Origin of the sequence: uncultured Altibacter sp. (genome assembly GCF_963972995.1) — a bacterium.
In the GTDB taxonomy this organism is placed as follows: Bacteria; Bacteroidota; Bacteroidia; order Flavobacteriales; family Flavobacteriaceae; genus Altibacter.
Window position 1 is genome coordinate 115,343 of record NZ_CAXAXI010000002.1, and the last position, 47,158, is coordinate 162,500.

The following is a 47,158-nucleotide window of genomic DNA, read 5'->3' on the forward strand; positions in this document are numbered from 1 at the left end:
TCTACGTTCTGGCTTTAGTATAAAGGCGGAAGGAAAATTTCGCTGTATCTCGACCAAGGCCCTATCTGCATCCAACCGGGTGCTGTAATTTCCTACCCAAACCTTATAATTTGGCGTTTCATATTCTATGGAAGCAGGCCAGTTGCTATACGAACCTCGGTATTTTTTGATCACATAATTTGCTTCCGTTAGTTCGCCGTAATACAACTGAATAGTATACCCGTCCGATAATTTGTTATCCTTTTCCAGCGATTTCTTCAGCTCCAACAAAGTAGCAATTTTAGCATCTTGGTTCACGGTTAACGTAGCCTGCTGGGCCATTGCACTTCCGTATAAAAAAAGAATTATTATGCTGATTGCTAATGATTTATGTGGTGACGATATTTTCATGTATTTTTGTCTTTAGTGCAAAGGTAAACCTTAATAACTTTTAGAACCGTAAAATTATTATTTAGAATAAGTATAAATTAATCATTAACACTTTATTTGCATTTCTAAAATCGACTTTAAAGCTTACTTTTGTGCCGTTATTTATGGTGCGTTTTGCGAGCAATTAATCAACATAATGGTAACCAATTACGTGCCAAACTATTGACAATAATTTAATCATTAGTATGAAAAAGGTGAATTACCGAAATCTACCCTCACGATTGTCACTTCTCTTGTTAGTGTTCTTACTAACCTTTTCAACTACCATTTTTGCACAGGAAGAAAGTGCTAACGAGGCGGAAGCAACGGAAGCACAAACACCACCTGCCGAAGGTGTTGGGGATGTCGCCGCAGGTGAAACTTTGTTCAAGGCAAACTGTGCCGCATGTCACAAATTGGATAAAAAGGCAACCGGACCGGCCCTAAGAGGTGTTGCTGAAAAATACGATAGAGAGTGGTTGTACAAATGGATTAAAAACAGTCAGGAATTAATTCAATCCGGTGATGCCCTTGCCGTCAAGCTTTTTGAAGAAAATAACAGATCGGTAATGACAGCCTTTCCGGCGCTTACCAATACTGATATCGATAACATTTTAGCGTATACCAGTGCTCCAAAACCCGAACCGACTGTAGTAGAACTTCCTGTTGGAGGAGGCGGTGAAAGTGGAAGCGGTGTTTCGAATAATGTTATTTTGGGTGCTTTGGCATTGGTATTCTTATTGTTGGTAGTGATGTTGTTCTTGGTGACAAGTACACTAAAACGCATCGCTGAAGCAAATGGCGTTACCTATGAGGAGAAAGAAAAGAAAATGCCAATTTGGAAAGCATTCGCCCAAAACCAATTTCTAGTTTTGGTGACGTCTATCTTTCTATTGTTAGCTGCCGGTTATTTCGCCTACGGATGGATGATGCAGGTAGGTGTGGATCAGGGATATGCGCCGGTACAGCCCATTCATTATTCCCATAAAATACATGCAGGGGCCAATCAAATTGATTGTAACTACTGTCATAGTTCGGCTCGAAAGAGCAAGCATTCTGGTATCCCATCCTTGAATGTTTGTATGAACTGTCACAAAAACATTGCAGAGTATAACGGTGAGGTAGATCCAGAGAATGGATATACCAAAGAATTTTACGATGCTGAGATCCAAAAACTATACGATGCGGTAGGATGGGATGAGGCCGAACAGAAATATACAGGTGAAGAAAAACCAGTGAAATGGGTCCGCATCCATAACCTTCCTGATTTTGCTTATTTTAACCATTCACAGCATGTTACAGTTGCCGGAATCGAATGTCAAAAATGTCACGGGCCGGTAGAAGAGATGGAGATCATGTATCAATTTTCTCCATTGACCATGGGATGGTGTATTAACTGTCACAGAGAGACGAACGTAAATTTAGCAGGTAATGAGTATTACGCTAAGATTCACGAAGAACTGTCCAAGAAATACGGCGTTGACAAATTGACCATCGCTCAAATGGGCGGGTTGGAATGTGGAAAATGTCACTATTAAAATTTTATAGATAATTACAAGTAACGATATGGCATCAAACAAGAAATACTGGAAAAGTGTTGAAGAGCTAAATGAAAACAGCTCTATTGTTGAGACGCTGCAACAAAATGAGTTTGTAGAAGAAATACCTACAGATAAATTTTTGGGAGACAAAAATGTCTTGGAAGCAACTTCAACAACACGTCGCGATTTCTTAAAATATGTTGGGTTCACAACGGCCGCCGCTTCTTTGGCAGCTTGTGAAGGACCGGTGATTAAATCCATTCCTTATGTGGTGGCTCCCGATGAGATCGTACCCGGTGTAGCGAATTATTATGCTACTGCTATGGCCGATGGTTTCGATTTTGCAAACGTTCTAGTGAAAACACGCGAAGGCCGACCTATTAAGATTGAACGCAACGATCTTGCTAAAACAGGAGGTGTTAACGCACGGGTGCATGCATCTGTATTGTCTCTCTATGATGCACAACGACTGCCAACGCCTTTAATTCAAGGAGAAGAGGCTTCTTGGGAAGAGTTCGATGTTGCCGTGGCGCAAAAGATGAATGAAATGGCGGGCAAAGATATTGTTCTCTTGACACAAACATTCGCTAGTCCGTCAACTACAAAACTTATAAAAGAATTTACTGCTAAGTACCCTAATGTTCGTCATGTAATCTACGATACCGTATCTTCTTCGGAAGCTTTGGACGCGTTTCAAAGTGTGTATGGAACACGAGGTCTTGCCGATTACGATTTTTCCAAAGCTGAAGTGATCGTCTCTGTAGGGGCCGATTTCTTAGGCGACTGGCAAGGGGGTGGTTATGATGCCGGATATGCGCAAGGACGTATTCCGAAGAATGGAAAAATGTCACGCCATATTCAATTTGAAGCGAATATGACGCTTTCCGGAGCAAACGCAGACAAACGTGTTCCTGCAACACCGGGGCAACAAATTGAGATTTTAAAGGCTTTGACCGGAGGCTCTGCTGCCGGACTACCTCCTGCGATGGCTGAAGCAGTAGCGAATGCCAAAGCACAATTACAAAAAGCAGGTAGTAAAGGGGTGATCGTTACCGGATTGCCAAATGTGGCAGCTCAAAAGGCTGTTCTTTCCTACAATGCCAATAGCGAAGTGATGGATGCTGCAAAACCTCGACTTACTTCGATGGGGAACACCGCAGCGGTTCAACGTGTTATGAACGGGGTGGCTTCAGGAACGATCAAAGGATTGATCACGGTAGGGGTAGATCCTATCTACTCTTTCCCAAACAATCAATCATTTGTTGAGGGCTATAAGAACTTAGAAATGTCTATGGCATTTGCCATGAAACTGGACGCGACAGCCTCCTTGGCACAATTGGTCGCCGCCACACCGCACTATCTGGAGTCTTGGGGTGATCTTCAAATGAAAAAGGGAAGCTTTAGTTTAATGCAGCCTACCATTCGTCCGTTGTTTAACACGAGACAGTTTCAAGATTGTTTGTTGAAATGGACCGCGAATCCAAAGAGCTATTACGATTATATTAAAGAAACCTGGTCAACCGTACTAGGAGGAACTTCATGGAATCAAGCGTTGCATGATGGTGTTTTGGTGAGTGATGCTTCCGTAGATACAGATACTATCGAATCTTCCACCGACCAACTTTCAGAAACCCTCGAGAGCAATACTGCCAACGGAGCTTTGTCCTCATCTTCACAAGAAGGAGATCTTTGGCTTACCTTATATACAAAAACATCGCTTGGTGATGGCGCGCAAGCCAACAACCCTTGGTTGCAGGAAATGCCCGATCCAATTACCAGAACAACGTGGGATAACTACGTAACTGTTTCTGCAGAAGATGCTTCAGAAATGGGCTTGGAAAATAACCATGTAGCCAATGGCGGTTTGAACGGAAGCTATGTGAATGTTCGTATGGGCGATGTGGTGATTGAAAATGTACCTGTTATAATTCAGCCCGGCCAAGCAAAAGGTTCTGTTGGATTGGCTTTGGGTTATGGAAAGAAAGAAGGCATTCAGGAAGAAATGCAAACGGGCGTCAATGCGTATCCTTTGTATAAAGATTTCTCATCGGTTCAAAAAGTGAGCTTAGAAAAAGTTGCGGGTATACATGAGTTTGCGTGTGTGCAGCTTCACAATACCATGATGGGACGTGATATCATTAGAGAGACTTCTCTAGAGATATTCAATACTAAAGATGCCGAAGTATGGAATCCTATGCCCATGGTGTCAAAAGACCATCAGGAAATTCCTGTGACCTCTCCCGATGCAGATCTTTGGGAAGGTTTTGATCGCTCTGTAGGGCACCATTTTAATCTATCTATCGATCTAAACGCATGTACCGGTTGTGGTGCCTGTGTGATCGCCTGTCATGCTGAGAACAATGTTCCTGTAGTAGGGAAAGAAGAGATGCGTAAGAGTCGCGATATGCACTGGTTGCGTATTGACCGCTATTACTCGAGTGAGGAAACTTTTGAGAATGATTTTGAAAAGAAAGATAATATTTCAGGATTGGGAAGTTCTCTTTCAGAATACGGCGAAATGGAAAACCCATCTTCGAATCCGCAGGTTGCTTTCCAACCGGTAATGTGTCAGCATTGTAACCATGCACCTTGTGAAACAGTATGTCCGGTTGCAGCGACATCGCATGGACGTCAGGGACAAAACCACATGGCTTATAATCGATGTGTAGGAACCCGTTACTGTGCGAATAACTGTCCTTATAAAGTACGTCGCTTTAACTGGTTCTTGTATGCAGAGAATGACGAGTTCGATTATCATATGAACAATGATCTTGGACGTATGGTGTTAAATCCTGATGTGGTAGTACGTTCCCGTGGTGTGATGGAAAAGTGTTCTATGTGTATACAAAAAACACAATTGACCATTTTGGAAGCAAAGCGGGATGGTAGAGCGATCAAGGACGGAGAATTCCAAACAGCCTGCTCTTCAGCTTGTGATAAAGGAGCGATGGTTTTTGGAGATGTCAATGACCATGATAGCAAGATATACGAATTAGCGAATAATAATAGAATGTATCACTTACTTGAAGCGGTAGGTACAAAACCGAATGTGGTGTACCAGACGAAAGTGAGAAATACAAGCGAAGTTTAAACTAACTAAGAAATAGTAAATAAAGATATGGCGTCGCATTACGAAGCACCTATTAGAAGACCCTTAGTTACAGGCGATAAATCCTACCACGATGTTACTGTGGATGTGGCTGCCCCTGTGGAAGGCAAAGCCAATAAATCTTGGTGGATAGTATTCACTATTGCCCTAGTAGCCTTTTTGTGGGGAGTGGGGTGTATCATTTACACCGTCTCAACAGGAATTGGTGTCTGGGGACTTAATAAAACCGTGAATTGGGCTTGGGATATTACCAACTTTGTATGGTGGGTAGGTATTGGTCACGCAGGAACCTTGATCTCTGCGGTACTGTTGCTCTTCCGTCAAAAGTGGAGAATGGCGATCAACAGATCAGCAGAAGCAATGACCATCTTCTCGGTAATTCAAGCAGGTCTTTTCCCAATTATTCACATGGGTCGTCCATGGTTAGCGTATTGGGTATTGCCAATTCCAAACCAATTTGGTTCCTTATGGGTGAACTTTAACTCACCGTTGCTATGGGACGTATTTGCGATCTCTACGTATCTTTCGGTTTCATTGGTATTTTGGTGGACTGGTTTATTGCCCGACTTCGCGATGATTCGTGACCGTGCAATCACGCCATTTACAAAACGAGTTTACAGTATTTTGTCCTTTGGATGGAGCGGTCGTGCGAAAGACTGGCAACGTTTCGAAGAAGTTTCTTTGGTATTGGCCGGTTTGGCAACACCGCTTGTACTTTCGGTACATACCATTGTATCCTTTGACTTTGCTACGTCGGTAATCCCGGGTTGGCATACCACCATCTTCCCACCGTACTTTGTGGCAGGAGCGATCTTTTCGGGGTTTGCCATGGTGAATACGCTCTTGATCATTATGCGGAAGGTGTCTAATCTCGAAGACTATATCACAGTACAGCATATTGAGCTCATGAATATCGTGATCATGCTTACCGGTTCTATAGTAGGGGTAGCTTACATTACCGAATTGTTCATTGCTTGGTACTCGGGGGTAGAGTACGAACAATATGCATTCCTTAATCGCGCTACAGGACCGTATTGGTGGGCATATTGGGCGATGATGACCTGTAACGTATTTTCTCCACAATTTATGTGGTTCAAGAAACTACGTACCAGTATCATGTTCTCGTTCTTTATCTCTATTGTTGTGAACATCGGGATGTGGTTTGAACGATTTGTGATTATTGTAACATCTTTACACCGCGATTATCTACCGTCTTCTTGGACGATGTTCTCACCGACCTTTGTCGATATTGGAATCTTTATTGGAACCATTGGATTCTTCTTCGTATTGTTCTTATTATATTCCAGAACATTCCCTGTAATTGCACAGGCAGAAGTAAAATCTATTTTGAAGTCCTCCGGAAGTAAATACAAGGAGCTACGTGAAAAGCATGGAGACGATGTAAAACATTATTCTCCACTGGTTCGTGAACCGGAAGCAAATTCGACGCAGCTTGATGAAACGAGCACTGATTATACAGATACGGTAAGTCCCGGAGCGGTAGCCGACACACAGCTTCAGAAAGAAAGAACAGAAAGCCTCTTGGATAGCATTGGACGATTCGATCCTGCCACTCAAACGCAAGACGACTTAAAACTAATAAGCGGTGTCGGACCTGTCATGGAACAGAAATTACACCAATTAGGAATCTATACATTTGAGCAGGTGAGCCGAATGACCGACAGAGAATACGATTTATTGGACAGCATCATCGATGAGTTTCCCGGAAGAGCGAAACGTGACGATTGGGCAGGACAAGCAGCTAAACTTAAAAACAACTAGTAGTATGGCATCTAAAGTAATTCACGCTCTTTACACAGATGACGACATCTTAATGCAAGCCGTTAAGCAGGTTCGTAGTGAACGTTACCATATTGAAGAAGTATATACTCCTTTCCCGGTACACGGATTGGACAAAGCAATGGGCTTAGCGCCCACTAGAATCGCAATTACATCTTTTATGTATGGATTGGTTGGGTTATCTGTTGCGATCGTAATGATGAATTATATCATGATCCAAGATTGGCCGCAGGATATTGGAGGAAAACCAAGTTTTAGCTACATTGAGAATATGCCGGCTTTTGTCCCTATTATGTTTGAAATGACCGTCTTTTTTGCGGCGCACCTTATGGTAATAACATTCTATATGCGCAGTAAATTATGGCCCTTTAAAAAAGCTGAAAATCCGGATGTACGTACAACAGACGACCATTTCTTAATGGCGATCGATGCAGGTCATCACGATGTAGAAAAACTTTCAAAGTTTTTATACGATACCGGAGCATTGGAAATTAGTTTAATTGAAAATGACGAAGACCACTAATATGAAGAAGATCTTAAATATAAGCCTTACCCTTTTTGTGGCAGCTCTTTTGGTTTCTTGTTTCGATTCTAACAGACCAAATTATCAATACATGGACAACATGTATGAACCTGTTGGCTATGAAACCTATGGCAATTATGAAATATTTCCCGGGGGGCAAGAAGCGATGTTGCCTGCCGAAGGGTCCATTCCAAGAGGATGGCAACCTTACGATTATGAAAATTCTACCGCAGGTCTCGAACTGGCAAGAGCAGAATTGAAGAATCCGCTTGAAGTTACAGAAGAGAATTTAGCTGCCGGAGGACAATTGTATACCATTTACTGCGCTGTGTGTCATGGAGATAAAGGTGATGGACAAGGAATATTAGCACAACGCGAAAAGTTTTTGGGAATACCAAGCTACGGTGATGCAGGACGGAATATTACCGAAGGAAGTGTGTATCACGTTCAAATGTTTGGTCTTAATGCCATGGGGTCCTATGCGTCACAAACCAACGAATTAGAGCGCTGGCAGATTACACAACACGTCATGAACCTAACTGCTGCACTTAAAGGAGAACCTTTATTGGTGCCTGTTGGAAAGGATAGTTTGAATGTCAATACACCACAAATGGTAACGACTTCAGGAGTATCTGAAGCCACAACAGATGAAGGTGAAGATAATAATTTAGAGAATTAAGAGATTTTATAAAGATATGTATACGCTACCGAGTAAACTGAAACTTTTTGCGATCATTTTCATGGTCGTTGGAGCCATTGGTATTATTTCCGGCTTTCTCACAGCTCCAAGCACAACGGCGGAAGTTAAAGAAATGATGGCAGGGCATCACGAGGAAGGTCATGGAGAAGATCATGATGCTACTTCAATCCATGATGTATCCGACACTGCGACTACGGCCCATGATAGCGAAGAAGCACACCTTGAGCATACATTGCATCAAATGCAGAACAGACCTTGGTCTGCGCTCTATATTGCTTCTTTTTTCTTTTTTATGATTGCGTTGGGGACACTAGCGTTCTATGCAATACAGTATGCCGCACAAGCAGGATGGTCTCCGGTACTCTTTCGAGTGATGGAAGGAATTACGGCCTATCTGCCAATTGCTTCTATTATAATCTTTATCTTATTATTGCTTTCAGCATTTCACGTAAATCATATCTTCCACTGGATGGACCCCGAATTGGTCAATCCGGAAAGCGAACACTACGACAAGTTAATTGACGGAAAGAGCGGTTGGTTAAACGTACCTTTCTTCTTGATACGCGCTGCTATTTACTTATTAGGATGGAACCTTTATCGCTATATCTCTCGCAGGAACTCTTTGCGTGATGACACTGCCGAAGACAATCGATGGTTCAAGAAGAATTTTAAATTATCAGCCGGGTTCTTGGTATTCTTTATCGTAACCGAATCCATGATGTCCTGGGACTGGATCATGAGTTTCGATCCGCATTGGTTTAGCACTTTATTTGGATGGTATGTATTCGCAGGAATGATGGTTTGTGCCATTACAGTGATCGCGATGGTAACCATTGTCCTGAAGTCGCAAGGATATTTAGAATATGTAAACGATAGCCATATTCACGATTTGGCTAAATTCATGTTCGCTTTCAGTATTTTCTGGACCTATTTATGGTTCTCACAGTTTATGTTGATCTGGTACGCAAATATTCCTGAAGAAGTAACTTATTTTGTGACACGAATAGAAGATTATAACCTGCCATTCTTTGGAATGCTGGTAATGAACTTTATATTCCCGGTACTGCTCCTTATGAATAGTGATTACAAACGAGTGAATTGGTTTGTGATCCTTACGGGAATTGTAATTTTATTGGGACATTATGTAGATGTATTTAACATGGTAATGCCGGGAACGGTAGGTACTTCATGGTATATTGGTTTACCTGAAATAGGTTCCATCTTATTTTTCTTTGGACTGTTTGTTTGGGTTGTCTTTACAGCTCTTACTAAAGCTCCGCTATTGGCGAAACGCAATCCGTTCATTAAGGAGAGTAAGCATTTTCATTATTAATTAAACGTATAGAAGACAGATAACGATGACCGCATTTTTAGTAGTATTAGTAATCATTCTTTTTGGAGTTGCTGCCCTGCAAATGAGCAAGATATTTAAAATGTCAAGAGGAAAGCAAACAGACACTTCAGAGATTGCCGACGATAAGGATAACAATATTAACGGTTACCTTATGCTTGGACTTGTCTTGTTCACTTACTTACTCCTTATTGTCTGTTTTTGGAAATGGGGAGATGTATTGCTTCCAAAAGCAGCTTCAGAACACGGTACTGGAATAGATAACCTCATGTTGGTCTCTATGATCCTTATTTTCATTGTAGGGTTTTTTACATTGTGGTTGCTTAGTTACTTTGCTTTTAAATATAGAGGTAAAACAGGACAAAGAGCTACCTTCTTTGCCGATAATGACAAACTGGAATTTATATGGACCATCATTCCGGTAATTGTGTTGGCAGGTCTTATTATCTACGGATTGTTTACTTGGACCGATATCATGAATATCGATACTGAAGATGACCCCATGGTGGTTGAACTCTACGCGTATCAATTCGACTGGAGAGCTCGTTACGGGGGAAATGATAATACCTTAGGAGAAGCAAACGTTCGATTGATAGAAGGAGTGAACCAATTGGGAGTGGATGCCTCAGACCCGAATGCTCAAGATGATATTGTGGTGAACGAATTACACTTACCTGTTGGTAGAAAAGTAATCTTCAAGATGCGATCTCAGGATGTGCTACACTCTGCATATATGCCGCATTTTAGAGCACAAATGAACTGTGTCCCCGGTATGATTACGCAATTTGCGTTTACCCCAACCATCACAACAGCAGAAATGCGTCAAGATGAAGAAGTAGTAGCGAAAGTTCAAAAGATCAATGAACTCAGAAGAGAGAAAAGCGCTGCTTTGGCTGCCAAGGGCGAAGAAGCTTTAGAGCCTTATGAATTCGATTATCTGCTCCTTTGTAATAAAATTTGCGGAACCAACCACTATAATATGCAAATGAAGATCGTAGTGGAAACACAAGAAGAGTATGACGCATGGATCGCTCAACAAGCAACCATTGCCGAAGCTTTAAAACAATAATAAAATAGCTTAAAAAGATATGTCAGCACACGCACACGACCACGCAGTAGATCATCACGACGATCACGGGCATCATCATAAAGAGACGTTTATCACTAAATATATCTTTAGCCAAGATCATAAAATGATCTCAAAGCAATACCTAATTACCGGATTGTTTATGGGAATCATCGGAATTGCCATGTCTCTTCTTTTTAGATTACAACTTGCCTGGCCCGACAAAGAATTCACCATCTACGAGGTCCTTTTAGGCAAGTGGGGTGAAGGGGGCGTAATGGATCCAAGCGTCTATCTAGCATTGGTTACCATACACGGTACGATCATGGTTTTCTTCGTGTTAACGGCCGGTTTGAGTGGTACCTTTAGCAACTTATTGATTCCGCTTCAAATTGGAGCACGTGATATGGCGTCCGGTTTCTTGAATATGGTATCGTATTGGTTGTTCTTCCTTTCGAGTGTAATCATGGTATTGTCCTTATTTGTTGAAGCAGGACCTGCATCTGCCGGATGGACCATTTATCCACCGTTAAGTGCTTTACCGCAGGCCATACCGGGATCGGGAGCGGGAATGACGCTTTGGCTTGTTTCCATGGCGATCTTTATTGCCTCATCTTTGCTTGGTTCGTTGAACTATATCGTGACTGTAATTAACTTGCGTACAAAAGGTATGTCGATGACACGCCTTCCTTTGACTATTTGGGCTTTCTTTGTGACAGCGATCATTGGGGTGGTTTCCTTCCCGGTATTACTTTCAGCAGCCTTAATGCTAATCATGGACAGGAGTTTTGGAACATCATTCTTCCTTTCAGATATTTATATAGCCGGTGAAGTACTACATAATCAGGGGGGATCTCCTGTATTGTTCGAACACCTGTTTTGGTTCTTAGGACACCCGGAAGTATATATCGTGATTCTGCCCGCCATGGGAATGGTTTCAGAAATTATGGCCACCAATGCGCGTAAACCAATTTTTGGTTACAGAGCGATGGTCGCTTCTATTCTAGCTATTGCATTCTTGTCCACGATTGTTTGGGGACATCACATGTTTATTTCAGGAATGAATCCGTTTTTGGGATCGGTATTTACCTTTACCACCCTACTGATCGCAATACCTTCTGCTGTAAAATCCTTTAACTGGATCACAACGCTCTGGAGGGGAAACCTTCAAATGAACACCGGAATGCTGTTTTCTATAGGATTTGTATCTACGTTTATTACGGGTGGTTTAACAGGGATCATTCTAGGGGACAGTGCCTTGGATATTAACGTACACGATACCTACTTTGTAGTAGCACATTTCCACTTGGTAATGGGTATTTCTGCATTGTATGGACTGTTTGCAGGAGTATATCATTGGTTCCCCAAAATGTTTGAAGGTCGTATGTTGAATAAGAAATTGGGCTATGTACATTTTTGGGTAACTGTGATTGGAGCCTATGGGGTATTCTTCCCTATGCACTTTATTGGAATGGCCGGCTTACCGAGACGTTACTATACCAATACGAACTTCCCTTATTTTGATGATCTGGCAGATGTCAATGTAGTAATCTCTATTTTCGCATTCATTACAGCGGCAGCTCAAGTGGTCTTCTTATACAACTTTATTCATTCTATGTTCTACGGAAAGAAAGGGCCGAAAAATCCTTGGAACGCTACCACGTTAGAATGGACTGCCGAAGTAAAACATATTCACGGAAACTGGGATGGTCCTATTCCTGAAGTACATAGATGGGCCTACGATTATAGTAAGCTCAACAAAGATGAAACTGATTATGTGATTCCCGGACAAGACTTTGTTCCGCAACACATACCCATGCAAGAGCATGAAGAAGAAATGCATCATTAACCCCATTACTAAAAAATCCTCTCAATATGAGAGGATTTTTTTATATAATTACGTGATTTCCCGTATTGCGTTTTGAACGATCCTGCTTTAAATTTGAAGGAGGTTTAATTCTATTAGTGTTCGACGAGAACATTAATATAAAGGATCCGAGAGCAACCGTTCTCGGATTTTTTATTTTCCACCCCTTGCCGGATATCCTTCATCCTTAACAAATGTTATCGCTTTTATCAATGCATCAAACTCGGGCCGGGCAAAGGGCATAGTTTGGATAGCTGAACCGTAGAGTGTGCCATCGGGATTTACAAGAAACAAACCGGGTTCCGAAAATACGTCCGGTTCTTCGTCTTTGATCGCATGCGAAATGTAAAGACCAAGGTTGCGCGCAGTGGCTTCATCCAATCCGTATCCTAACGGGATGTCTTCAATATCCCATTTTTCATATGTTTTTTTCGCTCTCTTTTCAGAATCCATGCTTATGGCTATCACATTCACACCCACATCTGTAAATTCTGGAAGCTTAGTTTGAAGACGCTCTAAATATTTTTTGCACACAGGGCAATGGAGCCCACGATAGAAGATCATCATTGTAAATTGGTCAGGACGCTGATCTCCAAGGACCCAACGTGTTCCGTTCACCAAATCTATGGAAAGAGAGGGTACTTTTTCAGTTGGTTTAATCATAACAGTTTTTATTGATAAGATACGGGTTGACTCTGAAAGTGTCTCCCAAACCTTTGCTAAATACATGTTAATTCATTGTGAAGAAATGCATTGCTCGGTAACCACAAATACGCTTACTCATTGAATCTTGTTGAGAAACACTTCGTATATTTGTTACATGAACGAACACCTCGATCCATCAGGTGAGGATCTTTCTCCTCAAGAACTCGAAATTGAAAAAAAGTTGCGCCCCCTTTCCTTTGATGATTTCACAGGTCAGGATCAAGCATTGGAAAATCTACAGGTTTTCGTTCAAGCGGCCAATTTGCGTAACGAAGCCTTGGATCATACGCTCTTTCATGGCCCTCCCGGCTTAGGAAAAACTACGCTCGCACATATTCTGGCAAATGAGTTGGAAGTAGGAATTAAAGTGACTTCCGGACCTGTTTTGGATAAACCGGGTGATCTGGCAGGGCTTCTAACCAATCTCGAAGAGCGGGATGTGTTGTTCATTGATGAGATCCATCGGCTCAGTCCAATTGTGGAAGAGTATTTATATTCGGCCATGGAGGATTATAAAATCGACATCATGATAGAATCCGGGCCCAATGCGCGATCGGTCCAGATCAATCTGGCACCTTTTACATTGGTAGGAGCTACAACACGGTCTGGATTACTAACGGCACCCATGCGTGCACGATTTGGCATTTCGTCCCGATTACAATACTACACCACCGAATTGTTGACAACGATCGTTCAAAGAAGTGCCGGGATCCTAAATGTCCCAATATCTATGGAGGCGGCTATCGAAATTGCAGGTAGGAGCCGGGGAACTCCGCGAATTGCCAATGCATTACTTAGACGTGTTCGGGATTTTGCCCAAATAAAAGGAAACGGTACCATCGATATCAAGATCGCCAAATTTGGATTGGAAGCATTGCATGTCGATGCGCATGGTTTAGACGAGATGGATAATAAGATATTGACGACCATCATTGACAAATTTAAAGGAGGGCCGGTCGGGATCACCACCCTTGCTACGGCTGTTTCTGAAAGTTCTGAAACCATCGAAGAGGTCTATGAACCCTTTTTGATCCAGCAGGGGTTTATCATGCGTACACCTCGCGGACGTGAAGTTACTGAAGCGGCCTACAAACATCTCGGAAAGTTAAAAGGGGGTACACAAGGAGGATTGTTTTGAACAGAAAAGTCTACATCCTACTTTGAATACAAAACACAAGCATACCGAACTTATAAAAACCGAAGCTAAACGTCTCGGATTTTTGTCCTGCGGCATTAGTAAAGCCGAATTTTTAGAAGAAGAAGCACCGCGACTCGAACATTGGCTCACTATGAACCGCCACGGGGAGATGGGCTATATGGAGAATCACTTCGACAAGCGACTAGACCCCACTTTGCTAGTCCCGGATGCTAAAAGCGTGGTCTCATTGTTGCTTAACTATTACCCTTCAGAATTTCAAAGAGATGACACCTACAAGGTATCAAAATATGCCTATGGGACCGATTATCACTTTGTAATTAAGGATAAGCTAAAGGAGTTCCTACATTTTATTTCCGAAGAAATTGGAGAAGTTCAGGGACGTGCGTTCGTTGATTCGGCACCGGTCCTAGACAAAGCTTGGGCAGCCAAAAGTGGTTTGGGCTGGATGGGAAAACACAGTAATTTACTCACAAAACAAGTGGGGTCCTTCTATTTTATCGCTGAATTGATTCTTGATCTGGAACTGGATTACGACAGCCCGGTTACCGATCACTGTGGTGCATGTACCGCGTGTATCGATGCTTGTCCGACACAAGCCATCGTAGAACCCTATGTGGTCGATGGCAGTAAATGCATAAGCTATTATACCATAGAACTAAAGAATGAGATACCTTTATCTGCCAAGGGCCAATTTGAAGATTGGATGTTCGGGTGTGATATTTGCCAAGACGTATGTCCGTGGAACCGTTTCAGTAAAAGTCATAAGGAACCCTTATTACAGCCTAGCCCTGAATTGCTTAGCATGAATAAAAAGGATTGGGAAGAGATCACCCAAGAAGTTTTTCAGGATTTATTTCAAAAAAGTGCTGTGAAACGTACCAAATTCTCAGGTCTTAAGCGCAACATTAAGTTCCTAAAAGATTAACGGCGAATCTTTCTTCATTTCGGGTAACCTCTTACCTTTGTAAGTTCGAGACCAAGAATTATGAGTAAACAAAGCAGACGCCGCGAGGCACTTTTATATCACGCAAAACCGAAACCCGGGAAGATCCAAGTGGTTCCTACCAAGAAGTACGCAACGCAGCGAGATCTGGCTTTGGCCTATTCGCCGGGAGTGGCAGAACCTTGTTTGGAAATTGAGAAGGACGTCAATAATGTGTATAAGTACACGGCCAAAGGCAACCTTGTGGCGGTGATTTCTAATGGTACAGCGGTTTTAGGTCTTGGGAATATTGGTCCGGAGGCATCGAAGCCTGTGATGGAAGGAAAAGGATTGCTATTCAAGATATTTGCCGATATAGACGTATTCGATATTGAAATCGATACTGAGAACATAGATGAATTTGTTGCTACCGTAAAGAATATTGCACCCACATTTGGTGGGATCAATCTTGAAGATATTAAAGCCCCGGAAGCGTTTGAGATCGAAAGACGATTGAAAGCCGAACTCAATATTCCGGTCATGCATGATGACCAGCATGGAACCGCAATCATTTCGGCGGCAGCGTTGTTGAATGCTTTGGAGATTACTGAAAAGGAAATTGAAAAGGTCAAGATCGTGATTAGTGGTGCAGGGGCAGCTGCCGTATCCTGCACTCGCTTATATAAGGCATTTGGTGCTAAAGCCGAAAATATTGTCATGCTAGACAGCACCGGCGTAATTCGCAAGGATAGGGAAAACCTTTCCGAAGAAAAAGCAGAATTTGCAACGTCTAGAAAGATAAATACCCTCGAAGAAGCGATTCAAGATGCCGATGTGTTTGTTGGACTTTCCATTGCCAATATTGTAACCCCGGAAATGTTGTTGGCCATGAACTCCAATCCAATAGTTTTTGCAATGGCTAATCCCGATCCCGAAATTGATTATGACCTAGCCGTGGCTACTCGAGAAGACCTTGTCATGGCAACCGGTCGCAGCGATCACCCGAATCAAGTGAATAATGTATTAGGTTTTCCATTTATCTTTCGAGGTGCGTTGGACGTGAGAGCTACCAAGATCAATGAAGCTATGAAAATGGCTGCAGTTACGGCCTTGGCCGACTTGGCCAAACAGCCGGTGCCGGAGCAGGTGAATATCGCTTATGGTGAAACCAAACTAAATTTTGGGAGGGACTATATTATTCCGAAACCATTTGATCCCCGACTTATTGCTAAAATCCCGCCTGCAGTGGCAAAAGCTGCCATGGAATCTGGCGTTGCAACTGAACCCATCACCGATTGGCAGAAATATGAAGATGAACTTTACGAGCGCATGGGTAGCGACAATAAGATTGTTCGATTACTTGTTAATAGGGCAAAAACAAACCCCAAGCGTATCGTGTTTGCGGAAGCAGATCATTTGGACGTGTTAAAGGCAGCACAGATCGTGCATGAAGAAGGTATTGGGTATCCTATTTTATTAGGGAGGAAGGAGATTATCCATGAACTTATGGAGCAAATTGATTATGAGGCCGATGTTGAGATCATGGATCCTAAAAGTGATGAACAAACAGAAAAGCTGAACGAATATGCTGAAAAGTTCTGGAAGCTGAGAAGGCGTAGCGGGATCACCCTGTATGCCGCACAGAAACTAATGCGCGAACGTAACTATTTTGGTGCAATGATGGTCAATGAGGGAGATGCAGATACCATGATCTCGGGCTATGCCAGATCGTATCCTTCCACGGTCCGACCCGTACTACAAACCATTGGAAAGTTTGAAGGGGTGAGTAAAGTGGCCACAACAAACCTAATGCTCACAAAACGAGGGCCCTTGTTTCTTTCAGATACGTCTATAAACATAGATCCTACAGCTAAAGAGTTGGCCAAGATCGCCCAAATGACCAATTACACCATGAAGATGTTTGGTCTGGAGCCCGTTATTGCCATGATCTCTTATGCGAATTTTGGATCTTCAAAGGATCCGCATGCCTCCAAGGTTCGTGAAGCGGTAGCATTATTACACAAATCAAACCCGGATATGATCATTGATGGAGAGCTGCAAACCGACTTTGCGCTCAATCCGGATATGCTACGAGAAAAGTTTCCTTTTTCAAAATTGGCGGGAAAAAAAGTAAACGCATTGATCTTTCCAAACCTTGACTCTGCCAACAGCAACTACAAACTATTAAAAGAGTTGAATAATGTCGAATCCATAGGTCCAATAATGCTGGGAATGAAAAAACCGGTACATATTCTTCAGTTAGGAGCCAGTGTTGAGGAAATTGTGAATATGGCAGCCGTATCGGTAGTCGATGCTCAACAAAAGGAAAAACGAGAGCGAGACCTTAAAAATCGCCAATCCTAGTGTAGATTTTTTCATATTTTCAAGCGTGCCGACTCGAAATAATTATACTATATTTGAGCCATTAACTTTTTATTAACGAATGATTACCCACATTGAGGGCAGACTGGTAGAGAAGAATCCAACGGATGTAGTGATAGACTGTAATGGGGTAGGGTATTTAATTCATATTTCGTTACATACATTTTCTGAACTCCCCGCTAGTGAAAATGTAAAATTATTTACGCATTTACAGGTTCGAGAAGATGCCCATACCTTGTACGGGTTCTCATCGGCGGCGGAGCGTGAAATTTTTAAATTGTTGCTGTCCGTTTCGGGTGTTGGGGCTAGCACGGCGAGGACAATGCTTTCCTCACTGTCACCACAGCAAGTAACAGAAGCCATTGCGGCAGAGGACGTCGCAACAATTCAATCGGTAAAAGGTATTGGTGCCAAGACCGCGCAGCGTGTTATTTTGGACCTAAAAGATAAAATTTTAAAAGTATACGGTTTGTCACCTATTTCTGCCGTTTCGAGCAATACGAATAAAAATGAAGCGTTATCTGCTTTGGAGACACTAGGCTTTGCTCGAAAACAAGCCGAAAAGGTTTGCGATAAGATTGTTCAGCAAGACCCGGACGCAACAGTGGAGATGATTATAAAACAAGCTTTAAAAAATTTGTAAAAATTGGGCGCAAAAAATTACGATTACAACCACAGCTTTATCAGGCTTTTTTTAATTATAAGTATCATTTTTGGCAGTTTTACTGCAGCCGTTGCGCAAGATTCTACGGCTACGGGTTCTTCCATGGGTCGTATAGATTTACCCAATCCTCCAAGCATTCAGGATTTATATACCTACGATCCCATTACAGATCGGTATATCTACACGCAAACCTTAGGAAATTTCAATATAACCTACCCCATTATATTAACGCCTGAAGAATATAGGGAGCTCATTATGAAGGAGCAAATGAAAGCCTATTTCAAAGAAAAGATCGATGCTGCCGATGGACGTAAGGAAGGATCTGAAGAAGCTCAAAAGAATCTACTGCCAACCTTTTATGTGAATTCTAACTTTTTCGAGTCGGTTTTTGGGGGGAATACTATTGAGGTTATTCCGCAAGGTAGCGTAGAAATGGATTTGGGGCTGTTGTACACCAAACAGGATAACCCTGCTTTTTCGCCGCGAAATCGAAGTAATCTCTCTTTTGATTTTGACCAACGTATTAGCCTGAGTTTGTTAGGTAAAGTAGGAGAGAGGCTTCAGGTTACGGCCAATTATGATACACAGTCAACATTCGATTTTCAAAATCAAATCAAACTGGAATATACCCCTACTGAAGACGATATCATTCAAAAAATAGAAGTGGGAAATGTAAATATGCCACTCAACAGCGCGTTAATTCAAGGAGCGCAAAGTCTTTTTGGGGTAAAAACACAGCTTCAGTTTGGGAAAACGACGATTACAGGAGTCTTTTCTGAACAAAAATCTGAAACGCGCTCTGTTGTCGCCGAAGGAGGAGCCACAGTTACCGATTTCGAACTTTATGCTTCCGAATATGACGAGAACAGACACTTTTTTCTAGCACATTATTTTAGAGATAACTACGATCGGGCGTTGCGTCAATATCCTTTTATCAACTCGAATGTACAAATTACAAGAGCAGAAGTTTGGATCACTAATAGGACGAACCGTACAGACGATGTGCGAAATATCGTCGCAATCCAAGATATTGGAGAGTCTGACCCTACCAATATAGGGCTTACCGTGCCGCCGGGTGGCTTCATCAATAAACCCAGAGGTTCCTTTCCCGATAACTCGAACAACGATTTCAACCCCTTTGGAATAAATAATCCCGGTGTACCTACAGTGCTTAACGAATCCATTCGTGATATTGCTTCGGTTCAGGCGGGTTTTAGTGGTGTTCCTGTAAGTGAGGGGACCGATTACGTGACTTTGGAAAATGCCCGAAGACTTACTCAAAGCGAATATACCCTCAACACACAATTGGGATATATTTCCTTAAACCAGCGTTTGAACAATGATGAGGTGCTTGCGATCGCGTTCCAATTCACGGTGAATGGAAAGGTCTTTCAAGTGGGAGAATTTTCCAATGACGGAGTGGATGCCTCGGGAGGAGAGATCCCTAACACCGACCCGAATGAACCACCGGTTGCAGGGATCGCACAAAATTTGGTAGTAAAATTGCTTAAAAGTAATATTACCAATGTTAGTGAACCCATTTGGGATTTGATGATGAAGAATATCTACCCATTGGGAGCTTTCCAATTGGAGCAAGAAGATTTCCGCTTAAATATACTGTATACAAGTCCGTCCCCATTAAATTATATTACTCCGGTGCCCGGAAGTCAGTCTTGCGAGGCTCCTTTACCCAATGGTGAAATAAAGGACAATGTTCTTTTGGATGATATTCTACTGAAAATCTTTAACTTAGACAGGCTTAATACCAATGGAGACCCTCAACAAGGCGGTGACGGTTTCTTCGACTTTTTGCCGGGGATTACTGTAGACACACAGAACGGGCGTATCATCTTTACCAGTGTGGAACCCTTTGGGGAATACCTGTTTGAGCAATTACAAGGGTCTGTTTGTCCCGAGAATGCCGGAAGTCCGGACTACAACATTCCTTCAAGTTATAATGCCAACCAAGAACGATATGTATACAGATCGCTCTACCGAACCACAAAAACACAGGCAGAGCAGGACGATAGTGATAAGAATTTCTTTCAGTTAAAGGGAAGTTATAAGTCTACAGGGGCCGACGGGATTCCTATTGGCGCGTTCAATATTCCACCGGGATCTGTTACCGTTACTGCCAATGGGCGTACTTTGGTAGAAGGGGTCGATTATACCGTAAATTATCAGTTAGGGCGTGTTCAAATTTTAGACCCTGCCCTATTGAATTCTAATACACCCATAAATATTTCTACGGAAAACAACACCCTTTTTGGTCAGCAGACAAAACGATTTACGGGATTGAATGTGGAACATAAATTCAGTAATAAATTTCAAATAGGGGCTACTTACTTAAATCTGAATGAACGTCCGTTAACACAGAAGTCCAACTACAATGTGGAGCCTATCAATAATACTATCTTTGGATTTAATGCAAATTATTCTACAGAAGTACCCTTCTTGACGCGATTGGTCAACAAATTACCAAATATAGATACCGATGTAGCCTCCAATATATCCCTGCGAGGCGAATTTGCCTACTTAATGCCCGGAGCTCCTAAGGTTTCAGACTTTAACGGAAAAACCACGGTGTATGTGGATGATTTCGAAGCATCGCAAACAGCTCTTGATATAAGTAGCCCGCTTTCTTGGTTTTTAGGGAGTACACCCATAGGATTTGGTGGTGAAGCGGCTAACGGCAACTTGGCTTACAATTACAATCGGGCAAAATTAGACTGGTATACTATCGATCCTATTTTTTACAGCACGCAGCGACCGGACGGTATTTCTGATGATGATTTATCATCCCCGTTCACACGTCGTGTTTTTAGAAACGAGATCTTTCCCGAGCAGGATATTATACAAGGACAAACCCAAGCGTTGTTCACTTTGGATCTTTCGTATTACCCAAGTGAACGCGGACCATATAACTATAATCCGGTGGCAAACGGGACCAATACATTGCCTAATCCGGAGACACGATTTGGAGGGATAACACGCGCATTGACCACCACCGATTTTGAACGCTCGAACGTTGAGTACATTCAGTTTTGGATCATGGACCCTTACTTTCACGATGATTCTATTATAGACGATGGAGAATTGTATTTTAACTTGGGAAATATCTCTGAAGATGTTCTCAAAGACGGAAGAAAGCAATATGAAAATGGCTTACCTGAAGATGGTGGAACCATGAACACGACACCAACCGTATATGGGAAAGTACCCACCAACCAATCCTTAGTATATACATTCGACACACAAGGGCAAGAGCGCATCAATCAGGATATTGGATATGATGGGATCAATGATGCTTCTGAAGCGACCATGTTCCCGTTATTTGGCGGAATGCCGGATCCCGCTCGGGATAATTACTTGTACTTTCTTCAGGCTGAAGGAACCATCATTGAACGTTACCGACAATATAACGGTACTGAAGGGAACTCGCCGGAAATTGTTACAAACGATAACCGCGGTTCTACGGCACAACCCGACGTGGAAGATATTAACCGTGACAATACCATGAACACGGTAGATAGTTATTACGAATACCGTATCCCGATCTCTCGTGATATGAGTAGTGCCAACAACGAATTTATTACAGATGAAAAGATCATCACAGGATTAACCCTTCCCAACAACGATCAAATAGATGTTCGGTGGGTACAGTTTAAAGTACCTATTGATCAGGCAGATCGTGCCGTGAACGGGATATCCGATTTTAGATCGATTCGTTTTATGCGTATGTACGTAACCGGTTTTGAACAACCTACCGTGTTGCGATTTGGAACGTTAGAGTTGATACGGGGTGATTATAGACGGTATGCAAATTCCTTGGATATCTCTGGTGAGGATCCCGACCAGGATGATACCTTGTTCGAAGTGGAGACCGTAAGTATCGAAGAAAATAGTGGGATTTACGTCTTACCTCCGGGTGTAATTCGTGAAGAGTTGAACAACAATAACAATATCATTCGCCAAAATGAGCAATCTCTAGTGTTAAGAGTCTGTGGTCTCGAAGGTGGTGACGGTCGTGGAGTATATAAGAATTTTAATGTCGATATGCGACAGTATGAGAATCTGGAAATGTTCATCCACGCGCAGGCATTGGACAATGAGACCGTACCTTCCGATGGAGATCTGGTGGCGTTCATCCGTCTTGGAACCGACCTAGACCAGAACTTCTATGAGATAGAGATACCGTTAAATATTTCTCCCGAATCGCTAAGTCCGGAGGTTGTTTGGCCTATAGAGAACCGCTTGAATCTACCGCTGCGGCTACTGCAGGAAGTGAAAACGAGAGCGCTGGGGGACCAAAATAACGATCCGTTGCAGATCACTTATTTTAATCAGGAAGATCTGGATCCGGATTCTGCGGCAGGACCCGAGAACGATCTTCGAATTGGGATCAAAGGAAATCCAAGCTTCGGAAATGTACGAACGATCATGCTGGGGCTTAAGAACCCGAATACCAATGAGGTGTGCGGTGAAGCTTGGTTCAACGAACTCCGCCTTTCAGAATTAAAGAATGAAGGGGGATGGGCTGCCTTGGCGAATATGGATGCCAATATCGCCGATTTTGCCACTGTAAGTGCTACGGCCGGACGAAGCACCGTTGGTTTTGGGTCTATTGAACAAGGTCCCAATCAACGTAGCAGAGAAGATGTACAACAGTATGATGTTGTTACCAATGTAAATTTAGGGCAATTATTACCCGCAAAATGGGGCATTCAATTACCTTTTAATTATGGTCGGGCCGAAGAGTTGATTACACCTCAGTTCGATCCGGAATTTCAAGATATTGAATTAGAAACACGTATTGAAAATACGGAAGATGAAGCCGAAAAGGATTTGATCAAAGAACAATCTGTAGACTATACCAAGAGGCAAAGTGTTAATTTTATTGGAGTGCGTAAGGATCGAACCGGAGACGGGAAACCAATGCCGTATGATATAGAGAATTTCACTTTCTCCTATTCCTACAATCAAGTGGATCATCATGATTTTGAGATCGAAGAATCTCTTGACCAGAACGTTCGTGTCGGGGCGACCTACAACTACAATTTTGCTCCTATAACAGTAGAACCGTTCAAGAAGAACGATTCGCTTTTTACCGGTAAATACTGGCAATTCTTAAAGGATTTAAATTTCAACGCACTGCCAACCAATATAACAGCAAGTTCAAACATCATTCGTCAATATAACGAACAGAAGTTTAGAGAATTAACATTGTTGCCGGGGAATATTGGACTTCCAACGCTGTACCAACGCAATTTTCTATTCGATTGGCAATATACCTTGAATTACAACTTGACAAAATCTTTACGTTTCAATTTTAATTCGGCCAACAATAGAATTGTAAATAATTTTATTGACGATGAAGGAGTCGTAGATAATTCTGTGGGAATTTGGGATGGTTTCTTTGAAATAGGGGAGCCCAACCAGCATTTCCAATCGTTACAAGTGAACTACGACCTTCCTTTTAGTAAATTCCCGTTTTTGAAGTTTATTCGCGCAACGTATTCCTATACCGGAGATTTCCAATGGCAGGACGGAAGCGACCTCTTCAATAGCATTCCCATTACGCTGGCAGATGGAACCACCGAAACTTTCGATCTTGGGAATTCCATACAAAATGCAAGTACACATCGAATCAATTCCAGTCTTGATATGAATAATTTTTATCGATACATTGGGTTGACCAAAATTAAGCCCGGAAGAGCAGGTGCCGGAGATACTGGAGGGCCATCAGGAGGTAAAGGTGTTGATATTAGGGGAGGCGATAAAAATGGCACTAAAGGAGGTGATAATGAAGGAAAGAGCGTTCTAGATTCACAAGGGGGTGATGCTTCTGCAGGCAACAGCACGGGGGGCTCTTTAAGCGGAGGCGACAAAGCTGTGAACACGTTAATAGGACTCGTAACCTCCATTAAAAAGATCCAATTGAACTATCAGGAGAATAACGGGATCTTCTTGCCGGGTTATACCCCTTCCATTGGTTTTGCAGGAACTTTGAAACCTACTGCCGGATTTACCTTTGGAAGTCAGGCAGAAATTCGGGAGTTAGCAGCGCGGAAGGGTTGGTTGACCTTATATCCCGAATTCAATGAGCAATACACCGAGGTAGAAAGCAGACAGCTTGATGTACAGGTAAATATGGAACTACTTCCCGATTTGAAGATCGATTTTAACGGAAGCAGGATCTATTCTGAAAATTATACGGAAAACTATATCGTAGAAAACGAGTTATACCGTTCTCTGACGCCAAACACCTTCGGAAACTTCAGCATCTCTACTTTGCTTATTAAAACTGCGTTCAGCACTAGTGACGAAAATAGTTCTGCTGCTTTCGACGATTTCCGAAGCAACCGATTGATCATCGCAAACCGATTAGCGACCGAATTTTATGAAACAGCAGATTTCCCAAGAGATGAGGAGGGGTACCCTGTAGGTTTTGGTAAAACAAGTCAAGATGTCTTGCTGCCCGCATTCTTAGCAGCATATAAAGGAAGCGATGCTTCCAATGAAAAGACAGGGATCTTTAGAGATGTGCCACTACCCAATTGGGATGTGAAATATACAGGGTTGATGAATTTGGAATGGTTCAAGAAGCGTTTTAAACGATTCTCAGTCCAACATGGCTACAGAGCTGGCTATACCGTGAATCAATTTCAAACCAATTTGGACTACGACAGGAATGACCCTGAATCTATTGACCAAGCTGGGAATTTTAAAAGTCCTGTATTCTTGACCAATGTAAATTTAACAGAGCAATTCTCTCCCCTTATTAGAATCGATTTTGAAATGAAAAATTCGATCAAGATCCTAGCAGAGTTGCGCAAAGACAGAGCACTGTCCTTGAGTTTTGCGAACAACCTATTGACAGAGATCAAAGGAGATGAAATAGTTTTAGGATTAGGGTACCGCATTAAGGATTTGAAAATTGGGACAAATTTTGGTGGAAAGAAGAAGATCCTTCAGAGTGACCTTAATTTTAAAGTAGATCTTTCAAGACGCGATAATAAAACGATCATCCGGTATCTGGACATTCAGAACAACCAAACCACTGCGGGACAAACCATTTACGGACTTCAGTTCACCATGGATTATGCCTTGAGTAAGAATCTAACGGCTTTATTCTACTACGACCATACGTTTTCAGAATATGCCATATCTACGGCTTTCCCACAAACAACCATTCGAAGTGGAATCACACTTCGGTACAATTTTGGAAACTAAATAAGAACAATAATTATAAGTATTATGAGTGTACCTTCTAACCTAAAATATACGAAAGACCACGAATGGGTTTCCATTAACGGGGATATAGCAACTATTGGGATCACCGATTTTGCCCAAGGTGAATTAGGAGATATTGTTTATGTAGAAGTAGAAACGGTGGACGAAACCTTGGATCGTGAAGAGGTTTTTGGTACGGTCGAAGCCGTAAAAACCGTATCCGACCTGTTCTTGCCTCTTTCCGGAGAGATCATTGAGTTCAATGAGAGTTTGGAATCGGAACCCGAAAAGGTCAATTCTGATCCTTATGGGGAAGGATGGATGATCAAATTAAAGCTATCTGACCCTTCCGAAATCGATGACCTACTAGATGCCGCAGCGTATAAAGAACTTATCGGCGCGTAATTTATTTCTAGCATTAGGGATTTTTTATACGATCTTGGTAACGGTGGCCTTTTTGCTCCCAGCCACCAACGTTCCCGGGATTTCCTTACCTTATTTTGATAAGGTAGTTCATATTGTTGTACATTGGATCTTGCTTCTTATCTGGTTGAGGCATACGATGTTAACTGACCAAAATCATATTTCTAACAAAATTATTGTGGTAGTTTTAGTGATGTGCTTCTTATACGGTTGCAGTATAGAGGTACTTCAGCACTGGTTCACCAACTCACGTAAATTTGACGTGTTCGATATTGTTGCCAACGGAATTGGCAGTGTGCTAGGGCTGATTACTTTCAGACTCTTTAGAAAATAAGGAGATGAAATAGTAATGTCACCTAAACTACCGGATATGGAAATCAAGAAGAACCCTCGTTTCGATCTTGGCAAACGCAGTGTCCTTTTCTTTCAGATAGGGATGATCGTTATGCTTTTTATTACATGGCAGGCCTTAGAATGGAAGAGCTACAATCGTGGCACCATAGAACAAGGTCAGTTGGAGATCTCAGATGCTATTGATGAGGTCATCCCAATTACAGATTCTCAATACGTGCCGCCTCCGCCTCCGCCACCGTCCATAACTCCGGTAATGATCCTACAGGTTGAAGATGAGGCCGATATAGAGGAATCGATCATTGAATCCACAGAGACCAATCAAAACGATGAGATCGTTGAGATCCTCGCCGTTGAGGAGATCGAAGAAGAGAAGGAAGAAGAGGAAATTGTCAATGTGCCTTTTGCGGTTATTGAAAATGTGCCCATCTATCCCGGCTGTGAAGATGCCGGAGATAATAACGCAAAAAAGAAATGCATGTCGGATAAGGTGGACGACTTTGTTCGAGATCGCTTTCGTGCCGATCTTGCCGCTGAACTTGGTCTTGAGGGTAAGCAAAGGATCTTTGTACAGTTCAAAATTGATAAACAAGGAAATGTAACCGATGTACACGCCAGAGCACCTCACCCAAAACTTGAGGAGGAAGCCGTAAAAATAATCAAATCCCTTCCAAGAATGATCCCCGGGAAACAACGCGGGGTTCCTGTAGGAGTCCTGTACGGTCTTCCCATATTGTTTCAAGTAGAAAATTAGCGAGATAGAGATGCTTCAATGTAAGGCCAGTACCAAGTATTGGCCTTTTCTGTGGCATAATAATTGATGCTTATGGGAAGTGTAAAGAGAATGTAAAGGAGTTGTTTTTGAAGGTGTCTTTCGATATTACTGTAAGTTTTTCCGAAGCAAATGCCTGAAAAACTTTTTTTCGCACGTTAATTTTTATTTTCGCTTTAGAATACAATTGTTTTTATATATTTTAGCAACTGCATAAATACTCTATTATGGAACCTAAGAAAAACCCGAAAGCTGATTTGAGCAGAAGAAGCATGTTATTTTTCCAATTGGGAATGATCTTGATGCTTTTTATTGCTTGGCAAGCTATCGAATATAAGACCTACGACAGGTCTTTAGAAACCGATACATTAGCGGTTAGTGATGAACTGGAAGAAGAAATACCTATTACCCAACAAATTGAACCACCACCACCGCCACCACCACCACCGCCGGCTCCCGAAGTGATCGAGGTAGTGGAAGATGAGGAAGAGGTGGAAGAGACCATAATTAAATCCACAGAAACCAATCAAGAAGAAGAGATCGTAGAGATCGAAGAGATTGAAGAAGCTGTGGAAGAGGAAATTGCAGATGTTCCATTTGCCGTTATTGAGAACGTGCCTGTTTATCCGGGATGCGAAAGCGCGAGCGGAAACAATGCGAAGAAAGCGTGTATGTCTGAGCAGGTAGATAAATTTGTAAAGAAAAAATTCAATGCCGATCTGGCGGCAGACCTGGGGCTGGAAGGAATTCAGAGAATCTTCGTTCAGTTTAAGATAGATAAAAATGGGAATGTTGTAGATGTAAGAGCGAGAGCACCACATCCCAAGTTAGAACAAGAGGCTGTACGTGTGGTAAGTTCCTTGCCTAAAATGATCCCCGGAAAACAGCGAGGTAAACCGGTGGGAGTACTTTATTCGCTGCCCATTAGATTCCAAGTAGAGTAATTTTCAATTTGATTATACTATATAAAGCCCCGAGCATGTGCTCGGGGCTTTTTTTGTGGCATAACTGTTGTTTCTATAATATGATACTAATCCTTAAATACAACGATTATGAGATCACTTGTAAACATTTTTAAAAGCAACCAACCAAAAATGCTTTCAAAAAGAGAGGATAAAAAACGCATTAATATCAACTGGAATTCCAGATTATTCTTTCAATTAGGTATTATTGTTAGCTTATTTGCGGTATTCGTGGTTATGGAAAGTACCATCGGACTCACTCCAACAACTCGAACCATCGCAGATGATTTCTATTTGGAAGAGCCTCCCATCTACGATGTAGTGATCCAAGATGCATCACCCGCACCTGTAGTTCCGCCTAAGAAGGAAGTTAAGATTACCAAACCGGTTAAGAAGGCTCCATTAGTAAATATTAAACCTATTGACAATGCAACACCTACGGTCACAGAAACACCTACCGAACCTACCGACATAACTCCAAAGGACCCGGTGGTCACTACCACGCCGCCCGTGGCGGTGCCCCCTAAAGATTCTAGTCCTAAAAGCATTCTTGGCGTGGAGTTCGTTCCTGTGTTTCCGGGTTGTGAGTCATTGTCTAATAATAAAGAACGCGTAGATTGTATGTCTTCTAAGATCAACCAGTTCATTGCAAAAAAATTCGATATTGATAAGTTCTCCGGGTACAATAGCGCGAAACCATTGCGTATTTCGGTAACTTTTAAGATCGACGAACAGGGTTATGTAACGGATATACGCGCGCGGGCAGCAGATAGAAAACTGGAGAATGAGGCCATGCGTGTGATCGACCAATTACCAAAAATGCGCCCCGGAAGGCAAGGTGAAGAAAATGTATCGGTTCTTTATACGGTGCCCATTACGCTTCGAATTCAATAACAATAGACAACTTACTTTGGTAAACCGCTCATGATTCTCTCATGGGCGGTTTTCAGTTAAATCATGGTGTGCAATGTAAAAAAACGTATCTTTCCGTTTTATTCGATATATCATTATTTCCATGAAAAAACTTGCCCTGCTTCAGGTTTTGTTGATGTCCTTTATTGGTATTGCACAAAAAAATACGTCCGGTTTTGAAAAATATCCTGTCTTTCCTGAGTGTTCAGAAGTAGCTGTAAGTCAATTGGAAACATGTTTTAACACCACTTTGCAACAATTTGTGTATAGCAATTTCAAAGTTCCTCAAGTGGTTGTTTCAGAAGATTACACAGGAGAAGTGATTGTTTTTTTTGAAGTGAACTCCGAAGGGGTCTTCAAGGTACTTTATGTTGAAGCTTTTTATAACGAATTAAAAGAAGAGGCACGCAGAGTATTTGAACTACTTCCTACTATTGTTCCTGCTACCTATAACGGTAATCCCAGTTACGTGCAATTTACCATGCCTATAAAAATTCCTTTGGTAATGCCTTCTGAAAGAAATATCGGAAACACTTCAGTAAAATCAAAACAGCGTTCCGAAGCGGAAGCGATCACATTTTTAAAAGAAGAATACGATGCGATTGAAAATAAACCTTACACTAATGAAAAATTCAGCAGTAGCATTAATATTCCGTTGTCACACCATCAGTACAGCCTTTTCGACCCCGCTCTAAACCGTGTGGGGCAGAACAATCACACTGCTCAAAAACCATACGTGTATAGTGAAGTTAATGCCTATTATAATTTCGAGAGCGAACAGCAAAAACTGGTAAAGAACAAATCGTCATGGCTAGGAAGAAAATGGTGGAATGAGCACATGGTCACTATAAAGGGTGATGGGTACTGGCTCACCTTGGATCCAGGTGTTGATCTCCAAGTGGGGCGCGATCTGGATGCAGATATAGATACCTACAACAATACCCGACTGGTCTATACGCAGGGAGGTATTGGGAAACAGATCAACTTTTTTGCAGTTGTGTATGAGAGCCAAGGGAGATTCGCCGATTATTTCAATAGGTATGCGGAGTCTATTAAGCCCGACGGTGGGAATCCTGCCATCATTCCCGGCAGAGGAATTGCCAAGAGGTTTCGAAGTGATTCCTACGATTATCCAATTGCGACAGGGCATGTTTCATATACTCCTTCAAAGCATTTTAATATTCAACTGGGTCATGGAAAGAACTTTATTGGGGACGGGTATCGGTCTTTGTTATTTAGCGACAATGCGAGTCCCTATCCTTTTTTTAAATTAAATACGACCTTTTGGAAACTGAAGTATACTAACACTTGGATGTCGTTGCGCGATGTCCGTTCTGAAGTAACACAAGACGGTTCTTTTCGAACAAAGTACATGGCAAACCACTATTTAAGTTACAACGTGACCAAACGTTTGAATATAGGACTTTTTGAGTCGGTGATCTGGGAAAATGACAACGACAGAGGCTTTGATTTTAATTATTTAAATCCGGTGATCTTCTATCGAGCGATCGAATTTTCTACCGGTTCTCGCGGGGGGAATGCCCTTATTGGATTGAGCGCCAAGTATAAGTTTACTGATCGTGTGAATGCTTATTCGCAATTGATAATCGATGAGTTTTCTTCCGGAGATATTTTTGGAGGTGAGGGGAGCTATAAGAATAAAGTGGGGTACCAAATTGGTGCAAAATACTACAACGCATTCGGCGTGGACAATTTGTACTTACAGGCAGAATACAACCGTGTACGTCCCTATACCTATTCGCACAATTCCATTGTATTGAACTATGGACATAACAATCAGTCCATGGCGCATACGTTAGGAGCTAATTTTTCTGAATTTATTGGAATTGCACGCTATCAATACGGAAGGATTTTTGGCGACCTGAAAGTAATTGTAGCCAAACGAGGGTTGGAAGTAAACACTACAGAGGATCCTTTCTTCTATGGAGGAGATATCTATGGGACGGAGGATAACAGACCTTCGGATCTTGGAAATGAATTAGGGCAGGGAAACACCACCGATTTTTTTCACACCGAAGTACAAGCAGGATATCTTATCAATCCGTCCACGAATTTGAAGGTATATGGTAGTTTGATCTTTAGGGATTTCAAACCTGAATTCAACACCGAAAGTGTCTTCGAAAATCAAACCACTTGGATCAATTTTGGAATTCGCACCGATCTATTCAACTGGTACTACGACTTTTAATTGTCGTTGTCTTGAGCTTCTAATTTTTCTTTAGGAATTCCGTATTTGTCTTGTGTTTCGGCAAATAGCATGTCATGAAACTGCGCTGTTTTGATATAACCGTCACCATACCCTTCGGCATCATATTCTTTGGTAAGGTTTAGTTTTAAAATTTGATCCTTGCTTTTCTTTGACATAAAATGATAAGCGTATTGCTCGGTAAGATATCTTAGCATTCCAATAGATTCATTCAGGTCACGAAGTGTGGCTACGGGACCGTGACCGGGGATGATCTTGGTGTCCTCATTTATAAGCATTTTGATCTCATTTAGTGCTTTGAGGGCACCATATACATCCCCGCCGTGAGCGACATCGATGTAAGGATATTTTCCGTTAAAGAAAACATCTCCTGTGTGTAGCACATTACTTTCAGTAAAATAGACTAGGGCATCACCATCCGTATGGGCCTCATGTACATGAAAAACCATGATTTTTTCTCCATTATAGTGAAAGGTAAGATCGTCGTCAAACGTAACCACAGGTAGTTTCTGCTGATCGATCTCTAAGTAGTCTTGTACTTCACCTACCGATTTTTTAGCCATTTCTTTAGCTCGTTCATTGTTCCCTCCATCTGAAGAAGCTTTTGTCAATGCTTTTTCGTAGGCAGCATCGTATTTTTTTTGTGCCTGCTCCATTCCGGATTCCAAAAGTCTTTTACGTGCATTTTCATGAGAAATGATTGCAGCGCCCTCCTGTTTGAAGTTTGAATTCCCCCCGGTGTGATCACCGTGATGATGGGTATTGATCAAGAACTGAATGGGTTTGGAGCTTAAGGATCTAATTCTATTGAGAATTATAGGGGAGGCATCTGCAAATTGGTCATCGATCATAAAAACACCGTCTTCGCCAACAGAGAGCCCAATATTGCCTCCTTTGCCTTCCAGCATGTAGATATTTTCTGAAAGTTTTGTAAGTTTTAGTCCATCATTTTCAGCCTTAACGGCAGCAGCTTTTTCTTTTTCATCGTCGGTAAGTTCACTCGTCTTTTTTTGAGCGTTCGCTGATAGGACTATAGAAAAAATAAGGCAAAACAATAATATGGAATGTCGCATAACGGTATTTTTTAATTCACGGCAAATTAGTAAAAAAACTAGAAATATTGAGGTAACAATATGCAATATATATTGTGGAAAAATGTTGGGTAGTGTATCTTTGCAGCCTGAAATATCTAGGTATCAATTTGGGTGTTTCACTAAAAACGAAGAAGTGGCTATAACCCATTCACAGTCTGTATCGAAATCGCTAATAAGTAACTTTACCGAGATTACAAAAGTGCGCTTGTCGGTGAGTGTTGTTTTCTCTTCCGTAGCCGGCTATTTGTTAGGCGCCGAAACCATTGATTTCTTTACGCTATTCTTGCTCGTAATTGGCGGATATTGTATGGTGGGCGCTTCCAATGCATACAATCAAATAATTGAAAAGGATTTGGACGCCCTTATGGAACGTACTAAGAATCGTCCTATTCCAGCGGGCCGGATGCGCGTTTCCAGTGCCTTTGTTCTAGCGAGTGTTCTTACCATTACAGGTATTGCAGTGCTGTATACTATAAACCCGCAAACCGCCATGTTTGGAGCGATCTCCATCTTCATGTATGTGAGTTTATATACACCCCTTAAAACCAAGACCCCTCTTTCGGTATTTGTGGGAGCCTTTCCCGGAGCCATTCCTTTTATGCTGGGTTGGGTAGCCGCTACCAACGATTTTGGTATTGAGCCTGGGACATTGTTCATGATACAGTTTTTTTGGCAATTCCCTCATTTTTGGGCGATTGGATGGTTCTTGTTTGAGGACTATAAAAAAGGGGGATTCTATATGTTGCCCAACGGAAGAAGGGATAGTGGGACCGCCATACAAGTAGTTTTGTACAGTATCTGGACGGTTTTGGCTTCGCTTATTCCAGCCGCAGGAGTTACAGGCAGTCTTTACATTACACCGGTGTCTGCAATACTTATAGGTCTTTTAGGTGTAGGGTTCATCTACTACGCTTTAAGATTGTACAAACTGAAGACTGAGAAAGCAGCCCGACAGCTCATGCTAATAAGTGTAAGCTATATTACACTATTACAAATTATTTACGTACTCGATAAATTTTTAAGATAATGGATTACACCGAAGGAACCGAGGATAAGAAGATACGGAGAGCAAAGAAGATGATGTTGTGGTTTGGGATCATAAGCCTGTCCATGAGTTTCGCAGGTTTGACGAGTGCCTATGTGGTAAGTAAAGAGCGTCCCGATTGGTTGACCGATTTTGAAATACCCAATGCTTTTTATATTAGTTTGGTCGTGATTCTATTAAGTAGTGTAACCATGCATGTTGCGAAGATAAACGTTCAAAAAGAGAGGAATTCCTTGACAATGTTCATGCTGGTTAGTACGTTACTTTTGGGAATAGGGTTTGTTTGGTTACAGTTTTTGGGTTTTTCACAGATCATCGAGAACGGGTATTATTTTACAGGAAGTGAAAGTACCATTACCACCTCCTTTATTTACTTGGTGGTGCTCATGCACTTAGCTCATATCGCAATGGGCCTCATAGCGTTACTCGTTGTAATTTATAATCATTATAAACTAAAGTACATGGGCGGAAAGACCCTTGGAATTGAACTGGCAGCCACTTTTTGGCATTTCGTTGATATTCTGTGGATTTATCTGTTTTTGTTCTTCTATTTCGTGCGATAATTTTCCGGAATTTTTGAGAATCGCAGAGGAGGGGGTTGTCCTAAAACTGTTGGATTTCGATAAATTGAACGTGGATGTTTCGTTAGATAAAAATAATACCTATTTTTGTGCTTTATTTAACACCAAATTCTCAGTATGGAAGCTACTGTTGCTAAAACAGGTACCGAAGGAAAAACATGGGGTGGTGGTAACCAACCATTGAACGCCAGTTACGGAAAAATGATGATGTGGTTTTTCATCGTTTCAGATGCCTTAACGTTTTCAGGATTCTTAGCCTCTTACGGCTTTTCACGTTTCAAATTCATAGATTCTTGGCCTATCGCAGACGAAGTGTTTACTCACTTCCCTTTCTTGCACGGTGTAGATGCGCCAATGTACTATGTAGCATTCATGACCTTCATTCTTATCTTTTCTTCCGTGACCATGGTGCTTGCGGTAGATGCAGGTCATAAAATGCAACAAAATAAAGTGATTCTTTATTTGTTCCTTACCATTATTGGAGGGGCAGTTTTCGTGGGATCACAAGCATGGGAATGGGCAACCTTCATCAAAGGAGATTATGGCGCTGTTGAGACCAAAGGAGGTAAAATCCTTCAGTTCTTGAATACCGATGGTGAACGTGTCTCTATCGCCGATTTTGCAACCAAAATACCCACGGCTCGAAATGTTCATGAAGAAAGCAACGGGGTTTGGTACATGGCAGAACCTACTCAAACAACGTTTACCTTTGAAGAAGTAAAGGCCGGCTTTTTGGCAGACGAAAGTCTTCTAGTGCGCACTCAGTATTTGGACGAAAATGGTTTTCCTACTGTTTTGAGCAGGGAAGAGTCTATTGCAAAAATTGTGAACGACGGAAAGATAGTGGTAGAAGGAGCAAACCTTAGACACAACGAGTACGGGACACCTCTTTTTGCCGATTTCTTTTTCTTCATTACAGGATTCCACGGATTTCACGTATTCTCCGGAGTTCTTATTAATATCATCATATTTTTCAATGTAGTGATTGGCACCTACGAACGTAGGGGAAGTTACGAAATGGTTGAGAAAGTTGGATTGTATTGGCACTTTGTAGATTTGGTTTGGGTATTTGTATTTACCTTCTTTTACCTTGTTTAAGCAGCAAATTCGTTAAAAATGGCACACGAACATAAATTAGAAATTTTTAGAGGACTTATAAAGTTTAAGTCTAACGTAGCAAAGATCTGGGGTGTATTCATATTCCTGTCCGTAGTTACTATCATTGAGGTTGCCTTGGGGATCATTAAACCCGAAGTGCTTATCGACAATCGCTTCTTGGCGATGAAATTGCTCAACTGGGTATTCATTATCCTTACTATTGTGAAAGCCTATTATATTACATGGGATTTCATGCACATGCGTGATGAGAAGAAATCATTACGCCGTTCCGTGGTATGGACAGCTATCTTCTTGATATGCTATCTTGTTTTAATTCTCTTGATCGAAGGCGATTATATCTTCGATGTATATAAATCCAACTACGTTAAGTTCGATTTCTAAAACATACATTAAAATTTAAAAGCCCTGTTGATCAGGGCTTTTTTTATACTCCAAACTTAAAAAAATTAACCTGGAAAGGTTGCTAATAGACTGAGTAGGCCGTATTTTTGCCATTCAAAAAATTGACTCAGAAAAATGAAGAAGTATTTGGTTCTAGGGGTTTTGTTCTTACTTCCCATAACGGCATACATTTTCTTTGCATCAGGGGTCAATAACTTTGCAAAACTTCCTGTACTTACGGCCGGAGTAACAGAGCTCACACAGTTTCAAACCTTGGAAGGGAATCCTGTTTTATTGGAAAATCACATTACCGTTTTGGGTTTCTTCGGAACGGAAGTGACCTCTAAACACGGAAATGCTTTCAACCTTATCCAAAAGATCTACAAGAAGAACGAGGGGTTTGAAGATTTTCAACTGGTCATTCTACTAGAGAAAGGCACCGAAACCGAAGCAAAAGCACTTCAGCAGAAATTAAACGAAATGGCGGATATGACCAACTGGAAGTTTGTCTTTGGAAGTACCGATGCCATAGCGCAAGTATTTGATTCCCTTAAGACGGATCATGTACTTAGACCCGATTACAGCACACCTTTTGTTTTTATTATAGATAAAGACCGAGGGCTTCGCGGACGGGATGATGATGAAGATGTGGGAATGTTATATGGATTTGACGCGCGAGATGTGGCCGAAATCAATAATAAAATGAGTGACGATATAAAAGTAGTTTTAGCAGAGTATCGTTTGGAGTTGAAAAAGTACAAAGCAGATCGCAAGATTTAACACTTATGAAAAATTACTCGTACGTAGGTATTAGCTTGGTTATATTGCTCTTCGGAATTTGGGCTGTTCCAAAGATCGTAGGGCGTTATTCCAAACCCGATATGGCTGTAATTGGCAACGTGCCTGCCTTTAGCTTTACCGACCAAAACGGGAAAACAATTACTAACGAAGATTATGAAGGTAAGGTTTACATTGTAGAGTTCTTCTTTACTACGTGTCCGTCGATATGTCCTATCATGAATCGTAATATGGTGAAAATTCAAAATGAATTTTACGGAAATCCAAATCTGGGCATTGCATCCTTCAGTATAGATCCAACTTACGACATACCACAAATATTAAAAGAATACGCCGAAAGCTACGGGATTACGAATCCTAATTGGCATTTATTAACAGGAGAGAAAGACGCTATCTTTAAGTTGGCCAACGAAGGTTTCAATCTGTACGTGGGAGAGGCCCCAAATGTTGAGGGAGGCTTTGAGCATTCCGGTTTCTTTGCATTGGTGGACCAAGAGGGAAAGATACGGTCTCGTATCGACGAAAACGGGAATCCAGTTATATATTATGACGGATTGGAAGAAGACAGTATAAAAATGCTCATTGAGGATATTAAAAAACTATTGTAGAATGTCACAAATTTCAACAAGCACTTCAAAAAAATACACTGTGTGGATCTGGATTCTATCCATAGCAATTCCTCTCGCAGTGGCCGCATTGTTTACCATTAGAATTCCAGGCGTTGAAAGGTTAGGATTTCTGCCTCCTATATATGCATCTATCAACGCGCTTACCGCAATCTTGTTAGTGACAGCCGTGATCCAAATTAGAAGGGGCAACAGAATTGCGCACGAACGTCTCATGAAGACCAGTATAATCCTTTCGGTTATTTTTTTGGTAATGTACGTTGCTTATCATATGACATCAGATTCCACACCGTTTGGCGGCGAAGGTGTCATAAGATATGTGTATTATTTTATTTTGTTGAGTCATATCCTATTGTCGATTGTGGTAATTCCTTTTGTTTTGATTACTTATGTGCGAGCGATCTCAGGTAATTTTTTTTCACATAAAAAGATTGCACGTATCACCTTTCCACTTTGGCTCTACGTGGCGGTGACCGGTGTTATTGTGTATCTTATGATCTCTCCTTATTATTAAAGTTGTATGAACAGAGTAAGCATTCTTTTGTTATTGTTATGTATACTGTGGGCACTCCCTGCCGAAGCTCAATGTGCTATGTGCCGTGCTGTCTTAGAAAGTGAAGAAGGTGGACAAGCTGCCAAGGGGATTAATAATGGGATCGTTTATTTAATGATATTTCCTTATTTGCTTATTGGAGGTATTGGGTATGTAATTTACCGCAGCAGACAAAAAGCAAAGACCGAAGCGTAATTCTTCTTCCGTCTTTAGGTGTGAAAAGATTATTTTTGTCAACTTTGTAACACATTGGTCATTCACTAGACAAATTAGCAATTACCAACTTTATGAAGAATCGTATAGCCTTATTCTTTTTCCTCTGTTTGGGAGTTTCCAACTTCGCTCAAGAGAAGAACTGGACGCTGAAAGAATGTGTACTTCACGCTCTTGAAAATAATATATCCGTAAAACAAAGTCTTCTTGATGTTGCCTTAACCGATGTTGAAAAACAAGATGCAATAGGTAATTTCTTACCGTCCATCAATGCCAATGGTTCGGTTTCGAAAAACACGGGATTGAGTTTGAACCCCACGAACAACGAATTAGAGAGTACCACATTCTTATCGGCCTCGGGTTCTGTAAATGCGGGATACACCCTGTTCGACGGACTTCGTAATATTAGACAGGTACAACGTGCGAAACTTTCAGCTTTAGCAAGTCAGTACAGGCTTACAAAAATGCAGGATGATATCGCATTGTTTGTGGCCAATGCCTATTTGCAGATACTTTTGAACAAAGCCAATTTGGAAGTTGTAAAGGCACAAAACCAAGTAACCGTATCTCAAATAGAACGCACCAACGATCTTGTTGATGGAGGTGTGCTTCCGCGAGGCGATCTGCTGGAGATACAGGCGACCTACGCGAGCGAATTACAGCAAATCGCCATTGCCGAAAATGCACTTACTATTTCAAAAATTAATCTTGCTCAATTATTATTGGTAGAGGACTATCAGAACTTCGATATCGCAGATGAAGATTTTACCATAATAGACGAAGGAATTTCAGCTCAGGATGTGACAACCATCATCACATCTGCGAAGGAGAATCGAGCCGAAGTAAAGATCGCTGAGAAAAACGTGGAATTGGCCGAGAAGGACCTTCAGTTAGCTCGCGGCGCTTATTATCCAACCCTTTCAGCCTTTTTTGGATACAATACGCGATATGCAGACAATGACCCCTTAGAGCGTGATTTTACAGAGCAACTGTACTTGAACGATGGTATAGGCTATGGGTTACAACTTAATGTTCCTATTTTAAACGGATTGTCGGTTCGTGGAAATGTGCAGCGAAATAAAATTAATTTACAACGTAGCAAGTTTCAGTTGGAACAAGCAGAACTCGATCTGGAATCCAATGTCTACCAAGCGTATGTCGATGCAAAAGGAGCCTTAAAATCTTATGAGGCAGCCAAGGCAGCATTAGAATCTCAGGAATTGGCCTATCAGTATGCAAGAGATCGCTATGATGTGGGATTGACCAATGCATTTGATTTTAGTCAATCTAAGTTACGTTACGATAATGCACAAATTGAAGTGAATCGAGCGAAGTACGATTATATATTTAAATTGAAAGTACTCGAATTGTATTTTGGAGTACCTGCAACCGAATTAAAGTTCTAATTATGAAGAGAAAGACACTTATCATTATTGTTTCAGTAATAGCAGTGCTCATTGTATTACTTATTGTCGGTAAAAAGGCCGGCTGGTTTGGTAAAAGTGGCAATGTTAAAGAAGTTGAGATCACAAAGATCGAGCCGCTTGATATTATTGAAACCGTTGCGGCAACCGGAAAAATACAACCAGAAGTAGAGGTGATGTTATCTTCTGAAGTGTCTGGAGAGATCATCGAACTGCCCATTAAAGAAGGACAGCAGGTAAAGAAGGGTGATCTTTTAGTAAAGATCAATCCAGACCTTATCCAATCTGCGTTGAGCCAATCTCAGGCCGGATTACAAAATGTACGAGCGCAATTGTCTCAGGCAGAAGCTAGTTTGCGAAACGCCGAACTCAATTACAATCGGAATAAGACCTTATTCGAAAAAGGCGTAATCTCTAAATCGGAATGGGACCGTTCTGTAGCCGATTATGAGGTGGCGCAAGCGAATAAGCAATCGGCTTATTACAATGTTCAAAGTGCAGCAGCAAATGTTAAGCAGTCGAGAGACAACTTATCTCGTACGTCTATATTCGCACCCATGGATGGAACCATTTCAAAACTATCTGTGGAACTAGGTGAGCGCGTTGTAGGAACCGCTCAAATGGCGGGTACCGAAATTGTTCGGGTTGCCAACTTAGATAATATGGAAGTGGAAGTAGACGTGAATGAGAATGATATTGTAAAGGTTTCCTTGGGAGATTCTACAATTGTAGAAGTTGATGCATACTTGAAGCGTGAGTTCAAGGGGATCGTTACCGAGATTGCGAACTCTGCACAAAGCACTCTGTCTGCAGACCAAGTAACCAACTTTAAAGTGAAAGTTCGAATACTTGCAGATTCGTATAAAGATCTAACCGAAGGAAAACCCGAATACTATTCTCCATTCCGTCCCGGGATGACTGCTACGGTAGATATAATTACCAATAAGAAGCAAAATGTAATTGGGGTGCCTATTAGTGCTATTGTGATTAAGAATGATACCACCGATGTAAAAAAACCGGCCGTGAGTGAAACCACTGCTGTAAATACTGAAAAATTTGAATGTGTCTATGTCAAGAACGGGGACGAGGCTAAATTACGTGTGGTAACAACCGGGATACAGGACGATTCCAATATCGAGATCACCTCAGGATTATCAAAAGACGATGTGGTTATAACAGGACCGTATAACACGGTTACAAAAACACTTAAATCAGGAGACAAGATTGAGGTGGCCGCACCGGCCAAATTAGAAACGGAAAGCGAAGAGAACTAATGGCTACCATTTTATGTCTTGAAACTTCCACCACGAATTGTTCAGTAGCGCTTTCAGTTAATGGAAGCGTTATTGCATTACAAGAGGATTTGAAAGGGGGTTATTCTCATGCTGAAAAGCTGCATCCTTTTATTGAAGCCGTGCTTTCTGAAGCAGGCATTGAAAAAAATATGCTTGATGCCATTGCCGTAAGTAAAGGTCCCGGATCGTATACCGGTTTACGGATTGGGGTGTCTGCGGCTAAAGGACTGTGTATGTCATTGGACATTCCCTTGATCTCTGTGGCAACCTTGCGATCTCTGGCAATGCAGGCAAACGAATCAAAGGCGCGGTTTTTTATTCCTTTATTGGATGCAAGGCGTATGGAAGTGTATGCTTCGGTATTTGAAGGCACTTCCGAAATTAGAGGGACCAAAGCAGAGATACTTACTCCTGCTTCATTTATTGAATATCTTGAAAAAGGCACCACTGTTTTTTTAGGTAACGGGGTATCAAAGTTTAGCGCAATCTGTGACCATCCCAATGCCGTCTTTATGGAAGAAACGCTACCTTCAGCAATTCAAATGGCTTCGCTAGCCGAAGCGAAGTTCAAAAAAAACGACATCGAGGATGTCGCTTACTTTGAACCGTATTATTTAAAGGATTATGTAGGGGGATGATTTTATTAAAGCGTATCGTAGTATAAGATAAGGTTTGCTAGATCTGAATCATTCCTGGTATCCGGCTTGTATTTTTTAAAGTAACTCTTGATCTCCATTTTCTTATCACTTAAAGCCGAAAGAATTTTCGACTTGCTGTTGCCAAGTTCGGTAAAAGTCATATTTGATGATACTAAATAATAAGTATGGGCCTGCTCAAACTTAGCCGGTTCATTTTTCTCATAACTAGTTCTGGCAACTTGCGAAGGAATGTACTCTACTGTGGTCTTTTTATAGAGCTTATAATCTGGACCGGAATATAATACTTTGTAATATCTCTCTGAAATATCTCCCTGCGCAGGAACAAAAACATACTTTTCATTAAATATCGAGGCAGATATACTAGGATTCTTGAGTAATGCTCCAAATCGATCAATGCTAACTTTTGGATTTTTAATCTCAATTTGATCTGAAGAGGCATTATACCTCAAAAGTACATTCTCTGCTGCTACCTTTCCATCGTAATATACCGTGCCTGTTAAAAATGTGTCATTTGCATAAGGCGAACCACTCATACTATTTATTTGTGCTTCTGTTAATCCTTCTTGAGTGTCAATTGCTTTGTCAAGTATTCTATATAGGACATCCGTTTCAAGGTTTTGAGAATATACATTAGCGCTTAAAGCTAGGACAAATAAAAAGGTAAGGAGTCTATAGACCATTGTATAATTTTATTTAAGAAAGGGGTATTATTAAGTTTCAAATAGTATGGATGCAAAGTTAATTAAAATTTACTTATTAGTCTTGTATATTGTATAGATGTACGTCTCTTTGCGGAAACGGGATCACGATACCTGCAGCTTCTACCCGCGCCTTTCCTTCTTCAAGAATATGCCAACGCAAATTCCAAAAGTCTTCATTCTTCGCCCAATATCGTACCGATAGGTTCACGGAGCTGTCCGCTAATTCTGAAACCACTACCATAGGCATCTTGTCTTCTAGTTTTAATACTGTTTCCTGCTCCATGACCAGTTCTAATAAAATGTCCTTGGCTTGCTTAATGTCACTGTCGTACCCAATGCCAAAGGTGATCGCCTCACGACGAATACCTTCTTCGGTGTAATTGATGATCGTATCGTTAGACAATTTTCCGTTGGGAATTATAGCTAACTGATTTCCAAACGTTGTTAAGTGCGTATTGAAAATAGAAATAGTCTTTACAGTGCCTTCCACACCTTGACCTTTAATAAAATCACCTACTTTAAAAGGCTTCAATAGTAGGATGAGCACACCCCCGGCAAAGTTAGCTAATGAACCTTGCAACGCAAGACCAATAGCCAATCCGGCAGCACCAATGATAGCTACCAGGCTTGCAGACTCCACACCCAGCTGTGTTATTACCAAGACGAACAGCACAATTTTGAGTCCCCAATTGATTAGGTTGGCCGCGAATCGCTCTAACGTAACATCAAATTCCTTCTTCTCAAAGAATTTGTTTACAAGGCGATTGATAAATTTTATTACCCATAATCCAACAAGCAACAATAAAACGGCACCAATTAGAGTAGGTAAAAAGTCAATAAGTTTTTCTCCGTATTCTTGAATGTAAGTATCTATATCTTTGAATTTCTCCATAGGGTATTTAAAATTTTTTAATTGTTTCAATTGCTTTTTCTACTTCTTTCACCGGTAATTTACACGTGTTGTTAACACATACATAAATATAGGTTTCACCTTCAACAAAGCGTCCTTCTAAAAGATAATCATCTTGCTGTGTAGTGCTTCCGGCAATAAGCATATTAGGGATGTAATACGCAGTAAGTGTTTCTATTCGTTGTTTAGCTTCGGGCCCCACAACAACTACTTCAAAATATTTCGATTGATAATTCTTCAGCAGATCCATCCAATTGGAAAACCCTGAAGGGTATTGTTCCAATTCAGGAAGGACGTTTTTCAACATTTGTTTGCTGGTCTCTCCGTACTTCGGCACATTATAATAATGCGACAATTTAAAGAGGTTCTTGGCCATAATCGAATTAGAGGCCGGGATCACATTATCTCGATACTCAAAAGTGCGTGTCATAAGTTTAGCATCTTCTTTTGAAGTAAAATAGAACATGTGCTTTTCTTCATCAAAGAAATGTGAAAAGGTATAATCTGCCATAATCTTCGACCGTTCTAACCAAGTAGCGTCCATAGTCACCTCATACAATGCGATAAATCCTTCTATCACCGCCGCGTAGTCTTCCAAATAACCATTAATGCTGCTTTTGCCATCTTTATAGGTGTGGTATAACGCTCCGCTGGGTTGTAATTGGGAAGCAGCAATAAATCGGGCATTTTTTAGGGCAGCTTCTAAATAGTCTTCTTTTTGAAAAGCTTTATAGGCATCTACATAGGCCGTTAACATCAATCCATTCCAAGAAGTAAGTGTTTTATCGTCCAGTCTGGGTTTTGGACGTTTGTTTCGGAATTGGGAAAGTGTCCGTTTCCATGTGTCTTTCTTTTTCTGAAATGCTTCAGTCGTAAGTCCGTATTTTGAGGCAAACGAAGCATCATCCTCACTCCGAAGCAATATATAATGATCACCTTCCCATTTTCCGAAGCTATTGATGTTGTAATAATTGCTAAAAAGTTCAAAATCTCCCTTTAACAGTGGTTTCAGCTCCTCCTGCGTATAAATATAATATGCGCCCTCTTCCAATTCCCCCGTAGCTGTTTCACTATCGGCGTCCAAAGACGAATAAAAGGCACCTTCGGCAGTCGTCATCTCGCGCTGTATGTAATCGAGCGTTTCAAGAACGACCTCCTTATAAAGTTCTTTGTTGGTAGCCAAATAGGCATCGCTGTACAGACTTACCATTTGCGCGTTATCGTATAGCATTTTTTCAAAATGTGGTACATGCCAGCGCTCGTCCACACTGTAACGCGAGAAACCGCCCCCTATTTGGTCATAAATGCCTCCATAGGCCATCTGATCCAGGGTTAGGGTCACAAAATCTAATAATTCGGCATTTTCGGCTTGTAAGGCTTCACGCAATAAATAATGGTAATTATTGGGCATCATGAACTTTGGCGCTCTTTTGTATCCACCATATCTGTGGTCAAAGCTGGTAGACCATTTTTCGATTATGTTGTTTGTGTCATAATGCTTGAAATCGACAGCTTCGTTGTTAAATGTGACAAGGTCCATGCTCTTTATGCCTTCTTCCAATTTAGCGGCATATTCCTCGAGCTTCGCAGGTTCCTGTTCGTAGATCTCTTGTATTTTATTGATGGCGGCAATCCACTCTTCTTTTTTAAAATAGGTACCTCCCCAAACGGGACGACCATCGGGCAATGTGATCACATTCAAAGGCCAACCGGCACTTCCGGTCATAAGTTGTACCGCATTGATGTAGATCTGGTCTACATCGGGACGCTCCTCACGATCCACCTTCACTGAAATAAAATGTTGGTTCATAACGGCTGCAACGGTAGAATCCTCAAAACTCTCACGTTCCATCACATGGCACCAATGACAAGCCGCATACCCAACACTTATTATCATCAGCTTGTTCTCTTGCTTGGCTTTTTCAAGTGTTTTTTCGTTCCAACCGCGCCAGTTAACAGGATTGTGGGCGTGTTGAAGCAAATAAGGACTGGTCTCGTTTATAAGTTCATTGGTATATTGATGGGTTTCCAAAGATTTTTTATTTGAAGAATTACACGATAAAAAGAAAAGCGAAATAAGGGCTACGGGAAAAAGATGGCGCATAGATTGAGAAATAAAGAAATAAAAATACGCTTTTGATCATCAAAAGCGTATTCATGTATAAAGTCTTATAAATTAATTGACTTCGAAGGTGATTTTCACATTCACGCGGAACTCGGTAATATCATTGTTATTGACCATGGCACTTTGTTCGTGCACATAGACTGACCGAATATTCTTTACGCTCTTAGCAGCATGTTTCACTGCATTTCTGGCAGCATCTTCCCAACTCTCATTGGAGTTTGCCAATACTTCAATAACTTTTAGTACAGCCATAATATTAGTTTTATCTATTAGGTCTCTAAAATACGATTTTAAGAACCAAAAGTTCTCAAAATATCGTTAAAACCTAGGGTTGTAAGGAGAAAACCTAACGGTTATCCGTTGATCGCCTCTACTCTAGCAACACGCCCTTGTAGCATCTCACTAAGCATGGTTTCAATACCATTCTTGAGCGTAATTGTCGAAGAAGGACAACCGCTGCAGGCTCCTTGTAACAGGACACGAACCGTTTTGGTTTCTTCGTCGAAAGATTCGAACGCAATATGACCTCCGTCACTGGCTACAGCTGGGCGTACATATTCATCCAGGATGGCGATGATCTCTTTGTCGATATCAGAGTAATTCTCGTTTGTGTCTTTGGTTACTTCGGAAGATGTCACGGACGCATTTTTTTCCTTCTGAAGCATAGCATCCAAAAGTACAGGTTTGTCGCTTTCAATATAGTTTCGGATAAACTCGCGAATTTCCATAGATACTTCTTGCCATTCAGCAACATTGTATTTCATTACAGAAACATAATTCGCACTAAGGAATATTTCCTTTACAAATGGAAAACTGAACAATTCCTTAGCAAGGGGCGCATGGATCGCTTCATCGATATTCTTAAATTCAAAAGTGCCGGTTACCAAAGGCTTATTGGCTACAAATTTCATGACCGAAGGATTTGGCGTACTTTCCGCATAGATAGTGACCGGAACCTTTTTAGGTGTGTTGGATTCTACAATCACCGCTTTACCCGAATTTAAGTAGTCACTAATAGCCTGAGAAACCTCATTTTCTACATCGCTCCACGTTACGATATTGTATTTTTCAATTGCGATAAAATTTTGTGAGATATACACAGTCTTCACAAAGGGAAGATAGAATAATTGCTGAGCTAACGGACTTGCCGATGCTTCATCAATATTCTTAAATTCGTAGCTAGTTGCCTGTGTTAAAAAGGAATTGGCTACAAATTTTACAATATTTTCATTATTTGTGGGTTGTATATGAATGTTAAAATCAGACATTTAATAGCATTTTTTGCAAAAATATAAAAAGAAAATCAATGTAATCAATATATTTGACGTCTTAACACCTACTTTATGAAGAAAATTTTACTCCCCCTCATACTAGCATTTTCCGCAGTGTGCTTTTCTCAATCTATTGTAGTAAATGACCCTGCAGCTCCTCAAACTTCTTTTACAGCTGAAGAATTGATCACCAATGTACTTATAGGCGGAGGAAGCTGTGTGCAGGCAAATATGACCTTTTTACAGGAGAACCCTGGCGGAGTTACCAATATCAATGATAGAAGTTGGGGATATTTCAATGCAGCTGGAACTACCTTTCCTTTTGCTGAAGGTATTATACTTTCTACGGGACATGCGGTAGATGCCGAAGGTCCTAATAATGCCAGCGGTACCACGGGAACAGGGGCAGGATGGTTAGGCGACAACGATTTAAAGATTATATTGGACAATCAAAGTGGGGACAATGTTGGTACAAATAACGCTACGGTGTTCCAATTCACCTTTGTCCCGGTTATACCGAATGTATCCTTTGATTTTATTTTTGCTTCTGAAGAGTATGAAGATGATTTTGAATGTGACAGTCAGTTTCGTGATGGTTTTGCCTTCTTATTAAGAGGACCCGGAATTCCGGACGACTCGGGAACTCCCTACGGGGGAACCAATATTGCCGCAGTTCCCGGGTCTATGAATGTTCCTGTGAGCACACTGTCAATTCACGCAGATACCTTTATGTGTGGCACTGAAATTCCGGATGTCAATTTTTTCCCTCAGTTTTATGTAAGTAATTCAGGTGCCAATAACTTAAATGAAATTTCATTCGATGGTTATACTACTTCTCTAACAGCGCAAGCAACCTTAACACCGGGGCAAACCTATGAACTCAAGATGGTGATTGCAGATCGGGGTGATTCCAGTTTTGATTCAGCGGTATTCTTCAGAGCAGGATCTTTTGATATTGGAAGCGTAGATCTAGGTTTGGATCTCACCGCTAGCGATGGTACAGCTCGATGTATTGGAGAGTCATACACTATTGTGCCTAATATCACAGCCCCTCCGGGTACTACCTATGAGTGGCAATATGAGAACCCTTTAGGTTCAGGTATTTTTGTGCCTTTTGTACCTGCTGAAACATCTCCAAACTTAACCGTTACAACTACAGGACGATACAAACTTATCGTAGATTTCGCCGGAGTCTGTACTTCTGAAGGTGATGTGTATATTGAATTTGTGCCACCTCCTGTTGTCAATCCAATGCCGGACCCTTTGGTAGTTTGTGATGATGACAA

The 47,158-nt window shown here is 41.4% G+C and carries 39 protein-coding genes (1 of these 39 only partly in view); 31 read left to right on the forward strand and 8 right to left on the reverse strand.

Annotation, left to right across the window (positions count from 1 at the left end; translation table 11 throughout):
- A protein-coding gene (locus tag AACZ11_RS01560) for an SPOR domain-containing protein (protein ID WP_290625699.1) crosses the window boundary here: on the reverse strand, window positions 1-390 show its 5' portion. The gene continues 6 nt to the left of window position 1, outside the view; the window shows 390 of its 396 coding nt (coding positions 1-390); the start codon lies at window positions 388-390; the stop codon falls past the left edge of the window.
- Window positions 391-614: 224 nt separating this feature from the next.
- On the opposite strand from AACZ11_RS01560, the gene AACZ11_RS01565 reads away from it, so the two are divergent.
- The 8 genes from AACZ11_RS01565 to AACZ11_RS01600 are packed head-to-tail and all read left to right on the forward strand — an operon-like array spanning window position 615 to window position 12,347.
- Window positions 615-1,946 (forward strand): c-type cytochrome, encoded by a 1,332-nt coding sequence (locus AACZ11_RS01565; RefSeq protein ID WP_290625701.1) that lies wholly within the window; start codon window positions 615-617, stop codon window positions 1,944-1,946.
- Window positions 1,947-1,974: 28 nt separating this feature from the next.
- Window positions 1,975-5,040: a TAT-variant-translocated molybdopterin oxidoreductase gene (locus tag AACZ11_RS01570; protein WP_290625703.1), complete on the forward strand. Its 3,066-nt coding sequence runs from the start codon at window positions 1,975-1,977 to the stop codon at window positions 5,038-5,040.
- Between the two features lie 27 nt (window positions 5,041-5,067).
- Window positions 5,068-6,840: an NrfD/PsrC family molybdoenzyme membrane anchor subunit gene (gene nrfD, locus AACZ11_RS01575; RefSeq protein ID WP_290625705.1), complete on the forward strand. Its 1,773-nt coding sequence runs from the start codon at window positions 5,068-5,070 to the stop codon at window positions 6,838-6,840.
- Between the two features lie 4 nt (window positions 6,841-6,844).
- Window positions 6,845-7,381: a DUF3341 domain-containing protein gene (locus tag AACZ11_RS01580; RefSeq protein WP_290625707.1), complete on the forward strand. Its 537-nt coding sequence runs from the start codon at window positions 6,845-6,847 to the stop codon at window positions 7,379-7,381.
- Window position 7,382: 1 nt separating this feature from the next.
- Window positions 7,383-8,060, forward strand: coding sequence for a cytochrome c (locus AACZ11_RS01585; RefSeq protein WP_290625709.1), 678 nt, complete (start codon window positions 7,383-7,385; stop codon window positions 8,058-8,060).
- A 16-nt stretch (window positions 8,061-8,076) separates the two neighbouring features.
- Window positions 8,077-9,414: a quinol:cytochrome C oxidoreductase gene (locus AACZ11_RS01590; protein WP_290625710.1), complete on the forward strand. Its 1,338-nt coding sequence runs from the start codon at window positions 8,077-8,079 to the stop codon at window positions 9,412-9,414.
- 25 nt (window positions 9,415-9,439) lie between these two features.
- A complete protein-coding gene (locus AACZ11_RS01595; protein WP_290625711.1) occupies window positions 9,440-10,501 on the forward strand; it encodes a cytochrome c oxidase subunit II in 1,062 nt (353 codons plus the stop codon).
- 19 nt (window positions 10,502-10,520) lie between these two features.
- Complete coding sequence (locus tag AACZ11_RS01600; protein WP_290625712.1) at window positions 10,521-12,347, forward strand: cbb3-type cytochrome c oxidase subunit I; 1,827 nt, start codon at window positions 10,521-10,523, stop codon at window positions 12,345-12,347.
- A gap of 171 nt (window positions 12,348-12,518) precedes the next feature.
- On the opposite strand, the gene AACZ11_RS01605 is transcribed toward AACZ11_RS01600, so the two are convergent.
- Window positions 12,519-13,028: a peroxiredoxin-like family protein gene (locus tag AACZ11_RS01605; protein ID WP_290625713.1), complete on the reverse strand. Its 510-nt coding sequence runs from the start codon at window positions 13,026-13,028 to the stop codon at window positions 12,519-12,521.
- Between the two features lie 157 nt (window positions 13,029-13,185).
- Here AACZ11_RS01605 and ruvB point away from each other — a divergent pair, with 157 nt between their 5' ends.
- The 11 genes from ruvB to AACZ11_RS01660 all read left to right on the forward strand — a co-directional run bounded on the left by ruvB (window position 13,186) and on the right by AACZ11_RS01660 (window position 31,059).
- The gene (gene ruvB, locus AACZ11_RS01610) at window positions 13,186-14,208 is read left to right on the forward strand and encodes a Holliday junction branch migration DNA helicase RuvB (protein ID WP_290625714.1); all 1,023 of its coding nucleotides are present in this window, start codon (window positions 13,186-13,188) and stop codon (window positions 14,206-14,208) included.
- Between the two features lie 22 nt (window positions 14,209-14,230).
- Complete coding sequence (gene queG, locus AACZ11_RS01615) at window positions 14,231-15,154, forward strand: tRNA epoxyqueuosine(34) reductase QueG (protein ID WP_290625715.1); 924 nt, start codon at window positions 14,231-14,233, stop codon at window positions 15,152-15,154.
- Window positions 15,155-15,214: 60 nt separating this feature from the next.
- Window positions 15,215-17,515 carry an NADP-dependent malic enzyme gene (locus AACZ11_RS01620; protein WP_290625716.1) on the forward strand — a complete coding sequence of 767 codons (2,301 nt, stop codon included), beginning with the start codon at window positions 15,215-15,217 and terminating at the stop codon, window positions 17,513-17,515.
- 79 nt (window positions 17,516-17,594) lie between these two features.
- Window positions 17,595-18,176, forward strand: coding sequence for a Holliday junction branch migration protein RuvA (gene ruvA, locus AACZ11_RS01625; RefSeq protein ID WP_290625717.1), 582 nt, complete (start codon window positions 17,595-17,597; stop codon window positions 18,174-18,176).
- A gap of 39 nt (window positions 18,177-18,215) precedes the next feature.
- On the forward strand, window positions 18,216-25,430 hold the full coding sequence (gene sprA, locus AACZ11_RS01630; protein ID WP_290625742.1) for a cell surface protein SprA: 7,215 nt from the start codon (window positions 18,216-18,218) through the stop codon (window positions 25,428-25,430).
- Window positions 25,431-25,454: 24 nt separating this feature from the next.
- The gene (gene gcvH, locus AACZ11_RS01635) at window positions 25,455-25,835 is read left to right on the forward strand and encodes a glycine cleavage system protein GcvH (protein ID WP_290625718.1); all 381 of its coding nucleotides are present in this window, start codon (window positions 25,455-25,457) and stop codon (window positions 25,833-25,835) included.
- The gene (locus AACZ11_RS01640) at window positions 25,801-26,187 is read left to right on the forward strand and encodes a VanZ family protein (RefSeq protein ID WP_290625719.1); all 387 of its coding nucleotides are present in this window, start codon (window positions 25,801-25,803) and stop codon (window positions 26,185-26,187) included. Before gcvH ends, AACZ11_RS01640 begins: the two co-directional genes overlap by 35 nt.
- A gap of 36 nt (window positions 26,188-26,223) precedes the next feature.
- Window positions 26,224-26,958: an energy transducer TonB gene (locus tag AACZ11_RS01645; RefSeq protein ID WP_290625720.1), complete on the forward strand. Its 735-nt coding sequence runs from the start codon at window positions 26,224-26,226 to the stop codon at window positions 26,956-26,958.
- 245 nt (window positions 26,959-27,203) lie between these two features.
- Window positions 27,204-27,920 (forward strand): energy transducer TonB, encoded by a 717-nt coding sequence (locus AACZ11_RS01650; RefSeq protein ID WP_290625721.1) that lies wholly within the window; start codon window positions 27,204-27,206, stop codon window positions 27,918-27,920.
- A 108-nt stretch (window positions 27,921-28,028) separates the two neighbouring features.
- Complete coding sequence (locus tag AACZ11_RS01655) at window positions 28,029-28,832, forward strand: energy transducer TonB (protein WP_290625722.1); 804 nt, start codon at window positions 28,029-28,031, stop codon at window positions 28,830-28,832.
- Window positions 28,833-28,953: 121 nt separating this feature from the next.
- On the forward strand, window positions 28,954-31,059 hold the full coding sequence (locus tag AACZ11_RS01660; RefSeq protein ID WP_290625723.1) for a gliding motility protein RemB: 2,106 nt from the start codon (window positions 28,954-28,956) through the stop codon (window positions 31,057-31,059).
- Here AACZ11_RS01660 and AACZ11_RS01665 read toward each other — a convergent pair.
- The gene (locus tag AACZ11_RS01665; protein ID WP_290625724.1) at window positions 31,056-32,150 is read right to left on the reverse strand and encodes an MBL fold metallo-hydrolase; all 1,095 of its coding nucleotides are present in this window, start codon (window positions 32,148-32,150) and stop codon (window positions 31,056-31,058) included. The two genes, AACZ11_RS01660 and AACZ11_RS01665, sit on opposite strands and share 4 nt — an antisense overlap.
- A 154-nt stretch (window positions 32,151-32,304) precedes the next feature.
- On the opposite strand from AACZ11_RS01665, the gene cyoE reads away from it, so the two are divergent.
- The 11 genes from cyoE (at window position 32,305) to tsaB (ending at window position 40,844) form a co-directional block, all read left to right on the forward strand.
- Window positions 32,305-33,198, forward strand: a complete 894-nt coding sequence (gene cyoE / locus AACZ11_RS01670; RefSeq protein WP_290625725.1) for a heme o synthase — start codon at window positions 32,305-32,307, stop codon at window positions 33,196-33,198.
- Window positions 33,198-33,779, forward strand: coding sequence for a cytochrome c oxidase subunit 3 (locus AACZ11_RS01675; protein WP_290625726.1), 582 nt, complete (start codon window positions 33,198-33,200; stop codon window positions 33,777-33,779). The genes cyoE and AACZ11_RS01675 overlap by 1 nt, the downstream gene beginning before the upstream one ends.
- 135 nt (window positions 33,780-33,914) lie before the next feature.
- Window positions 33,915-34,895, forward strand: a complete 981-nt coding sequence (locus tag AACZ11_RS01680; RefSeq protein WP_290625727.1) for a cytochrome c oxidase subunit 3 — start codon at window positions 33,915-33,917, stop codon at window positions 34,893-34,895.
- A gap of 18 nt (window positions 34,896-34,913) precedes the next feature.
- Entirely contained in the window at window positions 34,914-35,297 is a 384-nt protein-coding gene (locus AACZ11_RS01685) for a cytochrome C oxidase subunit IV family protein (protein WP_290625728.1), read from the forward strand.
- Window positions 35,298-35,432: 135 nt separating this feature from the next.
- The gene (locus AACZ11_RS01690; protein WP_290625729.1) at window positions 35,433-36,077 is read left to right on the forward strand and encodes a hypothetical protein; all 645 of its coding nucleotides are present in this window, start codon (window positions 35,433-35,435) and stop codon (window positions 36,075-36,077) included.
- Between the two features lie 5 nt (window positions 36,078-36,082).
- Complete coding sequence (locus AACZ11_RS01695; RefSeq protein ID WP_290625730.1) at window positions 36,083-36,703, forward strand: SCO family protein; 621 nt, start codon at window positions 36,083-36,085, stop codon at window positions 36,701-36,703.
- Between the two features lies 1 nt (window position 36,704).
- A complete protein-coding gene (locus AACZ11_RS01700) occupies window positions 36,705-37,235 on the forward strand; it encodes a DUF420 domain-containing protein (protein ID WP_290625731.1) in 531 nt (176 codons plus the stop codon).
- A 6-nt stretch (window positions 37,236-37,241) separates the two neighbouring features.
- On the forward strand, window positions 37,242-37,469 hold the full coding sequence (locus AACZ11_RS01705) for a hypothetical protein (RefSeq protein ID WP_290625732.1): 228 nt from the start codon (window positions 37,242-37,244) through the stop codon (window positions 37,467-37,469).
- A 92-nt stretch (window positions 37,470-37,561) separates the two neighbouring features.
- The gene (locus AACZ11_RS01710) at window positions 37,562-38,893 is read left to right on the forward strand and encodes a TolC family protein (protein ID WP_290625733.1); all 1,332 of its coding nucleotides are present in this window, start codon (window positions 37,562-37,564) and stop codon (window positions 38,891-38,893) included.
- A gap of 2 nt (window positions 38,894-38,895) precedes the next feature.
- On the forward strand, window positions 38,896-40,185 hold the full coding sequence (locus AACZ11_RS01715) for an efflux RND transporter periplasmic adaptor subunit (RefSeq protein WP_290625734.1): 1,290 nt from the start codon (window positions 38,896-38,898) through the stop codon (window positions 40,183-40,185).
- A complete protein-coding gene (gene tsaB, locus AACZ11_RS01720) occupies window positions 40,185-40,844 on the forward strand; it encodes a tRNA (adenosine(37)-N6)-threonylcarbamoyltransferase complex dimerization subunit type 1 TsaB (RefSeq protein ID WP_290625735.1) in 660 nt (219 codons plus the stop codon). The genes AACZ11_RS01715 and tsaB overlap by 1 nt, the downstream gene beginning before the upstream one ends.
- Window positions 40,845-40,849: 5 nt before the next feature.
- On the opposite strand, the gene AACZ11_RS01725 is transcribed toward tsaB, so the two are convergent.
- From AACZ11_RS01725 to AACZ11_RS01745, 5 genes are all read right to left on the reverse strand, one after another.
- The gene (locus AACZ11_RS01725; RefSeq protein ID WP_290625736.1) at window positions 40,850-41,545 is read right to left on the reverse strand and encodes a hypothetical protein; all 696 of its coding nucleotides are present in this window, start codon (window positions 41,543-41,545) and stop codon (window positions 40,850-40,852) included.
- Window positions 41,546-41,621: 76 nt separating this feature from the next.
- Window positions 41,622-42,458: a mechanosensitive ion channel domain-containing protein gene (locus AACZ11_RS01730; RefSeq protein WP_290625737.1), complete on the reverse strand. Its 837-nt coding sequence runs from the start codon at window positions 42,456-42,458 to the stop codon at window positions 41,622-41,624.
- Window positions 42,459-42,465: 7 nt separating this feature from the next.
- Window positions 42,466-44,508, reverse strand: a complete 2,043-nt coding sequence (locus AACZ11_RS01735) for a thioredoxin domain-containing protein (protein WP_339831290.1) — start codon at window positions 44,506-44,508, stop codon at window positions 42,466-42,468.
- 144 nt (window positions 44,509-44,652) lie between these two features.
- Window positions 44,653-44,853: a dodecin family protein gene (locus tag AACZ11_RS01740; protein WP_290625739.1), complete on the reverse strand. Its 201-nt coding sequence runs from the start codon at window positions 44,851-44,853 to the stop codon at window positions 44,653-44,655.
- A gap of 101 nt (window positions 44,854-44,954) precedes the next feature.
- Window positions 44,955-45,869, reverse strand: a complete 915-nt coding sequence (locus AACZ11_RS01745; protein WP_290625740.1) for a NifU family protein — start codon at window positions 45,867-45,869, stop codon at window positions 44,955-44,957.
- Between the two features lie 75 nt (window positions 45,870-45,944).
- Between AACZ11_RS01745 and AACZ11_RS01750 the strand changes: the two genes are divergently transcribed.
- Window positions 45,945-47,158 (forward strand): choice-of-anchor L domain-containing protein (locus tag AACZ11_RS01750; protein WP_339831293.1); only part of this gene is annotated, 1,214 nt, incomplete at its 3' end.

Coding starts and splice junctions, on each gene's coding strand:
- AACZ11_RS01650 (WP_290625721.1), top strand. CDS start 27,204: ATGGAACCTAAGAAAAACCCGAAAGCTGATTTGAGCAGAAGAAGCATG.
- AACZ11_RS01580 (WP_290625707.1), top strand. CDS start 6,845: ATGGCATCTAAAGTAATTCACGCTCTTTACACAGATGACGACATCTTA.
- AACZ11_RS01640 (WP_290625719.1), top strand. CDS start 25,801: ATGCCGCAGCGTATAAAGAACTTATCGGCGCGTAATTTATTTCTAGCA.
- AACZ11_RS01595 (WP_290625711.1), top strand. CDS start 9,440: ATGACCGCATTTTTAGTAGTATTAGTAATCATTCTTTTTGGAGTTGCT.
- AACZ11_RS01675 (WP_290625726.1), top strand. CDS start 33,198: ATGGATTACACCGAAGGAACCGAGGATAAGAAGATACGGAGAGCAAAG.
- AACZ11_RS01605 (WP_290625713.1), bottom strand. CDS start 13,028: ATGATTAAACCAACTGAAAAAGTACCCTCTCTTTCCATAGATTTGGTG.
- AACZ11_RS01600 (WP_290625712.1), top strand. CDS start 10,521: ATGTCAGCACACGCACACGACCACGCAGTAGATCATCACGACGATCAC.
- AACZ11_RS01695 (WP_290625730.1), top strand. CDS start 36,083: ATGAAAAATTACTCGTACGTAGGTATTAGCTTGGTTATATTGCTCTTC.
- AACZ11_RS01745 (WP_290625740.1), bottom strand. CDS start 45,869: ATGTCTGATTTTAACATTCATATACAACCCACAAATAATGAAAATATT.
- gcvH (WP_290625718.1), top strand. CDS start 25,455: ATGAGTGTACCTTCTAACCTAAAATATACGAAAGACCACGAATGGGTT.
- AACZ11_RS01655 (WP_290625722.1), top strand. CDS start 28,029: ATGAGATCACTTGTAAACATTTTTAAAAGCAACCAACCAAAAATGCTT.
- AACZ11_RS01715 (WP_290625734.1), top strand. CDS start 38,896: ATGAAGAGAAAGACACTTATCATTATTGTTTCAGTAATAGCAGTGCTC.
- AACZ11_RS01690 (WP_290625729.1), top strand. CDS start 35,433: ATGAAGAAGTATTTGGTTCTAGGGGTTTTGTTCTTACTTCCCATAACG.
- AACZ11_RS01705 (WP_290625732.1), top strand. CDS start 37,242: ATGAACAGAGTAAGCATTCTTTTGTTATTGTTATGTATACTGTGGGCA.
- AACZ11_RS01700 (WP_290625731.1), top strand. CDS start 36,705: ATGTCACAAATTTCAACAAGCACTTCAAAAAAATACACTGTGTGGATC.
- AACZ11_RS01620 (WP_290625716.1), top strand. CDS start 15,215: ATGAGTAAACAAAGCAGACGCCGCGAGGCACTTTTATATCACGCAAAA.
- AACZ11_RS01645 (WP_290625720.1), top strand. CDS start 26,224: ATGGAAATCAAGAAGAACCCTCGTTTCGATCTTGGCAAACGCAGTGTC.
- tsaB (WP_290625735.1), top strand. CDS start 40,185: ATGGCTACCATTTTATGTCTTGAAACTTCCACCACGAATTGTTCAGTA.
- AACZ11_RS01665 (WP_290625724.1), bottom strand. CDS start 32,150: ATGCGACATTCCATATTATTGTTTTGCCTTATTTTTTCTATAGTCCTA.
- AACZ11_RS01570 (WP_290625703.1), top strand. CDS start 1,975: ATGGCATCAAACAAGAAATACTGGAAAAGTGTTGAAGAGCTAAATGAA.
- AACZ11_RS01660 (WP_290625723.1), top strand. CDS start 28,954: ATGAAAAAACTTGCCCTGCTTCAGGTTTTGTTGATGTCCTTTATTGGT.
- AACZ11_RS01685 (WP_290625728.1), top strand. CDS start 34,914: ATGGCACACGAACATAAATTAGAAATTTTTAGAGGACTTATAAAGTTT.
- ruvB (WP_290625714.1), top strand. CDS start 13,186: ATGAACGAACACCTCGATCCATCAGGTGAGGATCTTTCTCCTCAAGAA.
- AACZ11_RS01585 (WP_290625709.1), top strand. CDS start 7,383: ATGAAGAAGATCTTAAATATAAGCCTTACCCTTTTTGTGGCAGCTCTT.
- nrfD (WP_290625705.1), top strand. CDS start 5,068: ATGGCGTCGCATTACGAAGCACCTATTAGAAGACCCTTAGTTACAGGC.
- AACZ11_RS01725 (WP_290625736.1), bottom strand. CDS start 41,545: ATGGTCTATAGACTCCTTACCTTTTTATTTGTCCTAGCTTTAAGCGCT.
- AACZ11_RS01680 (WP_290625727.1), top strand. CDS start 33,915: ATGGAAGCTACTGTTGCTAAAACAGGTACCGAAGGAAAAACATGGGGT.
- AACZ11_RS01740 (WP_290625739.1), bottom strand. CDS start 44,853: ATGGCTGTACTAAAAGTTATTGAAGTATTGGCAAACTCCAATGAGAGT.
- AACZ11_RS01710 (WP_290625733.1), top strand. CDS start 37,562: ATGAAGAATCGTATAGCCTTATTCTTTTTCCTCTGTTTGGGAGTTTCC.
- ruvA (WP_290625717.1), top strand. CDS start 17,595: ATGATTACCCACATTGAGGGCAGACTGGTAGAGAAGAATCCAACGGAT.
- AACZ11_RS01590 (WP_290625710.1), top strand. CDS start 8,077: ATGTATACGCTACCGAGTAAACTGAAACTTTTTGCGATCATTTTCATG.
- AACZ11_RS01730 (WP_290625737.1), bottom strand. CDS start 42,458: ATGGAGAAATTCAAAGATATAGATACTTACATTCAAGAATACGGAGAA.
- AACZ11_RS01565 (WP_290625701.1), top strand. CDS start 615: ATGAAAAAGGTGAATTACCGAAATCTACCCTCACGATTGTCACTTCTC.